Here is a 46569-nt window from a genome sequence, read left to right on the forward strand (position 1 = left end):
AGGAACGAACCCAGCAAACCGCTTTTGCCATCGCAGATAATGCTTTGTATCACAATGCCTTTTTCTCGCAACGCCGCGACCGCCTGCATGTAAAGCGCGTTGGTTTCCCGCTCAACTGCCACGACCGTCAAGGCGTGCTTGCTACAAGCGTCGTAGAGGACCATGACGCCCCATTTTCGGCCGAAATAAGTGGTGTCCATGATGAGGTTCACGGGTGCCTGTGGCAGCGCGCATTCGGCCTGTGTAGCGGCTTTGGCGAGGTGACGGCGGATGGTTTTGAGGCTGCATCCGTGCTGCGCGGCAAGCTGTGCGGCGCTTTGCTTGCCTTCGCTGTAGCACTGCCAAAGGGTGTTGGGATTAAGGCGTTGGCCCCCTATGAAATGGCGCTTACAGGAGCCGCAACGGTATTGCTGTTTTCCGTTGTCACGATGCCCGTTTTTCTTGACCTGTTTGGCGCCGCAGAAAAAGCATTTTTTGTGTTCAAAGGTTTTGACCCCGCGTAAAGCCTTACAGCGTAAGGGCTACAACGATTTTTAGCATGAAATTTGTCCATTACGCCGATTTTTTTTGTTTGCATCATGTCGCCGGGAAGGGCGGAATCCGTGCCTGCGGAAATCCGGAAACCACATTAACAAACGGGAAACACCGTTTGCTGTGAAGAACATTACTATAATCTGCACAAATTCACAGCAACGGGAGCGCCTTATGCATCTCTTTTCCCTGCGCGGCCAAACCGCCCTGATTACCGGCGCCGCCAAAGGCATCGGCAAAGGCATTGCCGCCGTCCTGCAACAGGCGGGGGCGACCATCACCATTGCCGACATCGATCGCGAACACGGCACCGCTACCGCTGCCGAACTGGGTGCCCATTACCAATACGTCGATGTCCGTGCACAGGCGAGCTGCCATGCCGCCGTGCAAGCCGTGGCAGAAAAGTTCGGCCAACTCGACATCCTCTGCTCGAATACCGGCATCTTTCCGCAGAAAACCCTGGCAGAGATGACGGAAGCGGACTGGGACGAAACCCACGGCATCAACCTCAAAGGCACTTTCTTCATGGTGCAGGCGGCGCTGGCGGTGATGCAGCCGCGCGGTTACGGGCGCATCGTCATCACCTCGTCCATCACCGGCCCGGTGACCGGCTTTCCCGGCTGGAGTCATTACGGTGCCAGCAAGGCGGGACAACTCGGCTTCATGCGCAGCGTCGCCCTTGAATACGCCCGCTTCGGCATCACCATCAACGCCGTCATGCCCGGCAACATCCTGAGCGAGGGTCTGCTCGCCCAGGGCGATACCTACCTCAACCAGATGCGCGCCGCCATCCCGACCCACACCCTCGGCACCCCGCAGGACATCGGCTACGCCGCCTGCTTCCTTGCCAGCCGTGAAGCGGCTTATATCACCGGGCAAACCCTCATCATCGACGGCGGGCAAATCCTGCCGGAATCGGCAGAAGCCCTGCTTTGATTGCCCCGCCGCGCGCCAGCCGCCATTTGCAACTGCGAAAATCGGCGGTTGGTGCGGCGTGTTGATAACAAAAGCAAAAAAGAACCTGCCGCAGGGCGGGCAGGTCGCCTGCCGCAACGCTGAGTGTCAACAGACCCTGATCAGCTATACGCCCCATACAACGCTATTGCCCACAAGATGGCGACGAAGGTCAGGCAGGTGTATTGCGCCGCCGAGCCTGCGTCTTTGGCACGTTTGGCAAGCGGGTGGATGGCGGTCGAGGTATGGTCAACCGCTGCTTCCAGCGCAGTGTTGAGTAGTTCGGTGACAAGCGATGCGCCCGAGGCGAAGACGAGCAGCATTTTCTGCGTCAGCGGGAAGGGCAGGAAAATCAGCAGGATAAGCAGTACCGTATGCAGCATCAGCAGTTCGCGGAAGCCCGCTTCTTCGATGGCGGCCTTTATGCCGTCCAGCGAGTAGCGCAGGGCATTAAAAAGGCGACCAATGCCACTTTTCGTGCCTTTGAAGGCGGCGGCGGGGTTCTCTGACGTGAGGGGGGGAGATTTTTTTTCGTCCTGCATGGCAATATCTCGACAAATAAAAACCCGCCATAGGAGCGGGTTTTGGGGAAGCGGTAGCAATCAGGTGGCAACAGCCTTGATGCGGGCGCTCAGACGGCTTTTCAGGCGGGCCGCTTTATTTTTGTGGATGAGGCCCTTACGTGCAGCGCGGTCCAGCGCGGAAGAAGTTTCGATGAAAACGGCCTGCATGGCGCTCTTGTCGCCACCTTCGATGGTGCGCAGCAGTTTTTTCACGGCAGTACGCATGGCGGAACGCTGGCTGGCGTTACGGGCGCGGGCTTTTTCGGACTGGCGGACGCGTTTTTTTGCTTGTGCTGTATTAGCCAAGATATTTCTCCTAAATAATCAATGAAAAAGGGGTAAAAGAGGGCGCGGATATTGCCCTTTTTCTTTAATTTTGTCAATGACTTTTCCCCTGCGACAGGGCCTTCCGGGCCTGTGGTTGTAATCCCCCTGCCGTGCTTCCATAATGCTGCCCTTTCCTGTTTTCGAGGTACTTTCCATGTCGTCGCAAGATGCTTTTCTCGCCGCGCAAAAGGTTATTCCGGGCGGGGTCAATTCGCCCGTCCGCGCTTTCCGCAGTGTCGGCGGTACGCCACGCTTTATCGCCAGAGCCGAAGGGCCTTATATTTTTGATGTGGACGACAAACGCTATATTGACTATGTCGGCTCGTATGGTCCGGCTATTGTCGGCCATGCCCACCCGGCCATTGTCCGTGCGGTACAGGAAGCGGCGACACGCGGTTTCGGCTTCGGCGCGCCGACGGAAGCAGAAACGGCGCTTGCCGAAGCCATCGTTGCCCGTGTGCCGGCGGTGGAGATGGTGCGCCTGTGCAATTCCGGCACGGAAGCGACGATGAGCGCCATTCGCCTTGCGCGCGGCTACACTGGCCGCAGTGATTTTTTGAAATTCGCCGGTTGCTATCACGGTCACAGCGACGGCCTGCTCGTCGCCGCCGGTTCCGGTGCACTCACCCTCGGCGTGCCGGATTCGCCCGGTGTCCCCGCCGCCTACGCACAACACACCCTGACTGCGCCGTATAACGACATCCCCGCGCTGGAACAGGCATTTGCCGACTACGGCGACCGCCTCGCCGCCGTCATCGTCGAACCCGTCGCCGGCAATATGAGCTGCGTCCCGCCCGACCCTGCCTTTTTGCATACCCTACGCCGCCTGTGCAGCGCGCACGGCGTCGTGCTGATTTTTGACGAAGTGATGACCGGTTTCCGCGTCGCCCGCAGCGGCGCACAAGAGTATTACGGCATTGAGGCCGACCTCGTCACCCTCGGCAAAATTATCGGTGGCGGGATGCCGGTGGGTGCCTTCGGCGGGCGACGCGCCATCATGGAACAGCTTGCCCCGCTTGGCGGCGTTTATCAGGCCGGAACGCTGTCCGGCAACCCTGTATCCGTCGCCGCCGGTATCGTCAGCCTCAGCCTCACTGACGACCCTGCGTTTTACCAACGCCTCAGCGAACACACCACAGCGCTGGCCGACGGCCTGCTTGACCGCGCCCGTGCGCACGGCATCCCGCTCGTCGTTAATCACCTTTGCGGCATGCTCGGCCTCTTTTTCAGCAGCGAAGAACGCATTGACAACCTCGAAGCCGTCAAACGCAGCGACACCGCCCGCTTCGCCCGCTTCTTCCACCACATGCTCGATGCCGGTGTGAACCTCGCGCCGTCTGCCTTCGAAGCCATCTTCACCGGCAGCCAGCACAATGCCGCCGTGATTGACGCGACCCTCACCGCCGCAGACCAAGCCTTTGCCAAACTCACCAAGGGGGAGTGAACATGGACATCGGCAACATCCGAAAAGACTTCGCCGACCACCCGCCGCTCGAACGCGCTGACCTGCATGACGACCCCATCCGGCAATTCGAGCGCTGGTTCAGCGAAGCCCTTGCCAGCGGCATCGCCGAAGCCAACGGCTTCGTCCTCAGCACCGTATCCGCCGACGGCCAGCCCTCGCAGCGCGCCGTCCTGCTCAAATACTTCGACGCCGACGGCTTCGTCTTCTACACCAACTACGACAGCCGCAAAGCGCAGGAAATCGCCGCCAACCCGCGCGTTTCCATGCATTTCCCCTGGTTCGCCCTGCAACGCCAAGTAAAAATTGAAGGTAGCGTCGAAAAAGTCTCACGCGAACAAACCCTCAAATACTTCCTCTCGCGCCCCAAAGGCAGCCAGCTTGGTGCCTGGACCTCGCCACAAAGCCAGGTCATCAGCTCGCGCCAACTGCTCATGCAACAATGGGAGCGCATGAAAGCCAAATTCGCCCACGGCGACATCCCGCTGCCCGACTTCTGGGGCGGCTACCGCATCCGCCCGCATGCCATCGAATACTGGCAGGGCCAACCCAACCGCCTGCACGACCGCTTCCGCTACACCCGCACCGAAAACGGCTGGGACATTGCCCGCCTCGCCCCCTGAGTCCGCGCCCATGAACATCGACAAAACCGACCTGCAACAACTCATCTACCAATACAGCATCGAAATCGTCCCCAAAACCCTGCGCCAAATCGGCGACATCCGTCCCTGGCTCGCTCCCGGCACCGAAGTGTACGTCCCCAACCTGCGCGGGCACAAAATCAGCGACAGCCTTGACGCCTGCGCCCAACTGCAAAGCCAGCACATGCAGGCCGTGCCGCACCTCGCCCTGCGCAACATCGCAAGCGAAGACGAACTGCGCCACACCCTCGACCGCATCACCGCCCTCGGCATCCGCCGCATCCTCGTCCTCGCCGGCGGTGCCAAAGAGCCGCTCGGCCCCTACGGCAGCGTCAAAGACCTGATGAAAACCGGCATCCTGCAAACCTACCCCTTCGAGCACATCGGTTTTGCCGGCCACCCCGAAGGCTCACCCGACATCCCCAAAGCTGAACAGGAAGCCGCCGAAGCCCAAAAACAGGGCTACGCGCTCACCTACCCGCACGACTACTACCTCACCACCCAATTCTGCTTCCAGATCGCGCCCATCACCGCCTGGCTTGACCACCTGCGCGCGCGCGACATTACCCTGCCCGTACACATCGGCATCCCCGGCGTCGCCGGCACCACATCGCTCATCCGCCACGCCCAGGCCTGCGGCATCGGCCAATCCATCAGCTTCCTGTGGAAAAACGGGCGCAACATCCGCCGCCTCATGGGCATCAGCACTCCGGACAAACTCCTCACCGACCTCGCCGCCTACCGCAAAACCCACCCCGACAACGCCATCCGCAAACTGCACTTCTACCCGCTCGGCGGCTTCGAGACCACCGTCAACTGGCTGCGCGCCATAGAAGCGGGCAACATCACCCTGACGGACGACGGCTTTACCGCCCAAACCTGACGCGTCGGGCGGGGCAATTACGCACATCCCGCCTCACCGGCACCCCAACCCACACCGGAGTCCCGCATGAGCAAAACCCCCGCCATCGCCGCCCAAATCGCCGACATCCGCGCCAGACTTGCCCGCCCCTGCACCGCCTTCACCACCGGCGGCTTCCGCCCGACCCACAGCGACCGCGGAGGCTGGCTTGGTCGCGTGTACATCTGCCGCCCCGACGAAACCGACCAACCGCAAGACGCCAACGGCAAGCCGCTCTACCCGCTGGCACAAATCCACCTGCCCGGCCTGCCCTGCATCCCCGCACAACTGCGCCACCTCACCTGGCTCACCCTCTTCATCGGCGACGACATCCCGCCGCTGGAAGAATACCCGCATCCCGAATGGCTCGCCGCCCCCGCCTCACTGCGCGGTGACACCATGTGGCGCACCGACCCCGGGCGCAACGGCAACGGCTGGCTCATCCGCGAATACACCGCTGCCGACCCCCTCATCCATCACCCCTACCCCGAACAAAACTGGCCCAAACCCTTCCCGCTCAAAGCCGAATACCACGCCATCAATATGCCGCTCTGGGACGGCGGCGGCATCCCGCCCGACATCGAAAACCAAATCTGCGCCCTCAGTCCCGAATACCCCAACCCCGCCGACGAAAATACCCTTGACTACTTCAAAGACATCCGCCATGACGACGAGCACGCCTACACCCACAAACTCGGCGGCTACCCCTCCTTCGCCCAAAGCGGCATCGGTCTCGCATTCCAGCCCGGCTACGAATACGTCCTGCAAATAAGCAGCGACGAAAAAGCGGGCTTCAACGTCATCGACAGCGGCAGCCTCATGTTCGCCCGCAACGCAGCAAGCGGCGACTGGCTGCTCTACTACGACTTCTACTGAACCGCCGCCCCATCAACCCACCCACACCGAAACGCCCATGAACACCCGGGAACAACAAGAACGCGCCGTCTTCACCGCCCTCTACCGCGACGAAGCCCGGGAAATCGCCATTCTCAGCAGCGAAGGCTGCGAAGGGGCGGGCAGGGCGGGCAAAGCGCTCATCTGGTCTGCCAACTGCGACATCCTCGCCTACAAAGACGGCGGCCAACTGCACCACGAAGAAGGCAGCGTTTCCTGGCCGGCAAACGATGCCGAACTCAACAGCGACGACCGCCCCCGCTTCCGCGACCTCACCCTCTACCGCCTGCGCGTCTGCCCGCACAAAACCGCGCCGCACGACTTCCTGCTGCTGGACATCCTCGCCGCAGACGTGGCCGACAGCGACCTCGAAACCATCCGCGCCGCTTACCGGCAACCCGTCATTTGGCAAGAAGCGCCCTTTGCCTCCTTCACGCTGGACAAAAATTTCCATACCTACAACGGCGAAGGCGACTGGCCGGGGCAGACCATCCGCTTCGCACTCGATGGCGACGACGAACAGGCACGCCCCACCGCCGCCGCCATTGCCACCCTGCGCCGCCTCACCGCCGCGCCGCAAGCATGGCATGACCGCCTCACTGCCCACGCCGCGCACGCCCTCCTCGATACCGCGCGCGCATGGCAGGCAGACGCGGAAAACGGCGACCCCGGCCTCAGCGAAGCCGCCTTTACCCGCCGCATCCGCCTGGAAGAAATCACCATCGGCGAAGACGGCAGCTTCACCGCCTGGTTCAACGACGACAGCATCTTCTGGGGGCACGTCATCACGGTCAGCATCGGCGCCGACGGCGCATACGAAGACGCCGACATCGCCGGATAACGCCAAGCGACACAACCACGGGAAGAACCCTTCCCCGTGGGTCTCTATACATCTCGATAGTCCGCGAAGAGGACAAAACCGTCGCCGCCTGCACTATCCCAGCGGCACGGGCGTGGCGCGCGGCCCGGTGAAAAGCGCGCCGGTGGCTGTAAATATAGTCGTTTCAAATGGATACGGTGTTGGCGAGAAGTGCCAACCCACTCAGATGATTTTCCGGGATGGGTTATAGTCAATAGCCAAGAAGCCGTAACAAGGCGCGCCGCCGCAGGCGGTACAAATGAGTACGGCAAGTATGAAACAGGTGGGCTTGAAGCCCGCCCGTTCTGTTGGCAAAAAGCCCGGCAGCGGTTTATCCGCGTTGCCACGACCAGATGATGAGCGCGACGCCGTTGGTCAGCAGTTCGATGGCGAGGAAGATGCCGAGGGTGAAGCCGGCGGTGGCCGGGAAGCCGCTGATGATGCACAGCGCCAGCAGCAGCGAGATGGTGCCGGAGACGGCCATCACCCAGCGCGGGTTGCCGGCGAGGTAGCGGAAGGCAAGGGTCAGGCGGAAAAGCCCGGCGAGCAGGAGGAGAAGGGCGCAGAGGACGGTCAGGGCGATCATGCCTTGCAGCGGGCGGGCGATGAGGTAGATGCCGAGCAGCAGGTAGGTGATGCCGATGAGGCAGGTCACGCGGCGCAGTTGGCCGGGGGGTTCGTGCCGGGCGGCGTAGAGGATGGTCAGCGCGGCGAGCAGGAAGCACCAGCCGGTGAGTTGTTCGATGGCGAGCGTCGCCGCGAAGGGGTTGAACCAGGCGAGCAGGCCGCCGATGAGCGAGAGGATGCCCGCGAGGAGCAGTTCGTGTTTTTTCATGGGTTTTTCCTGTGGAATGGCAAAAGAAAGGGGGAGGGGCGGGCTGCCGCCCGCTGTATTTCATGAATAGACAGGCTGCCACATCGCGTCCTGCACCGCCTGCACCCAGTTGTCCGCCTGTTTGCTGGCGACGCCGTCTTTTTCCGCCTGTTTGGCGACGGCGACCGCGACGGTGGCGGAGGAGGCGCGCAGGTTGTCCACCGGCGGCAGGAGCGACGCGCCCACGTCCTGCGGGTTGACCTGCGAGGCGACGGCTTCGGCGGCAGCGAGCAGCATGCCGTCGGTCACGCGGCTTGCGCCGGAGACGATGACGCCGAGGCCGAGGCCGGGGTAAAGCATGGCGTTGTTGGCCTGGCCGATGACGTAGTTCACGCCTTTGTACGGCACGGGCGGTACGGGGATGCCGACGGCGATCAGCGCCTTGCCGTCCGACCATTGCACGGCGTCGGCGGGCATCACTTCGATGCGTTCGGTCGGGTTGGAGAGCGGCAGCAGGATGGGGCGCGCGACGCCCGCGCACAGCGCTTTGATGACGGCCTCGGTAAAGGCACCGTGGTCGGTGGAGGTGCCGATCAGGATGGTCGGCTTCACCTGCTTGATGACTTCGAGCAGGCCGATGTTGCCGTCCGTTTTCGCCCAGGCGGCGACTTCGGCGGCGGGGCGGGCGTATTCTTGCTGGTAGTCGGGCAGGTCGGCCATGTCGTCGGTCACGAGACCGTGGCGGTCAATCAGCCACACCCGTTTTTTTGCCTCTGCGCGCGAGAGGCCGTCGCGCTGCATCGCCGCGCTGATTTGATCCGCCATGCCGGTGCCCGCCGTGCCCGCGCCGTACACCACCAGCCGCTGTTCGGCAAACGTCTGTTTGGTCACTTTCAGGCCGGAGAAGACGGCGGCCATCACAATCGCGCCCGTGCCCTGCATATCGTCGTTGAAGATGCGGTATTGGTCGCGGTTCTGCACCAGGATGCGGCGGGCGTTGGATGGGCCGAAGTCTTCAAAATGCAGCAGCGCGTTGGGGAACATTTCGGCGGCAGTTTTCAGATATTCGGCAATCAGCGCGTCGTAGCGTGCGCCGCGCACGCGGGCGTGACGGTTGCCGAGATAGGCGGGGTCGTTGAGCAGCGCCTCGTTGTCAGTGCCGACGTCAAGGTTGACGGCGATGGTGCGCGCGGGGTGGATGCCCGCCGCAGCGGTGTACACCGCCAGCTTGCCGACGGAAATATCCGTGCCGTTCACGCCCCAGTCGCCGATGCCGAGGATTTCCTCCGCGTCCGACACCACCAGCAAATCCACGTCGTCCGCACCGAGGCCCAGCGTTGCGAACGCCGCGCGGATGTTCTCCGGATGGTTCACATCGAGATAGACGGCGCGCGAGCGGCGGTAATCGCGGCTCCATTGTTTAATCGCCTCGCCGACGGTCGGGTCATAAACAATCGGCAGCATTTCGGCGAGATGGTCGGTGAGCAGCTTGTAGTAGAGCACCTCGTTGCGGTTGTGCAACTGGTCGAGAAAGATGTATTTCTCCATGTCCTTCGCAAAGGATGCAAACTGGCGATAGGCGCGCGCCGCCTGCTGGTCGAGCGTTTCCACGGCGACGGGCAGGCGGCCGGTAAGGCCGTATTTCGCGCGTTCTTCCGGCGTGAATGCCGTGCCTTTGTTGGTCAGCGGGTTTTGCAGGATGGCGGGGGTGTTGCTCATAGTGGTCTCCTATGATGGTTGGGAAAGGGGTTCAAAGGGGCAGCCATGCCAGCAGCCAGTCCACCAGCGGCACCACCACCATAAACAGCAGCGTGCTGGTGGTGACGACGTTGGTGGCGAAACGCACGTCGCCCCCGGCTTCGTTGGCGAGAATCGGCAAGACAGCCAATGCGGATACGGACGACTGCACAATCAAAGTTTTGGCTTCCGCCGCAGGCAGCGGCAGCCAATGCCTGCCGCAATAAATCAGGGCGAGCATCAACAGCGGCGCGAAAACAAATTTGCCCAGCAGCGCGGCGCTGGTATCGCGATCGAAGCGGATGCTGGCGAGTCCTGCATCGCTCAGGGTGATGCCGATATAGAGAAGCGAGAGCGGTGTGACCGTTGCGCCGAGATAGCCGAGGGTGGCGTGCATGAAAGACGGCACCGGTATATCGGCCAGCAGGAATACCATCGCCAGCAGAAAGCCCAGGAGCGGCGCGGGTAGCAGTTTCTTCCACTCAAATTTTTTCTGCGGCGCGGGTTCTTGTCCCGGCAGCGGGTCGTTTGCAATCAGGAAGACGCCGAACGCCCAAGTGGATACCGTATTCAGGACGTAATAAACCAAGAAATAGGGCATGGCTGCGTCGCCGAACAGCGCCACATTGAGCGGCAGGCCGATGAAAATCGTGTTGGCATTGACGATGGTGTTGATAAAGACGCCACGCCGCCCGGCACGCACCCGCAACGCCTTCACCATCAGCCAGGCCGCCGGATAGCCGAGCAGCAGCGATGCCGCGCCGTAAACCAGGCCGTCCGACAACGCGGCAAGCTGGTCGCGGTGAAGATACGTCAGCACCGAGACGAAAATCGAGGCCGGCAGGGCGATGTGCATAATCAGCCGCGAGATGTTGGCGGCGAAGTCGTCGGCAAACCAGCCGCGTCGGCGCAGCACAAAGCCCAGCGCAATCAGCAATACGATGGACAGGACGCTTTCCACGGCGGTAAGGAAAATCATGGGCGGCTCCTTGGTCGTAACCGGCGGAAATAAAAAGAAAACCACGCGTGACGTGGTGACATGGCGACAGGTGCCGCCGCATTGTACACCGAAAGCACAAACTGAAAAGATGACCAACCACACCAAAAAGTCCTTAACCGTTCCGTCAGAAAGGTTGAGCATTCAACCCGCAAAGACCAGAAAAGGACAGAAAAATGAACCTGAACCACGAAGAAATCAACCGCCGCATCGGCCGCGCCATCGCCAAATACCGCCAGGAAAGCGGTCTCACCCAGGAACAGGTGGCGGAACTGCTGCACATCGGCAACGAGGCCGTCTCGCGCATGGAGCGCGGCCTGATCATGCCCAACGTCATGCGCCTGCTCGAACTGGCGGAAATCTTCCACTGCACTGCCGCCGACCTGCTCGCCGAAGGTAGCCCGCGCCTCTTCGACAAGACGCACCACATCCACAGCAGCATCGCCAACCTCGCTGAAGACGACCGCCAACTGATGCTGCACGTCCTTGAACTCTTCGCCCGGCGGTTGCGCCGTACGCCGGGCCGGGCAAACTGATGCCGCAAGACGCGGGCCTGCCAGCGCATCGGCCACGCCTTTGCCGCCTGCGGTTATCCACAAAAGCTGTGCATAACTCCGGCAGACGGAGGCTTACCCCGTGTTCACAAAAGAGAAATTTTCCCTGCTTTCTTTTTGCGCAGGGCGTGCGGTGTCAGGCAACAAACAATAATCCCTCGTATTTACATGACATAGGGGGGTGGGTATAGTGCAAGCCCTTTTTACTCACCGGAGCATCCCGACCATGGAATTTCTCAAAGCACACGTCGATTACATCATCCTCGGCACCCTCGGCCTGATGAGCCTCATCATGCTGTGGAAAGTCGTCGAGCGCTACATCTTCTTCGCCCGCCTCGATGTGCGCCGCTACCCCAACATCCACGAACTCGACATCGCCCTCGAACGCAACCTCACCCCCATCTATACCATCGGCTCGAACGCGCCCTACGTCGGCCTGCTCGGCACCGTGACCGGCATCCTCATCACCTTCTACGACATGGGGCAGCACGGCGGCAACATCGACGCCGCGCAAATCATGATCGGCCTCGCCATGGCGCTGAAAGCGACCGCCTTCGGCATCCTCGTCGCCATCCCGTCCATCATGTTTTACAACCTGCTCTCGCGCAAAGTCGAAGTGCGCCGTGCCAAATGGCAGTCCTACCAGGCGGGATACAACAATGAAAAAATTTGACCAGATCAACGTCATCCCGTTCATCGACATCATGCTGGTGCTGCTCACCATCGTGCTGATGACGGCGAGCTTCATCGCCCAGGGCAAAATCGAGGTCAACCTGCCGACCTCGAAAGAGCCGACCAAACTCGAAGCCGAAGACACCCTGAAACTCATCACCATCGACAAGGACGGCATCTATTACCTCAAAGACGGCGGGCAGAGCGAGCAGAAAATCGGCACGGAAGCGCTGAAAACCACCGTGGACGGCTGGCAGGAGAACCAGCGCGTGACCCTGAAAATCGACGCCGACACACCCTTCCAGCACTTCATCACCGTGCAGGACATGCTCAAAGGCAAAAAATTCCGCGTCGCCGTCCTCTCCATCCCGGCCGGGGAACACTGACATGGCCGGATACAGCCGCGCCGCCAGCATCACCGGCTTCGTTGTCTCGCTTGCCGTGCATGCGGGCATTGTCGCCGGCGGTGTCTGGATCTACCGGCAAGACCCGCCGCCTGCCGTCATCACCCCGGAAATCCTCAACTGGGAATGGGCCGAATACGCCCCCGAACCCGAACCGGCCGCGCCGCCGCCACCTCCCCCACCGCCGCCGCCCCCCGAACCCGAACCGGAAATCCTGCCCGAACCCGAGCCCGAGCCGGTTGTCGAAGAAACACCCGCGCCGGTCGAAATCGAAAAAAAACCGCCACCGAAAAAAGAACCGCCCAAAGAAAAGCCCAAACCGAAAAAAGAAAAACCGAAAGAAAAGCCCAAGCCCAAAGAAAAACCGAAGCCGAAACCGGAGCCGGAGCCGCGCGAACCCGCCTCCGAAGTGCGCGAACGCCCCGTCTTCACCCCGCCGCCGGCGCGGGTCAGCATCGCCCCGCCCGTGCCGTCATCCACTTACGGACAGGGACAAACGCCGAACGCCCGCCCGGATGCCGGTGCCGGACGCGGCGGCTCGCCGGACGGCAGGGTCGGCGGCAAACCCGGCGGTGAAATCACCACGAAAAACTACAACCAGGGCCTGCAACAGCGCATCGCCGGTGCCGTCGCCAAACGCAAGGGCCGCATCCGCGAACGCGGCACCGCTGTGGTCGCCTTCGACATCCAGGCGAGCGGCGCGTTCAGCAACATCCGCATTGAGCAGAGTTCGGGCGTGCGGCAAATCGACGACCTCATCCTCGATGCCGTGCGCAGCGTCGGCCGCTACGCCGCCCCGCCCGAAGGCAGGACGGTGAGCAAACGCATCCCGCTCAATGTCAAATAACCCGACACCGCGCTCCGGCGCGGTTTTTTGCCGCCTCCGACCACGCCCGTCATCATGAAAACCCTCGCCCGCTTCCTCCGCCTCATCGCCCCCTACTGGTTCACCCGCCGCAGCCTGCCCGCCTGGGGGCTGCTTGCCGCCGACACCGCCTGCACCCTCCTCCTCATCCTCATCGGCGTGTGGATCGTCCGCTGGGACAAGCGCTTCTACGACGCCCTCGCCGATTTCAACGGCGCCATCCTGCCCGCGCTTGCCGCCGAATACCTCGGCTACCTCGCCCTCCTCGTCACCTTCATCGTCAGCGGCGAATGGCTGCGCAAAGTGCTGCGCATCCGCTGGCGCGAACAGATGAGCCGCGACTTCCAGCACGCCTGGCTGGCAGAACACAGACACTACCGCCTGCAACAAGGCGCAGAACCGGACAACCCCGACCAGCGCATCGCCGAAGACATCGCCCTGCTCGCTGAACAGACCCTCGACCTCCTGCGCAGTTTCATCCAGAAAAGCGTGACCCTCGTCACCTACCTCGGCATCCTCTGGGGGCTTTCCGGCGTGCAGACCTTCACCATCGCCGGTTACAGCTTCACCATCCACGGCTACCTCGTCTGGGTCGCGCTCGCCTACTCGCTCATCACCACCCTCATCGGCCACCTCATCGGCCACAAACTGCAAGCGCTCAACGTCGAGCGCCAGCACCGCGAAGCCGACTACCGCGCCACCCTGCTGCGCGTGCGCGACCACAGCGAACAAATCGCCCTCTATCGCGGCGAAGCGGCGGAAGAAGCCCGCCTGCAACAGCGCTTCGAGCACATCAAGACCAACTGGCGCGCCCTCATCAACCGCGAACTCATGTTCAGCACCTTCACCGCCAGCTACATCCGCATCAGCATCTTCATCCCCATCTTCGCCACCCTGCCGATGTATCTCGCCAAAACCCTCACCTTCGGTGACATCATGCAGACCCGCGCCTCCTTCGCCCGCGTGCAGGACGGCTTCGGCTGGTTCCTCGACAGCTACAAACAGCTCATCGTCTGGGCGGCAGTCATCGAGCGCCTCGCCCGCTTTCAGGACGCGCTGGAACAACTGCCCGCCGCCAAACATCCCGCCACCGACAGCGGCGACGACAGCATCACCACGGAAAACCTCTGCATCGACAGCGCCGACGGCCGCCCGCTGCTCGGCAACCTCAACCTACACGCCACCGCCCCCGAACGTCTGCTGCTCGACGGCGCCAGCGGCATCGGAAAAACCACCCTGCTGCGTACCCTGGCGGGCATCTGGCCACACTACCGGGGGCATTACCGCCTGCCCGCGCGCGGCATCCTCACCCTGCCGCAGCGCCCCTACCTGCCACAGGACACCCTGCGCGCCATCCTCTGCTACCCCGCACGCGACAGCATCGCGGACGAACGCCTCACCGCCGCGCTGCAACAAGTCGGCCTCGACCGCCTCGCCGCCCGCCTTGATGACGAAGCAGAATGGCAGCGCATCCTCTCCGGCGGCGAACAGCAGCGCATCAGCCTCGCCCGCGCCCTCATCACCCGCCCGCACATCCTCCTCCTGGATGAGGCGACGAACCAGCTCGACGATGCCGTCGCCCGCACCCTCATGCAGACCCTGCACGAAACACTGCCGCACACCCTGTGCCTTGCCATCAGTCACCAGCCGCCGATCAAGACCCTCTTCCCCCGCTGTATCGATCTGAACCGCCACGTCGTGGCAGGCTAACCCTCAGGCAGACAGGTATAGGTGCCTCCCTGCGAGATGGGCGAATGCCTTTGCAAACGGGGGAAGGTTTTTACGTATAGTCGTTTCAACTAGAACTGATACGGTGTTAGCTCGCCTCGCCGTACTATCTGTACGGTCTTCGGCTCGCCGCCTTGTCTCAGTCCTATTTGAAACGACTATAACCAGCTTCATTCGGGGAACTTCATTTTTTGGTGGTGTTCTAAAAAGTATGCTGACACTGGTGTCGGTAAGCAGAAACTAAAAAGGCAACGGGCAGATGCGTTATGTTGTGTCTGTGAAAATACAATTAACACTCTGTTGCCCCCGTTGCCATGGGCAGAGTATAAAGAAAAATGGCACCAAGCGCTACGGCAAACAAAATTACCTCTGCAAAGATTGCTGTCGTCAATTTATTGGCGACCATAATTTGACCTATATTGGATATCGTTCAAACATTATTAAAATTATCCTCAAAATGCCGGTTCGTAATTGTGGCATTCGTGATATTTCCGCAATAACAGGATGCAGCAGGTACAAGGTGCAGAAGGTGCTAAAAACGTCACAACATCATGTCCTTCCTAAGAAAAATCATTATGATACTTTAGAGATTGACGAGATCTGGACTTTCGTCGGCAGCAAAAAGAACAAGGTATGGCTTATTTATGCTTATGACCGTGGTAGCGGCGAGATAGTGGCTTATGCCCGGGGGAAACGGGATATTACCACAGTAAGGGAATTGGAAGCACGTTTAAACGATCTAAGGATTACTTATGGGAATATCGCAATGGATAAGTGGCAGAGTTTTGTTGAAGTATTCGGCAGTGAAAAATCGAATATTGGCAAGAAATATACGGTGGGAATTGAAGGCAATCATTGCCGTCTGAGACAACCGGATCAAGCGGATTGTGAGGAAAACCTGTTTTTTTTCAAAGAAATTGCTCTACCACTTCAAGGTCTTTAATCTAGCTTTTCACTACATCAACTATGGCATTGTCCAGCCCGGCATACTTTTCAGGTCACCACCCAAAAATCTGTGCCGCAATCCGGCTTGCGCCTTTGCATATCGCCGGTATCTCTTCCGCCAGCGGACGTACAGCACCGCAGTCGCCGGGGCAGCGTCTTGTGTGCCGTTCGTCGCCATGACAATCTCCGCTTTCTCTGGGAGCTGCCGCCAGTATGGTGAAAAAGGCAAACCACACAGCGTGGCGGCACAAAAAAAGACGCTGCGGCGGGCAGCGTCTTTCATTATGCGTATGCATGGCAGGCGGTACCTATTGCGGCGCTTTCCGCTGCCGTTCGGCCACGGCATCCGCCAGCAGTGCCAGCATCTTCTCCGTGTCGTCCCAGCCGATGCAGGGATCGGTGATGCTCTGCCCGTACACAAGCGGTTTGCCCGCTTCGAGTTTCTGCGCGCCTTCGACCAGATTGCTCTCCGCCATCAGGCCGATGATGTGGCGGTTGCCGGCGGCAATCTGCGCCGCGACGCTGGCCGCAACCGTCATCTGCCGCAGGTGCTGCTTGTTGCTGTTGGCGTGGCTGCAATCCACCATCACGTTCTGCGGCACATGCGCGGCGGCGAGGGTGGCAACGGCAGCCTTGACGTGTGCGGCGTCGTAATTCGGGCCCTTGTTGCCGCCGCGCAGGATGAGGTGGCAATCCTTATTGCCGTGGGTGGTAACGATGGCGGCGTGTCCGCTTTTCGTGGCGCCGAGGAAACTGTGCGCACAGCGCGCCGAGACGATGGCATCTACCGCAATTTGCACGTCGCCGTTAGTGCCGTTCTTGAAGCCGATAGGGCAGGAAAGACCTGAGGCCAGCTGGCGGTGTATCTGGCTCTCTGTGGTGCGGGCACCGATAGCCCCCCAGCTGACCAGATCAGCGATGTACTGCGGGATGATGACATCAAGATACTCGACAGCGGCGGGAATGCCCGCTTCGGCCAGGTCCAGCAGCAGCTTGCGCCCGATGGCAAGCCCTTCGTTGATGGCAAAGGAGCCGTCAAGATAAGGATCATTGAGCAGCCCCTTCCAGCCCATGGTAGTGCGCGGTTTCTCGAAATAAACACGCATCACGATGAGCAGTTGTTCGCGGTAACGCTCACTCAACGGGCGCAGGCGGGCGGCATATTCATGTGCGGCATCCACATCATGAATCGAGCAGGGGCCGATAACCACCAGCAGGCGGTCGTCCGTGCCGTCAAGGATGCCGTGGATGACCTCTCGGGCGGCGTCAACCGTTGCGGCCGCGCTTTCGGTCAGCGGATGGCGTTCCAGCAGCGCGAAGGGGGGAATCAGTTCTTCAATGGCGGCAATGCGCAAATCATCTAAAGGTTGCATGGTGCATTCCATAAAAAATCGGGTTCGGCAAGATAACGTAAAAAAGCGGGCAACGGTAGGGGCGGCGACGCATTTCCAGTACAATCCGCCGTCCCTACCAACCGCGCCACCACCCATGTCCGACCTGCTCGCCGCCTATCAGTCCCGCCTCGAAACCGCCCTCGCCGCCCGCCTGCCGCCCGCCGGTGAACGCCTTGCCGATGCGATGCGTTATGCCGCCCTTGGCGGCGGCAAACGGTTGCGTGCCGCGCTGGTGTATGCGGCGGCAGAGGATTTCGCCGTGTCGCCGGATGCGGCGGATGCTGCCGCCTGCGCCCTGGAAGCACTGCACGCCTACTCGCTCATCCACGACGACCTGCCGGCAATGGATGACGATGACCTGCGCCGTGGCCGCCCCAGCACGCACAAAGCCTTTGACGAAGCCACCGCCATCCTCGCCGGCGACGCGCTCAATACCCTTGCCTTCGCGCTGCTCGCAGCAAGCCCGCTGCCGCCTGCCGCCCAGGTCGCACAAATCCGTGTTCTGGCGGACGCCGCCGGTTGGCGCGGCATGGTCGGCGGGCAAATGCGCGACATCGCCGCCACCGGCAAGCGGCTGACCCCGGAGGAACTGCAAGCGGTACATCACGGTAAAACCGGTGCCCTGATCCGCGCCGCGCTGCACTGCGGCGCCATTCCCGCCGCCTGCTACGACAAACACCGCCCGACTCTCGACACCCTCGGTACCGCCCTCGGCATTGCCTACCAGATTGCCGATGACATTCTGGATGTGACTGCCGATAGTGCCACGCTCGGCAAAACGGCAGGCAAGGACGCCACCCGGGGCAAAAACACCTATCCCGCGCTGTTGGGGCTCGATGCCGCCCGGGCCGCACTTGCCGCACACAGCGTCGATGCATGGCGTGCCGCCCGGGAACTGCCCGGCGGCGCGCCTCATTTGTGCCAACTGCTGGTCATCATCAACGGGCGGGAATACTGATGCCAATCCCGGCCTGTGCCGAGCACTTCGTTTTCGGGATGGGCATTACAGGATGTGCCCCGCCGCGACCAGGGTCGCGCGCAGCATGGCGCTGACGGTGTCCTGGCTGTATGCGATGCCGGTGTGCAGTGCGTCGTCAATCATGAGCTGCACGTAGGCGACCGCCTGGGCGTCGGTGGTTTTGCTCATCGCGTGTTCGGCGTAGTTGGCAACGCTGATGCGCTTGCCGCTGTGTTGTTGCAGGGCGTCGATGAAGGCGCCCATCGCCCCGCCGCCGTGGCCTTTGAGGATGATGCTGCTGCCGTCGGTGCGGGTGAGGTTCGCTTCGAGGTGGTGGTCCTGCCGTTCGAGGCGGCGGATGGCGTAGTCGTCCAGATGCAGCGGGCTGTCGTGCAGGTAGCTGTCTTCAAAGAGGGTGATGATGTCCCGGCTGCTCAGTTCTTTTTGGGTGCGTTCGCTTTCTTTCTGGACGTGCTGGGCGAAGTCGATTTGCAGCCAGCGCGGCACATTCAGGCCGTAGTCGCGCGCGAGGATGTAGGCGACGCCGCCTTTGCCCGACTGGCTGTTGATGCGCACCACATCCTGATAGCTGCGGCCGATGTCGAGCGGGTCAATGGGCAGATAGGCGATGTCCCAGATGCCGTCTTCCTGCGGTTTTTCCAGCGATTTTTTGATGGCGTCCTGATGCGAGCCGGAGAAGGCGGTGAAGACGAGTTCGCCGATGTAAGGGTGGCGCGGATGCACGGGCAGATTGTTGCATTCGCTGACGATGCGCACGATGTCGTTCATGCGGCTGAAATCGAGTTCGGGGTCAACGCCCTGCGAGTAGAGATTCATCGCCATGACCATGATGTCCATATTGCCGGTGCGTTCGCCGTTGCCGAGCAGGGTGCCTTCGACGCGATCCGCCCCCGCCATGACGGCGAGTTCGCCTGCGGCGACGGCGCAGCCCCGGTCATTGTGGGTGTGCACGCTGAGGGTGATGTGCTCGCGGCAGCCGAGGTGGCGGCAGAAATATTCAATCTGGTCGGCGTAGCGGTTCGGGGTGCAGGCTTCGACGGTATTCGGCAGGTTGAGGATGACTTTGCGCCCCGCCCACGGTTGCCACACCCGGCAGACGGCTTCGCAAACGGCAACGGCGAAGTCGGTTTCAGTCTGCGAGAAGCTTTCCGGCGAGTATTCGAAGATCCACTCGCTGTCCGGGTAACGCGCGGCGCGTTCTTGCAGCAGGGTCGCGCCCGCGACGGCGATAGCGGTGATGTCTTCTTTGCTTTTTTCATAGACTTTTTCCCGCTGTACGCGCGAGGTGGGGTTGTACAGGTGGACGATGGCGCGCTTGACGCCGCGCAGGGATTCGAAGGTGCGGTCGATGAGGTGTTCACGCGCCTGTACCAGCACCTGGATGGTCACGTCGTCGGGGATGTGGCCGCCTTCGATGAGCAGGCGGGTGAAGTCGTATTCGATTTGCGAGGCGGAGGGAAAGCCGATTTCGATTTCCTTGAAACCGCAGTCCACCAGAAGCTGAAAAAAGCGCAGTTTTTGTTCGATGGTCATCGGGTCGATCAGCGCCTGGTTGCCGTCGCGCAAATCAACGCTGACCCAGGTCGGGGCTTTGGTGATGGTTTTGTCCGGCCAGGTGCGGTCGGGCAGATGCGGGGCGAAGGCGAAAGGGCGGTATTTTTGATGATTGAAGCGGCTCATGGTGATGTCCTTTGTGATACAGGCGGCGCATTATAGTAGCTGTTAGCGGTGTTTTTTCACTTTTTATCGCGCGTTTTGTCGGTATAATGAGCTTTTTTCACCACTATCAGGATTTTTATGAGCGAAAATCACTTTATGCTGGATGAGATTGACCGCAAGATCCTGCGCATCCTGTCGGTCAACGGCCGCATCAATAATCTGGCACTGGCCGAGGCGGTCAATTTGTCGCCGACGCCGTGTGCGCGGCGGGTGCGCCGCCTGGAAGAAGCGGGCATTATCGAAGGCTACCGCGCGGTGCTCAACCGCAACGCCCTTGGTTTCGGCCTGAGCGTGTTCATCGCCGTCACGCTGGACAGCCATACGCCGGAACGCTTTGCCGCCTTTGAGGAGCAGGTCAAGTCCTTTCCCGAAGTGGTGCGGATGAGCATTGTCACCGGCCGTGCCGAGGATTATCTGTTGCAGGTGCTGGTCAGCGGCATGGAATCGTTTGAATCCTTCCTGCTGGGCAAATTGAGCCGCATTCCGGGCGTGATGAATGTGCATTCGAGTTTTGAAATGAGGAATGTGATTGACCGGCAGGCCCCCGCCTGATTGCCGGAAAACCGCATGGTTATCGGCCCGGCGCTGGTTTCATTGTGCCTGCGCGCGTATGATTCGTGCGTAACCGCTTCATCAACAGGATCTTTTATGACGAGAAACCGCAAAATCGCCAATCTGGTGAAAGAAACCGCCGGATTTTCCTATGAATTCATCCGGCACCCGAAAGGGGTGGGCAGCATCATTCCGTCTTCCCGTGCCCTCGCCCGCGCCATGCGCCGCACCGCGCAGGATTACGGGCATCCGGAAAGCATCGTGATCGAAGCGGGGGCGGGGACGGGGGCGATTACCCGCGAACTGGTCGCCCATTTCCCCCGCGAACGCCTGATTATCAATGAGCTCAACCCGCGCCTCGCCCGCCGCCTGCGTGACCGCTTCAAGGGCAGCACCATCCGCCGTGGTGGCGTTGAACAACTGGACATATGGACGCATCCGCAACCGAAAACCATCGTCTCTTCCCTGCCGTTCCGCTCGCTGCCGCCGGACATCGCGCACGGCATCGAAGCAATATTTTTCGCCGCCCTGCGCGAGGATCCCGCCAACGTGCTGGTGCAGTTCACCTACGGCCAGCGCTCGCCGCTGCACCTGCCGGAAGCAGCCGACATTTGCGCCGAAAAGGTCAACTACGCCTGGCTGAATTTCCCGCCCGCCCACGTTTGGGTGTACCGCCGCAAAGCGCAGGCGTCCTAGCGGCTTCCGTTCCCATCACCAAGCCCACCTCCCGCATGAATAAAAACCAGAAGAACGCCATCGTCCGCCAAATTGAGCAATATTGCATCAGAAACGGCGCCCGCCTCACCCCCATCCGCAAACAGGTGCTCGAACTCGTCCTTGACTACCCGAACGTGGTCAAGGCTTACGAAATCCTCGCCGACCTGCAAAAAAGCAAACGCAGCGCCGCGCCGCCGACCGTCTATCGCGCCCTCGATTTCTTCGTGCATATCGGCGTGCTGCACCGCGCCGAATCGCTGAACGGCTACGTCATTTGCAGCCACTTTGGCGAAGAACACACCAGCGTCATCCTGAACTGCACCGTCTGCGGCACCACCGAAGAACTCACCGCGCAAGAACCGGTGGACATCCTGCTCGCCTTCTGCCGCGAACGCGGCTTTACCGTGCAGGATGGCCCGCTGGTGCTGTCCGGCGAATGCGCGCGCTGTCACACCAAGCACACGGCGGCAAAAAGCGCCTAACCCATCCCGCAGGAGACCCCATGCAACCTGTCAGCGTCATTCTTGCCCATCCCTATGACCACAGCCTGAACGCCGCCATCGCGGCGACCGTCATCGCGACACTGCAACAGAACGGCTACAGCGTCCATTTTCACGATCTTTACCGGGAAGGCTTCAACCCGCTCATCAGCGGGCAGGAGCTGGTTGCGGACGACAGCAGCGACCCGCTCCTGCGGCAACACCAGGAAGAAATTGCCCGCGCGCACGGCATCATCATTGTCCACCCGAACTGGTGGGGGCAGCCGCCCGCCATCCTCAAAGGCTGGGTGGACCGCGTTCTGCGGGAACACGTCGCCTACACCTTCCCCGTCGGCGACAACGGCGGCGGCCTGCCCATCGGCCTGTTGCCGGCCAAAGCGGCGCTGGTTTTCAACACCTCAAACACCCCTGAGCAGCGCGAACACGAGGTCTTCGGCGACCCGCTGGAACGTATCTGGAAAGACTGCATCTTCGCCTTCTGCGGCGTTCACACCTTCGACCGCCTCATGTTCCGGGTCGTCGCCGACAGCGACCGGCAAACGCGGGAAGACTGGCTGCAACAGGCAGCAGACATGGTTGGCCAATACTTTCCCGCTCGCAGTTGACAGGCGGATGCGGCAGGCGCGGATAAGCACTGATGCCGTTCGTCCTACTTTTTTCCGAGTCTGATAAAAAGAAAGCCCCGTTACACGGGGCTTTCTTATTGCTGTCGTTAATGACAACGGATAGCGGGAAACATTCTTCAGCGATGGATTTCCAGACCGTTGCTGCCTTCCCGGATTTGTGCGGTGCTGAGGCCGAAAGACGTCAATACGTCATTGGCCTCTTTCGTCAAATCATTTAACGCCTGCTGATTGCCGGCATTGGCGGCTTCCATATACATGGCCATTTGCAGGCTGCCAATCCAGTAATACGTATCCGCTATCCGCTGTTTGTCGGCATCGGAGAGATGTTGCAGATAGCTGTCTTTATCCATCGCGGCCTGTATCTGTTCGACCATCGGGTGCGCTTTCACGGCGGCCAAATCCAGATTCCTGGCAATGCCGTAATTGATGGCCGTTACATACGCCATGGCAGTCGCAACGCTATTTGCATCATAACCATCTGACAACAGCGCATTTTTTACCCGCGAGATAAGGTAGCTGTTTTGCAACTGGGTGAGCTGCTGTTCGCTGTCTTCGCTGTATTTGCCGATGCTCTGCAAATGCTGGCGCAAGGCGTCAATCATTTTGGCGTCGATTTCTTCGGTGATGCTGTTGTCATTCCTGTATTTGGCGACTCCTTTTTGGGCAGCGGCAGGGGCTGCGGCCTTGCCGCCACCGGAATTGCCGTACCAGTTTTCATGATTGCGCTGGTTTTGGCGAAGCGTGGTATCGAAAGCGGCTTCGGCAAAATAGGTATCGAACCAGCCGTCATACAAGGCATTTGCCTGGGGAGCGGTCAGCATGAATCCGGCAGTGAGCAGCGGGGCGAATAAAGTGCGTTTCATCAACAAATCCTCAATAAATGGGTCAATTAATAACGCCTCGTATTCTAAATGGATAAATCAAGACGTGAAAGGCGGGCGCGGATTATGTTTCCGTAAACTCTCCGCGCATGGAAGCGGTGCGTCCCAATCCCTTATAATGCGGCGCTTTTTACAATACAGGCAGATCGCACTATGGAACTCAACCTCACCTACGAACGCATCAAAGACCTGCAAGCGCGCGAGGCGGCGCTCAGGGGGTATCTTTGACTACGCCGTAAAAGCCGAACGTCTCGAAGAAGTCGAACGCGAACTCGAACGCCCCGGCATTTGGGACAACCCCGAAGAAGCCACCAAACTCGGCCAGGAACGCGCCGCCCTCGTCAACGTCGTGCAAGGGCTGGATGCCATCAAACGGGGGCTGCAAGACGCCTTCGACCTCATCGAACTCGCCGAAGCCGAAGACGACGAAGCCACCGTCAACGCCGCCATCGCCGACATCGACAGCCACGAAAAACACATCGAAGACCTCGAATTCCGCCGCATGTTCGCGGGCGAACTCGATGCCAACAACGCCTTCCTCGACATTCAGGCGGGTTCCGGCGGCACCGAAGCGCAAGACTGGGCCTCCATGCTGCTGCGCATGTACCTGCGCTGGGGCGAGGCGCGCGGCTACAAAACCGAGCTCATCGAAGAATCCCCCGGCGATGTTGCCGGCATCAAATCCGCCACCATCCAGTTCAGCGGCGAATACGCCTACGGCTGGCTGCGCACCGAAATCGGCGTGCACCGCCTCGTGCGCAAATCGCCCTTTGATTCCGGCAACCGCCGCCACACCTCCTTTGCCGCCGTCTTCGTCTCGCCGGAAATCGACGACAACATTGAAGTGGACATCAACCCCGCCGACCTGCGTACCGACGTGTACCGCGCCTCCGGCGCGGGCGGCCAGCACGTCAACCGCACCGAATCCGCTGTGCGCATCACCCACATCCCCAGCGGCATCGTCGTGCAGTCGCAACAAGACCGCAGCCAGCACGTCAACCGCGACATCTGCATGAAGCAACTGCGCGCCAAACTCTACGACCTCGAACTGCAAAAACGCCGCGCCAGCGCGCAAGCCATCGAAGACAACAAATCCGACATCGGCTGGGGCAACCAGATCCGTTCCTACGTTCTCGATCAGTCGCGCATCAAGGACCTGCGCACCGGATATGAAACCAGCAACACCCAGGCCGTCCTCGACGGCGCCCTCGACCCATTCCTGCAAGCCAGCCTGAAACAGGGAGTAGAAGCATGACCACCCCGAACACCGCCCCCGCCGACGAAAACAAACTCATCGCCGAACGCCGGCAAAAACTCGCCGCCATCCGCGCGCGCGGCGTCGCCTTCCCCAACGACGCCCGCCCGACCCACAACGCCGCCGCCCTGCACGCCGCCTACGACAGCGTCGAAGACGCCGACACCCTGCGTAACGCGGGCGACATCACCGTCGCCGGCCGCATGATGCGCAAACGCGTCATGGGCAAAGCCAGCTTCTGCGAAATCCAGGACGGCAGCGGTGCGCGCATCCAGCTCTACCTCAGCCGCGACGACCTGCCCGAAGGCCGCTACGCCGACTTCAAAACCTGGGACGTGGGCGATACCCTCGCCGCCGACGGCCACCTCTTCCGCACCCAGACCGGCGAACTCAGCCTCCACCTGCGCGACATCCGCCTCTTGACCAAATCCCTGCGCCCGCTGCCGGAAAAATACCACGGCCTCACCGACCAGGAGACCCGCTACCGCCAGCGCTACGTTGACCTCATCATGAATGAAGACAGCCGCGCCATCTTCCTCACCCGCAACAAAATCGTGCGCTACATCCGCCGCTTCTTTGAAGAACACGCCTTCCTCGAAGTCGAAACCCCGATGATGCACCCCATCCCCGGCGGTGCCACCGCCCGCCCCTTCATCACGCACCACAACGCGCTCGACATGCCGCTCTACCTGCGCATTGCCCCCGAACTCTACCTCAAACGCCTCGTCGTCGGCGGCTTCGAGCGCGTCTTTGAAATCAACCGCAGCTTCCGCAACGAAGGCCTCTCCACACGGCACAACCCCGAATTCACCATGCTCGAATTCTACTGGGCCTACGCCGACTACCGTGACCTGATGAACCTCACCGAAACCCTCTTCCGGGGCATCAAGCGCGACGTGCTGGATAACCGGAACATCACCGCCGGCGGCGAAACCATCGATCTTGACCAGCCCTACGAACGCCTGACCATGCTGGATGCCATCCGCCGCCACGCCCCGGCATACAGCGAAAAACTGCACGACGCCGCTGCCCTTGCGGCCATTCTGCGTGACGAATACAAACAAAAAGTGGACGACAACACCCCGCTCGGCCACCTGCACACCCTGCTCTTCGAAGAAACCGCCGAGACCAGGCTCATCCAGCCGACCTTCATCACCGCCTATCCGGCGGTTGATTCCCCGCTGTCGCGCCGCAACGACGACAACCCCGACATTTGCGACCGCTTCGAGCTCTACATCGGCGGGCGCGAAATCGCCAATGGCTTTTCCGAGCTCAACGATGCCGAAGACCAGGCCGAACGTTTCCGCGCCCAGGCAGCGGCCAAAGACGCGGGCGACGACGAAGCCATGCACTACGACGCCGACTACATCCGCGCCCTCGAATACGGCATGCCGCCGACCGCCGGCGAAGGCATCGGCATTGACCGTCTCGTCATGCTGCTCACCGGCGCGCCCTCCATCCGTGATGTCATCCTCTTCCCGCATATGCGCCCGGAATAATCCTGCCGATGCGCGTCATAATAAAAAACCGCCCGAAAGGGCGGTTTTTTATGCGGCAAGGCCAGCATTTGCCGACTGATGGCAATTCCCGCACGGTTTGCAAAAAGCAGGAAGAATCACCCATTATCATTCTGCCATTCATCCCAAAAGTCCGTATCCATTTTCTTGATACTGAATATCTGCTCAGTTTGCATTCCCAGGTTGTAATCATAGATGTATTCCGCGAGTTTCATGCCATCAATCAGGACAATGCGGAGGTTGTGCAGTCCTTGTACATAATCTATGGCGCTTTTACTGTAACTCGCGGTCGTCATAAATACGCCTTTATCCGCGCGGACGCCGGATAGCGCACCAACAAAAGTCTGGATTTCGGGGCGGCCGATAGTAGTATCCCGTTTGTAGCGTTTGGCCTGGATGTAGATGCGCCCCAGTCCCAGCACGTCTTCTTTTATTTCGCCGTCAATGCCGCCGTCCCTGCTTTGCTGCGTGACACGGGCGGCTTCTTCTATTTCGCCACCGTATCCCATATTTTGCAGAAGCTGTATGACCAGCTTCTCAAAGGCAGTCGGGGTTTTGCTGAGGATGGTATCAAGAATGTCGTCGTAGATTTCCTGGCGAATGGATTTATAGGCGGCATCGAGTAATTCCTGTGGTGTTTGTTCTTCTATTTCTCTGGCTGCCTCTTGCTTTGCGTTTTTTTGCTGTTGCCTGTTTTTATCTTTGTTTTTGGCATAGGTACGCAATGCTGCCGCTGTTTTATGAATGTGTTTTTTCCCTTCTTCGCCAAGCAGATAATGCCCTCTGGATGCTTTATCCAATAAGCCGGTGCGGTAAAGCAGGCTGACTGCCCAGGAGATACGGTCACGGAATATGGGTCTTGGGTGTCCTGATTGGTATGGTTGCGCTATTTCTGCCTCTCCGAGATGAAATGCTTTGGCCAGGGGCCCGATAAGATCTGTTATTCGCCATGCGGGTTTGTCGGCTGCCCACTGGATGATGGGGTGCAGCAGCTCGTCATATTTGGGAATGGTCATTCCTGTCTCCAACGTTTGAAAAAGCGGGCTTGCGCCCGCTTTTTTATTCTGCGTTTTCGTCCGTATTTGTGCCTGCACCCTCGCCGCTGTCGTCTTCGCCTTCGGCGACGATTTTGGCGACGGCGATGAGTTTTTCGCTGCCGCTGGTGCGGATGAGGCGCACGCCCTGGGTGTTGCGGCCGCTGGTGCTGATTTCGGCGACGCGGGTGCGAACCAGGGTGCCGTTGTCGGTGACGAGCATGATGTGTTCGTCTTCTTGCACTTGCAGGGCGCTGACGGCGCGGCCGTTGCGTTCGCTGCACGCGATGGAGATGACGCCTTTGGTGCCGCGTCCTTTTTGCGGGTAGTCGGCAATCGGGGTGCGTTTGCCGTAGCCGTTTTCGGTGACGGTGAGGATGTCGCCGCTGTCGGCAACGACGCAGAGGGCGATGACGCGCTGGCCGTCGTCAATGTTCATGCCGCGCACGCCGGTCGCGTCGCGCCCCATGCTGCGCACGCTTGCTTCGGGGAAGCGCACGGCTTTGCCGGCGTCGGAGAAGAGCATGATGTCGCGGCCGCCGTCGGTGAGGGCGACGTCCACGAGTTCGTCGTCTGCGCGCAGGTTGATGGCGATGATACCGATACTGCGCGGTCGTGAGTAGTCGGACAGCGGGGTTTTTTTGACGGTGCCACTTTGGGTGGCGAAGATAAGGTAGCGGTCTTCGGGGTACTCGCGGGTGGTGAGCACGGCGTTCAGGCGCTCGCCCGGCTCGAAGGGCAGAAGGTTGACGATGGGTTTGCCTTTGGCGTTGCGCCCCGCTTGCGGCAATTCATACACTTTCAGCCAGTACACTTTGCCCCGGTTGGTGAAGCAGAGCATGGTGTCGTGGGTGTTGGCGATGATGAGTTGCTCGACGAAGTCTTCGTCCTTGACGGCGGTCGCCGACTTGCCTTTGCCGCCGCGTTTTTGCGCTTCGTAGTCCGAAAGCGGCTGCGCCTTGATGTAGCCTTCGTGCGAGAGGGTGATGACGCGGTCTTCTTCGGCGATGAGGTCTTCGAGCGAGAGGTTGAGGTGGGTGTCGAGGATTTGGGTGCGGCGCACATCGTTGTACTGGTTCTTGATGTCGCGCAGTTCTTCTTTGATGACTTCCAGCAGGCGTTCGGGGATTTGCAGGATGTCGAGCAGGGCTTCGATTTCGTGGATGATTTGCTGGTATTCGTCGAGGATTTTTTCTTGTTCGAGGCCGGTCAGGCGGTGCAGACGCAGGTCGAGGATGGCTTGCGCCTGTTCGGGCGAGAGGCGGTAGGCACCATCATGCAGGCCGTATTGTTTGGCAAGCCCTTCGGGGCGCGAGTTTTCGGCGCCGGCGCGGGCGAGCATATCGACGACTTGTCCCGCCGCCCAGCTTTTTGCAAGCAGGGCGTCTTTGGCCTCTGCGGGGCCGCTGGATTGTTTGATGAGTTCGATGACTTCGTCGATGTTGGCAAGCGCGATGGAGAGGCCTTCGAGGATGTGGGCGCGCTCGCGGGCTTTGCGCAGCTCGAAGATGGTGCGGCGGGTGACGACTTCGCGGCGGTGCGCGAGAAAGACGTTCAGCGCTTCTTTGAGCGGGAGCAGGCGCGGCTGGCCGCCGACCAGCGCCATCATGTTGATGCCGAAGACGACTTGCAGCTGGGTGAGCTGGAAGAGGTTGTTGAGGATGACTTCGGCGACTTCGCCCCGGCGCAGTTCGATCACCATGCGGATGCCGTCTTTGTCCGATTCGTCGCGCAGGGCGCTGATGCCGTCGATTTTCTTTTCTTTGACGAGGTCAGCGATTTTACCGAGCAGGTTGGCTTTGTTGACCTGGTAGGGCAGTTCGTCCACGACGATGGTCTGTTTGCCGCTGTGGTCGTCGGTTTCGATGTGGGTTTTGGCGCGGATGTAGATGCGGCCGCGCCCGGTTTCGTAGGCCTCGCGGATGCCGCGTGCGCCGTTGATGAGCGCGCCGGTGGGGAAGTCGGGGCCGGGGATGTAGCGCATCAGCGCGGCGGTGTCGGCGGCGGGGTGGTCGAGTAGGTAGAGGCAGGCGTCAAGGGTTTCGCCGAGGTGGTGCGGCGGGACGTTGGTCGCCATGCCGACGGCGATACCGGAGCTGCCGTTGACCAGCAGATGCGGCAGGCGGGCGGGGAGGACGACGGGTTCTTGCTGGCTGCCGTCGTAGTTCGGCGCAAAATCGACGGTTTCTTTTTCGATGTCGGTGAGCAGGCTGTGCGCGATTTTCGCCATGCGCGCTTCGGTGTAGCGGTAAGCGGCGGGCGGGTCGCCGTCCATCGAGCCGAAGTTGCCCTGACCGTCCACCAGCGGGTAGCGCAGCGAGAAGGGTTGCGCCATGCGCACCAGGGTGTCGTAAATGGCACTGTCGCCGTGCGGGTGGTATTTCCCCATCACGTCACCAACGATAGTCGCGGATTTGACGTATTTTTTGTTCCAGGCGTTGCCCTGTTTGTGCATGGAAAAGAGGACGCGGCGGTGCACCGGTTTCAGGCCGTCGCGCGCATCCGGCAGGGCGCGCCCGACGATGACGCTCATCGCGTAGTCCAGATAGGAGCTGCGCATTTCATCCACCAGATTGACCGGCAACACTTCTTTGGCAAATTCGCTCATGTATTTCTCTACCTTGTAGCGTAAAAACGCCCGCAGGGCGGGGCAAACGGCGCATATTTTAACATGAATGCGGATACGCCCCGTTTCGTGTCATTTCTACAACAAAACGCCGCCTGCGGTGTTGCTTTTACCGCATTTGCCTTTGCATTTTTGCAACAAAACCCGTATCATGGCGCGCGGATGGGTACCTCTTGCCTGTTCGTGGGCAGGGGTGCCGTCAATCTTGGACGGGCAGCCGTCCACCAAGTTCTTAACATTAACTTGCAAGTTTTGTTATGGGAGAAGTATATGAAACTTAAAAAACTGATTGCAGTTGCCGTACTTGCTGCCGGTGCAGCACCGGCATTTGCAGATCTGCCTGCAAACGAAGACCTGACTTCCGCCGGTGGGGATCTGGTCAAAAACCGTTGGGGCGAATGCGTTACCGTCAATGCCAACAAGGGCCTGACCGGTTGCGGCGTTCAACCGCCTGCGCCGGTGGAACCGCCTGTAATGGTCAAGCAAACCGAAACCATCACCCTGGCCGCCGACACCTACTTCGATTTCGACAAATACAACCTCAAACCCGCCGGTAAAGAAGCCCTGCAACAACTCGCAGGCGACCTGAACCAGCGTGGTGCGAACATCCAGAAAATTACCGTTGTCGGTAACACCGACTCCAAAGGCTCCGACGCGTACAACCAGAAACTGTCCGAACGTCGTGCCAACACCGTTGCCAACTACCTCGTGGAAAACGGCGTACCGCAGTCTTTGATCGAATCCTACGGTAACGGTGAACGCAACCCGGTTGCCACCAACAAAACCGCCGAAGGCCGTGCACAAAACCGTCGTGTAGATGTCACGGTTGACGGCCTCGTTGAGCGTGAAGTCGCTCAACCTGCTGCCCAATAAGCACAACCCCATCGCCGCCTAATCCACCCCCGCCAGACGGGGGTTTTTCATACATAAAAGAAGCTGCATGAAACCCCTCATCATCCTCAAACTCGGCGCGCCCAAGCCCGACATCATCGCCCGCCTCGGCCAGTACAGCGACTGGATCGCGCGCACCATCGCGCCGATGCAACACCCCGTGCGCGTGCTCGACATCATCGGCGGCGAGGCGCTGCCCGCCGTTAGCGATACAGCGGGCGTCATCCTCAGCGGTTCGGCGCACATGGTGCCGGAACGCCAGCCGTGGAGCGAAGCCACCCGCCGCTGGCTGCAACACGCCGTGCCCGCCGGGCTGCCCGTGTTTGCCATCTGCTACGGCCACCAACTGCTGGCGGACGCCTGCGGTGGCGAAGTCGGCGACAACCCGCGCGGGCTCGAAATCGGCAGCGCGACCATCACCCGCCTGCCCGCCTGCGACGACGATCCCATCTTCGCCGCCCTGCCCGCACACTTCACCGCCAACGTTACCCATTTCCAGTCCGTGCTGCGCCTGCCTGAAACGGCAACCCGCCTCGCCGCCAACGAACACGACCCGCATCAGGCCTACCGCATCGGCGCCCACGCCTGGGGCGTGCAATTCCATCCCGAATTCGATGCCGCCGCCATCCGCGCCCATATCGACGGCAGGCGCGATGTCATCAGCGCAGCGGGCCGCGACCCGGACGCCATCAGCGCCGCCGTTTGCGCCGAACATCCCGACGCCGCCGCCCTGCTGCTGCGTTTTGCCCGCTACGCCGCTGCCCGCAGCGGCATCATCTGAGCGGCACACCACCTCCCGTTTTTCTTGACCCACAAGGAGTCCATCATGTCTGTCCGTCCCCTCTTCCTCGCCGCCGCGTTGCTCGCTGCCGACATGGCGCTCGCCGCCGACACCGCCGTACCGGCAGTCTCCGCCACCGCCGCGACTGCCGCCGCCCTGCAAAAGGCCGATACCGCCCGCCGCAATGCCGATTACAAGGAAGCCTACGCGCTCTATAAAACCCTCGCCGAGCAGGGCAATGCCCGTGCCGAAGCCAAGATTGGCACGATGTATGCCCTTGGTGAACTGGGTAAACGCGATATGGCCGAGGCGATTGCGCATTACAACAAAGCGGCGGAAGCCGGTGATGGTTATGCACAATTTCGGTTAGGTCGCGCCTTTCTTCATGGTGTAGGGGTAAAAAAAGATACTGCTGAAGCGGAAAAATGGTTTGTGCAGGCGGAAAAAAGCCTGCGTCAAGCGGCGCTACACCAGGATGCCGAAGCGCAATATCTCTTGGGCGTTACATATCGCGATGGATTAGGGATAGAAAAAAATCGCAAAGAAGGTGGTAAATGGCTGAAAAAAGCCGCAGAAAAAGGCCATCCGTTTGCACAATACGAATTTGGTAATTTCCTGTATGAGGAAAAGAAAGATATGGCAGGACAACTGGCATGGTGGGAGAAAGCTGCTGTCCAAGAGGACACGAGGGCTCAATTTGACTTGGCAAACGCTTACGCAGGAGGTTTTTACGGTGTTAGTAAAGATCGGGAAAAAGCGGGTGAGTGGTATCGCCACGCCTTGTCCATGTTGGAAAAAGCAGCACAGCAAGGTGCTGTTAATGCACAAACCGATCTTGGTGAAAGATACCTAAGAGGCAGGGATGTTACTGCTAATCCGGAAAAAGCGCGGGAATGGTTAGAAAAGTCTGCCGCACAAGGTCATCTCGCCGCACAAATCCTCCTCGGCTTTGCTTATCTAAGAGGCGAGGGGCTTCCCGCTGACCCGGAAAAGGCGAGGTATTGGTTAGACAAAGCCGCTGCACAAGGCGACGAAACGGCGCAGATGCTGTTAAAAGACCTCCCTACTCAATAAGGAACGCCCCATGCTCCTCCTCACCGCCCAGGACCTCTCGCTCGCCTTTGGCTGGCGGCCCTTGCTCGACCACGTCAACTTCTCGCTGGAAAGCGGCGAGCGCGTTGCCCTGCTGGGTCGTAACGGCGAGGGCAAATCCACCCTGCTCAATGTATTGCGCGGGGCGCAGATGCCGGATGACGGCAGCCTGCGCATCAGCGAAGGCGTGCGCATCGCCTATCTGCCGCAAGACCCGCCCGCAGCGGACGCGCGCACGGTGCGCGAAGTCGTGCGCGACGGGCTGGCTGAAACTGCCGCGCTGGTCGAGCGTTATCAAACCCTGCTTGCCGCCCATGACGAGCATGATGCCGATGAACTCGCCCGTCTCGAAGCGGCGGTGGCGGCGGCAGACGGCTGGCAGCTGGATAACCGTATCGACGGCATCCTGCAACGCTTCGATCTCAACGGCGCGACGCAGATGGCGGATTTGTCCGGCGGCTGGCGGCGGCGCGTCTGGCTGGCGCGGGTGCTGGTTGCCCGTCCCGACATGCTGCTGCTTGACGAACCGACCAACCACCTCGATATGGGCGCCATCATCTGGCTGGAAAACCTGCTCAATAATTTTGCCGGCGCCGTCGTTTTCGTCACCCACGACCGCGCCTTCCTCGAAAAAGTCGCGAACCGCATTTGGGAACTGGATCGCGGCCGCCTGCTCGACGTGAAAAGCGACTACCGCCGCTTCCTGCGCACCCGCGAGGAAGCGCAACACGCCGAAGCCGAAGCGCAGGCGCGTTTTGACAAGAAACTTGCCGAAGAAGAAATCTGGATACGCCAGGGCATCAAGGCGCGGCGCACCCGCAACGAAGGCCGCGTGCGCGCGCTAAAAGCGATGCGCACCGAACGCGCCGCGCGCATCGAGCGGCAGGGCAAGGCAAACCTGCAACTGGACGCGGGCGAGCGCAGCGGGCGGCAGGTGATCGTCGCCGAAAACCTCAGCTTCGCCCACGCAGGCGGCGCGCCGCTGGTGCAGGATTTCAGCGACATCATCGAGCGCGGCGAGAAAATCGGCTTGGTCGGCGCGAACGGCGCGGGCAAAACCACCCTGCTGCGCCTGCTCCTTGGCGAATTGCCGCCGACGGCAGGCCGTCTCAAACACGGCACAAAACTGGAAGTCGCCTACTTCGACCAGTTGCGCGCCCAGCTTGATCCCGAAGAAACCCTGCGCGACAGCGTCGGCGCGGGGCGGGACTACATCGAAACGAACGGCCAGCGCAAGCACATCGCCGCCTACCTGCAAGATTTTCTCTTTCCGCCCGAACGCTGGCGCACCCCGGTCGGCGCGCTCTCCGGCGGCGAACGGGCCCGTCTTCTGCTGGCGCGCCTTTTCGCGCAGCCGGCAAACGTCCTCGTGCTGGACGAACCGACCAACGACCTTGACATCGAAACTCTGGAACTGCTGGAAGAAGTGCTGGCGGACTACCCTGGCACGGTGCTGCTGGTCAGCCACGACCGCGCCTTCCTTGATGCCGTCGTCACCCGCCTGTGGGTGTTCAACCGTCACAAAGGCAAAATCGAGCAAATCGTCGGCGGCTTCAGCGACTGGCTGCAACAGGGCGGCGACATCGCCCAACTGGAAGAAGCCGCTGCGCCTGCCGTCAAAACAGCGGAAAAACCCGCCGCCGCCCCGCCTGCCGACAAACGCAGCGGCAAACTCTCCTACAAATACCGGCGCGAACTCGAAGCCCTGCCCGCGCAGATTGAAGCGGCGGAAGCGGAAATCGCCCGCCTCACCGCCGCCGTGCAGGAAGCGGGCTTCTATCAGCAGCCGCAGGACGCGCAACAGGCGGGCTTCGCCGCGCTGGCAGCGGCGCAGCAGCAGCTCGATGCCCTGATGGAACGCTGGATGCAGCTTGAAGACGGCGAGGCGTGAACGCGGCCGCCCGCCCGAACACATCCTCAAAAACAAGGCGGATTTGCTAAAATCCGCGCCGTTTTTCACATACCTAACGGGACATAACACATGCACTTCAAAACCCACCTTGCCGCTGCCATTGCCGCTGCCCTTGCCATCACCGCCCACGCCGCACCGCGCTGGGATGACAAAGCCCTCGCAACCGCCCGTACCAAAGCCGAAGCTGATATTGACCAGTATCTGCAAAAAGGCAGCGGTCCTGTCGCCAAACTCGCCAATGATGACATCCGCGCCTGGCTGGCCAGTGCCAAATACAGCAAAGTGAAAAAAGGCGCGTCCGACAGCAAAACCTACGCCCGCCTGCAAAACCCCGCCGAACTGCTGACCAAACTCATCGACCGCAGCGCATATGGCGACAACACCCAGGAAACCGCTTACCGCGCGCTGCTTGCCGCCTCGCCGGATGTGCGCCGTTCGCAGACCGCCTACCTTGATGACACCCTCGCCCTCTATGAAGCCATCATGCAGGACGACAGCGACAGCGTCCCGTTTGCCATTGCCGCCCTCGACAAACTGCGCGACCAGTACAGCGACGAACAGCGCAAACAATACAACTACCTGCGCGAGCGCTACGCCTTCAACCTGAGCAACATCGACAGCGACAAAAACCAGGACAAACCGCGTATCTGCCTTGAATTCACTAACCCCGTCCTCGCCGAACCGCTGCAAAACTGGAAACAGTACATTAGCGTTACCCCCGCGCCCGAAGGCGAAGGCCGCTACGCCGGCGATAAACTTTGCTACACCGGCCAGTGGCAGACCGAATACACCTTCAAAATCGATCCCAAACTCGCCGCCCAAAACCACATGGAACTCGGCATGGCGGTTGAACGCACTATCGACACCGGTGACCGCGCGCCGCTGGTGCGCTTCGCTACCCGTGGCAAAACCCTCGAACTCACCCCGGACGCTGCGCTGACCATCGAAACCGCGAATACCGGCGGCAAAATCAACGTCGAACTGTGGCAAATTCCCGGTAACAACCTTGCCGGCGACGCGCACAACGCCATTGATAACCCAGACAGCTTCGAAGAATACGACCTCAACGACAACGCCAGCCTCATCTGGAAAGGCAGCTTTGAACCGGAAAAAAGCGAGCGCAACGCCATCACGCAAAGCCGCCTCGCTTTCAAAGACATGGCGGGGGACGATGCCCGTGCAGGCGTGTACGTCCTCAGCGTGCGCGACGAAGACAGCTACCAGAGCGCCCTGCTCGGCTTCACCGTCACCGACCAGGGGCTGACTGCCTACCAGACCCGCGACGGCATCCTCGCCGAACTGCGCGACCTGAAAACCAGCGCCCCCGTCGCCCATCAGAAAGTCACCCTCTACGCGCAAAACAACCGCATCCTCGGCGAAGCCGAAACCGACGGCCAGGGCATCGCCCGCTTCACCCGCGCGCAAACCAGCGGCAAAGACGCGGATGCCCCTAGCCACATCATCAGCCAGAAAGAGCACCACCTCGCTTACCTGCGTGTTGCCGGGCAGGGCATTGACCTCTCGGACAAAGGCGCAAACGGCGACAAACAAGCCAACCCGACCCTCGACCACTGGACCTGGCACGATCGCGGCGCCTACCGCCCGAAAGACACCATCAACGCCCTGTGGCTCCTCAAAACCCCGGACGGCAAAGCCTTCAGCGATACCCCACTGTGGCTGGACATCTACCGTCCGGACGGCACCCTGGTGCACAGCCAGCTGCTGGAAGCTGACGCCAGCGGCGCCTACCGCTACAGCGCCGAAATCCCCGCCACCGCGCGCCTGGGTAACTGGAACATCCGCATCAGCCTCGGCAAAGGCGGCACCACCGTTGTGGACGAAACCTACCTCGTGGATAGCATCGTCCCGCAACAAATCGAAAACAAACTCGCCGTCAAAGCCGAAGAAAACAAAGCCGAACTCGATTACAGCGCCGACTGGCTCTACGGGGCGCCTGCCGCCAACCTCCTGACCGACGGCCAGTGGCGTATTACCGACGACGACTTCGCGCAAACCCACAACGAATGGACGGGCTGGCAGATTGGCCGCCACGACGAAGCCGAACTCAGTGGCAATAAGCAGAAAATCGAAAACGGCGACACCGACAAAGACGGCAAACGCCGTATCACCATCGGGGCACTGGATCGCCCCGCCGGTACCCGCCCGCAAGCCCTCTACGCCGAAGTCCGCCTCACCGCGCCGGATGGCAGCACCATCAGCGCCAACCAAACCGCGCCGCTGCCGCGCACCGCTCCCTACATCGCCCTCAAAGCGGGCGAAAACGGCGCACAAATCGCCGCCATCGACGACAAAGGCGCCCAACAAGCCGATACCCTCGAATGGACGCTCTACCGCGTCGAACGCAACTGGTACTGGTACAACAGCGAAGGCGAGTGGAAGTACGAAAACAACGACAGCCGCGAACCGCTGAAAAAAGGCAGCATCAACACCGACGGCAAAACCCCGGCCAACCTTGACCTGCCCTTTGACGGCGACGGCATCTACGTCCTCGAAGTGCGCGGTAAAACTCCGGCCAGCGCTGCCAGCCTCGAAATCGCACGCGGCTGGTACGGCGACCCCAACCAGAACAGCCCGGCGACCATCACGCTTGCCACCAACCAGCCGACCTACAAAAAAGGCGACACCCTCACCGTCAACGTACAAGCCCCGTTTGACGGCAAAGCCACCGTCAAAGTCGCCAGCCGTGACAGCATCGCCGAAAACCACGAACTCGAACTCAAAAACGGCAAAGGCCAAATCCAGATCCCGTGGCAAGACAACTGGGAACAAGGCGTCTGGCTGCTGGCGAACGCCTGGAACGACAACGCCCGCGACCACAACCGCCGCGCCGTCGGCCTCTACTGGGTCGGTGCCGACCTGGCTGACCGTCGTCTCGTGCCGCAACTCAAACTGCCGGAAAACCCGCTGCCAGAACAACCCTACACCGTCGGCGTCTACGTCCCCGAAGCGGGCGACAACACTTGGGTCAACCTCGCCATCATTGACGACGGCCTCTACCAAATCGCCGCGCCGAGCTTCACCGACCCGCTCGAAGCCTTCTTCGGCAAAAAACAACCCACCCTCGCCCTCTACGACACCTTCGGCAGCATCATCCGTCAGACCGACGCCCGCCTTGCCGCCCTGCGTAGCGGTGCTGACGGTGCTGCCGCCAGTGAACTCGCGGCTCTTGCCGACCTGCCTGATCTCGATATCGACCTCATCAGCGCGTGGAGCGGGCCGCTCAAAGTCGATGCCGACGGCAACGTGAACTACACCATGCCTGTGCCGCACTACAACGGCCGCCTGCGCGTCATGGCCGCCGCCTACAACGCAGACAAAACCGGCACCGCCGAAGAAACCGCCATCATCAAAGCGCCGGTCGTCGCCGAACTGCACACCCCGCGCTTCCTGAGCGCGGACGACAGCGGCACCTTCACCCTGCGCCTGCACAACACCACCGACAAAGCGCAGAACCTCAAAATCAACCTGACTGCCGACAACCTCGAACTCGCGGGCGAAGCCATTCCGGAAACCACCCTCGAGCCCGACCAGACCGTCACCCTCAGCTATCCCTACCGCGTTACCGCGAGCGGCGATGCCCACATCAAGGCAGAAATCAGCGGTGACAACACCCAGAGCCTCGAACGGCGCATCCCCATCCGTGCAGCTGCCCTGCCGCAAGTGCGCACCCAGTACCAACGCCTGGATGGTGGCGCTACCCTCGAATACAGCGACCTGCGTGACGCCCGCCTCAGTCTGAACAACGGCATCCCCTACAACCCGACGCCGTACCAACAACAACTTGCCGACTACCCGCTGGGTTGCAGCGAACAAACCACCGGCAAACTGTGGGGACTCATCGGCGCCGAAAAAGCCGACCGTGACGCCATCCATGCCGCTGAAAACCGCCTGGCCAACCTTGCACACTGGGACGGCAGCTACAGCCTGTGGGGCTACGGCAAAGAAAACCGCTGGCTCACCGCCTACATCGGCGAAGCCCTCATCCAGCTGCAAAAACGCCAGGAACTGCTGAACCCCTCACAACTCACCCGCCTGCTCGGACAATTGCGCAGCGGCAATGACGGCAGCTACCGCCCTGAAACCGCGCATGAAGACAGCTACGCCTACTACACCCTGGCATACGCCGAAGAGCCCATACGCGGCAACCTCCTGCGTTACCACCGTGAAGCTGGCGACAAACTCAGCCTCAGCGACAGCCTCGACATCGCAACCGCCCTTGCCCTGCTCGGCGAATACCAAACCGCGAGCGAACGTCTGGCCGGCAGCAGCATGGACGATGATGCGGCGACCTATGTCTACGGCAGCGCGACCAGCCTCGCTGCGCACAACCTCGTCCGCCTGAAACAACTCGAAGTCCTGTGGCAAAACATCAGCAACGACCCGCAGCAAACCCAAAAAACCATCAGCCGCCTGCGCGACATCGAGCGCGACAAACTCGCTACCGCGCTCGCGCATGACCGCTACCACAGCACCCAGGAACTCGCCTGGCTGGTGCGCCTTGCCGCTCTCGCGCCCAAACTTGCCGCTGACACCCCGATCGAAATCAACGGCAAAAAAGCGACCCTCGCCGACCTCGAAAAAGGCGAATACAACGGCGCGGTGCGCATCACCAACCCGGGTAAAGACGCCCTATGGCTGGATGCACAAGACCTGCACACCCCGCCTGCGGACAAAGCGGACAACAACGGCTGGGAAATCACCCTGCGCTATGAAGATGCAAACGGCACCGTGCTGGATCCGGCCAAACTGCCGAACAACACCGACATCAGCATCACCGCGACCTTCACCCCGAAACTCGCGGATAACAGCGGCAGCCAGAGCGACCTCATCTACACCTACCCCGTTCCGGCAGGCATCAAACTGAGCGCCCTGCGCGATAACCCGAACGACGCCGGTGGGGATGACGAAGACGACAGCGTCATGCGCTACCAGTACCGGGAAAACCGCGACGACCGCCACATCGCCGCCTTCACCGCCTACGGCAAACCGCAACCGTTCAGCTACACCATCTACGGCAGAACGACCGGCGCCGGCACCTGGCACGCCCCCGGCGCGTCCCTGGAAAATATGTACCGCCCGGAAGAACACGCGCGCCAGGCGGCACAAACCATCAACATCCAGTAACACGCCGCTTGATGGTCTGATGACCGACAAAAAACCGCCCTCCGGGGCGGTTTTTTTGCGCGCACAACTGGCCCAGGTCAAAGCCGCGCCGCCCGCCGCTTGCTACAATCGCGCGCATGCCATTCCCACCGACCACCCGCCATGAGCCAATACTTTGACGCCGCGCTGATCCAGAAATACAGCCAGAGCGGCCCGCGCTACACCTCCTACCCGACCGCCGTCGAATTTCACGACCGCTTTACCGCCGCCGATTACACCCGTCATCTTGATGCCAGCAACGCGAGCAAACGCGACCTCTCGCTCTACGTCCACATCCCCTTCTGCGAACACGTCTGCTACTACTGTGGCTGCAACAAAATCATCACCCACAACCACGGCCAGTCCGACGATTACCTCGATTACCTCGAACGCGACATCGCCCGTCAGGCGGCGCATATCGACAGCAAGCGCCGCGTCGTCCAGCTGCACCTTGGCGGCGGCACGCCCACCTTCCTCGACCACACGCAGATGCAGCGCCTGCTCGCCATGCTGCACCGCCATTTCCCGCATTTCGCTGCGGACAACGAAGGCGAATTCAGCATCGAAATCGACCCGCGCACCGTCACCCCGGCCGACCTCGGTTTCCTGCGCGGACTGGGCTTCAACCGCGTCAGCTTCGGTGTGCAGGACTTCGACCCGCGTGTGCAGAAAGCGGTGAACCGCATCCAGTCCTTCGAACACGTCCGCGATACCATCGTCGCGGCGCGCGAAGCGGGATACCACAGCATCAGCGCCGACCTCATCTACGGCCTGCCGCTGCAAACCGTGGCGAGCTTCCGCCGCACCCTGGAACAAATCGGCGAACTGGCGCCCGACCGCCTCGCCGTTTTCAATTACGCGCACATGCCGCACATCTTCGGCGCGCAGAAACAAATCAACGCCGCCGACCTGCCCGACGCCGCCGGCAAACTGCAACTGTTGCAAACCACCATCGAAACCCTCACCACGGACGGCTACGAATTTATCGGCCTCGACCACTTCGCCCGCCCGGACGACAGCCTCGTCCGCCACCAGCGCGAAGGCACGCTCTACCGCAACTTCCAGGGCTACTCGACCTTCTCCGCCTGCGACCTGCTCGGCTTCGGCATCAGCGCCATCAGCATGCTCGGCGGCTGTTACAGCCAGCACGAAAAAGCGCGCAGCCGCTACTACAAAGCGCTGGACGGCGGCGGCATCCCCGTGCTGCGCGGCATCGAACTGACGGCGGACGACCACATCCGCCAGCACGTCATCACCGACATCATGTGCAACCTGCGCCTCGACCTCGACGCTGTCAGCGCGCGCCGGCAGATTGACGCCCCCGCCTACTTCGCCCGCGAATGGCAGGCGCTGCAACCGCTCGCCGCCGACGGCCTCGTGCAACTGGACGGCCACCGCCTCACCGTCCTGCCGCTGGGCCGCCTGCTCATCCGCAACATCGCGATGGTCTTCGACGCTTATCTCAACAAGGCGGAAAACGCCAAACGCTTCTCCAAAGTCATCTGAGCGGCACGCCCCACCGCCTGCCCGACAAAAGCCTTTTTATTTCTTGGGATTGCTCTTCGGACACGACCAAAAGCCCCTCCTCCATCGGGGGAGAGGGTTAGAAAGCCGCGTAGCGATATAGTCGTTTCAAATAGGACCGAGACAAGGCGGCGAGCCGAAGACAGTACAGATAGTACGGCGCGGGTTTCCCATAAAAATCGCGCAGCGATTTTTATGGGTGCCCGGTCAGGCTCGCCAACACCGTATCAGTTCTAATTGAAACGACTATAAAACCCTGCAATCACGCCGCCTGGCTGCCTTCCTCCATCCTTCGGACACCTCCCCCGCACGCGGGGAGGTGTCTTTATTTTTGCCGTGCACGAAGGGGGTTGGCATTCCCGCGCACAGCCCTCCCCCGAACAGACATTAACTTGCTAGAATGACTGACCCTTAATCCGTACCCAATCAAGAGGAACCCATGGCACGCGTTACCGTAGAAGACTGCCTCAAAGATGAAAACAACCGCTTCCGCCTCGTCCTCGCCGCCTCCCGGCGGGCGCGGCAAATCGCCAACGGCCACCAGGCGCTCGTTCCGCCCGAACACGACAAAGTTACCGTCGTCGCCCTGCGCGAAATCCAGGAAGGAAAAACCACCATTGACGGCCTGCTGCGCAGCACCAAGCCCATCACCCCCGCCCCGGCACCCGTCGCCCCGACACCGACCATCATCGTGGACGATGAAGACGATGACGACGGCGTGATAAAACCCGCACGCGGCGAATAATCATGAACGCGCCGCTTGCCCTCGAATATCAGCCTTTCGGCGTTTTCACCGGCGCCGCCACCCTGCAAGCGGCTTACGACGACCTCGCCGTCGAGCTGAAAAAATACCTCGACCCCGGAGACATCGACAAAGTCCTGCGCTGCGCCATCTATGGCGCGGCCGCCCACGAAGGCCAGCGCCGCCAGTCCGGCGAACCCTACTTCGTTCATCCCATTGCCGTCTGCCGCATCCTCGCCAAACAGCGCTTCGACCTGCCCGTGCTGCAAGCAGGGCTCTTGCACGATGTCCTTGAAGACACCATCCTCGACAAAAAGGACATGGCGACCGAATTCGGCGAAGAAGTGACCCGCCTCGTCGATGGCGTCAGCAAACTCGACCGCCTGAAAAAAACCGCGCCGCAGGCCGCCGTCGCCGAAAGCTTCCGCAAAATGTTCCTGGCGACCGCCGACGATCCGCGTGTCCTCATCATCAAGCTTGCCGACCGCCTGCACAATATGCAAACCCTCGGTGCCCTGCGCCGGGAAAAACAGCAGCGCATCGCCCACGAAACGCTGGATGTCTATGCCGCCATCGCCGGCCGCCTCGGCCTCTTCTACTTCCGCATCCAGCTCGAAGACCTCGCCTTTTCCTACCTGCATCCGTGGCGCTACGCCGTGCTGCGCCAGCGCTACGCCGCAGACAACACCCACGAACAAACCCTGAGCGCTGTGCGGGGCGACCTGCAAGCCCGCCTGCACACCCTCGGCATCAAAGCCTCCATCAACCCCCGCCAGCGCCACCTCTGGGGCGTGTACCAGCGCATGAAGCGCAAAGAAAGCTTCAAGGAAGCCATCCGCACCGTGCCCATCCGCATCATCACCGACAGCGAAGACAACTGCTACCGCATCCTCGGCGCACTGCACGGCCTCTACCGCCCCGTGCACGGCAAATTTGAAGACTACATCGCCGCGCCGAAAAGCAACGGCTACCGCTCCCTGCACAGCAGCGCCGTCATGGGCGACGGCACCGTACTCAACGTGCAAATCCGCACCCGCGACATGCACACCCTCGCCGAAGCGGGCATCATCTCCGTCTGGCACCAGTACGCCAAACAGCGCGCCGTGAAAATCGAGGCGCGCAGCATCGAAGCCGAAAAAAACATGCGCGAATGGCTGTCGCGCCTGAAAGAAGTGCAGAACATCACCGACGACCCGCTGCAATTCTACGACGCCGTCAAAAAAGAACTCGTCACCGGGGAAATGCAAATCTACACCCCGAAAGGCGACATCATCGTCCTGCCGCACGGGGCGACGCCGGTTGACCTCGCCTACACCATCCACACCGAAATCGGCAACCACATCGTCGGTGCCAAAGTCAACGGCCAGCCCTATCCTATCTACAAACCGCTGAAAATGGCGCAGACCGTGGAAATCCTCACCGCCCCGGACGCGCACCCGCACAACAGCTGGCTGCAATTCACTATCCCCGGCGGCAAAGCGCACATCGGCATCAACCGCTACCTGAACCGCCTCGCGCGGCAAAACGCCGCCACCGCGCCCGGCAAAAACGCACAACCCGCCGCCGGCGAACAAAAAATCCTCGTCCGCAGCGCCTTTGAAAGCGGCATCACCCTCGCGCCCTGCTGCCACCCGCTGCCGCTCGAACCCATCACCGGCCACAATGTCGCCGGCAGCGGCATCCTTATCCACAGCCGCGACTGTCCGCTGCTCGAAAACGCCGCGCACACCATCGCCGCCGCCTGGGCGGACGAACGCAAGGGCCTCTTCCCCAGCGAACTCAACATCATCGCCTACGCCCACCCGCGCCTCCTTGCCCGCGTCAGCGGCATCATCGCCGACAGCGAAGCCAACATCACCGATTTCCAAATGAACCACGCCGCAGGCGACGAACAGCGGCGCAACCTCACCGTCTGGATCGAAGTCCGCGACCTCGAACACCTGACGCAGCTCATCCACCGCCTGCGCCAGCTCGAAGAAACCATCCGCATCCGCCGCATCACCCACAAGGAACCCACACCATGACAAAACAAATCATCCACACCGACAAAGCCCCGGCCGCCATCGGCCCCTATTCGCAAGCCGTGCGCACCGGCAACCTCGTCTATCTCGCCGGGCAAATCCCGATCAATCCGGCGACGATGGAACTCGAACACGCCTTCACCGACCAGGTACACCGCGTCTTCAGCAACCTGCAAGCCGTGTGCGAAGCGGCGGGCGGCGGCCTCGGCGACATCATCAAGCTGAACATCTACCTGCTCGACATGGAGCACTTCGCCGAAGTCAACAAAATCATGAAAACCTACTTCCACGAACCCTACCCGGCACGCATCGCCCTCGCCGTGCACGCCCTGCCCTGGGACGCGCAAATCGAACTCGAAGCCGTGATGGCACTTTGAGGCGAAGCGCAAAAAAACCGGCGGGCTGATGAACCCGCCGGTTTTTTTATGGGCAAGCGGTGGCTGCGGGTCAGCCCGGCGAGAACGCCGGATGCTGCAACAATTCCGCCTTCTTCTGCGCGTAACCCTGCGGGTCAATGGCACGGGTGGCTTCCTCAATCAGGCGGACACGAAAGCCCGCCGCCAGCGCGTCAAGAATGCTGTAATAAACGCAATAATCGGCGGCGAGCCCGGCGATGTCGATGTCCGACACGCCGCAGGCGTGCAGGTAGGCGGCAAGGCAGGTGTCATGGCGGTGGCCGTTGTCAAAAAACGCGCTGTAACTGTCGATGTACCTGTCCATCCCCTTGCGGAAAACGGCGGCGATGCGGCGGGTATCGAGCGCCGGATGCAGGGCGGCACCGGTACTGCCGGCGATGCAGTGATCCGGCCAGAGCGTTTGCGACAGGCCGTGCAGGTCAATCGTGGCAAAAGGTGCCTGCCCCGGATGGGCGCTGGCAAAACTCTCATGCCCTGCGGGGTGCCAGTCCTGCGTGGCGATAACGAGCGGATAATCGCCCATGCGGGCATTGACGGGGGCGATGACGGCATCGCCGTCGGCGACCGGCAGGGCACCGCCGGGCATAAAGTCGTTCTGAATATCGATGAGCAAAAAAGCACGCATGAAAAACTCCGGTTGAGACAGGCCGCCGGCACGACACGCCGGAAGCGGCGGCAAAACAACACCCGTTGCACCGGGCGGGAAAGCAGCATTTCCCCGGCGACGAACGCTGCCGGACAGCCAACGGGTCGCCTGCATCTTATACCAATCCCGGAAAGCAGGCCGGGAAGCGGCACCAACGCACGTTATAGTCGTTGCAAACGGGAAACCCGCGCCGAACCAGGCACTGTCTCCGGCTCGCCGCCTCGCCTCTTTCCTGTTTGCAACGACTATATCGGAATGTTGACACGCGACATTGCCGCGTTTTTTCGGCAGACCGGGGCGGTGCCAACGGCGTAAGCTATACCGCAAACCCGCAACGGAGACCGCCCCATGACCACCTACCACGAAGCCCGCCTGCAACTGCTGCTGGATTACTGGCGCCGCCACCGCCGCCTGCCGCCGGGAAACCTGCCCACCGGCCCCCACGACCGCCTGAGCGACGTTCCCGGCGTGCGCGTCGGCCACAGTACCCTCGCCGATGGCGACTGCCAGAGCGGTGTGACCGCCATCATCCCCGCAGGCGGCAACCTGTTCACCGATCCGCTGCCCTGCGGTGTTGCCGTGCTGAACGGCTTTGGCAAAAGCACCGGCCTCATCCAGATAGCCGAACTCGGCACCCTCGAAACCCCGCTGCTGCTCACCAACACCCTCAGCGTCGGCACCTGCTACACCGCCCTGGTGCAACACGCCGTTGCGGAAAACCCCGACATCGGCCGTGAAAGCGCGACCGTGAACCCTGTCGTTCTCGAATGCAACGACGGCTACCTCAACGACATCCAGCGCCTTGCCGTCAGCGAAGCGATGGCGGCGGCGGCACTCACCGCCGCGCAGCCCGATTTTGCGCGCGGTGCCGTCGGCGCGGGGCGCGGCATGAGCTGCTTCGGCCTCAAAGGCGGCATCGGCACCGCCTCGCGCCGCGTCGGGGCGCACACCCTCGGCCTGCTGGTGCTGGCCAACTTCGGCCGCCTGCCCGATATCCGCCTGGACGGCATTCCCTGCGGCGACGCATTGCAACAGGCGCTGGACGCGGCACCCGCGCCCGCCGAGCGCGGCTCCATCATCACCATCATGGCAACCGATGCACCGCTGGACGCCCGCCAGTTGACCCGCCTCGCCAAACGTGCCGGTGCGGGGCTGGGACGGCTGGGCAGCCACTGGGGCCACGGCTCGGGCGACATCAACCTCGCATTCAGCACCGACCGCAGCGGGGCGCGCCTTCACCCCGAAAGCGCCCTGGACGACTACTTCCGCGCCGCTGCCGACGGCACCGAGTACGCCGTGCGCGATGCCCTGCTCAGCGCGGCCACCGTCAGCGGCTTTTGCGGACACCGCCGCGTCGCCCTGCCGGAATTGCTCGACCGGCTCGCGTCGGTATAGACACGCAGCCACGGTCGTAACGGGCGGGGAAAACGGTGGCCTGGCTATGCGCACAATCATCCGTCAGTTTCACATGACAAAAACCTGCATATTTACCCGCCTGACGCGGTCGTTGCCATCAACCGCCCCGTTTGGGGACAACAGAGCCTCTCCGTCGTGGACGCCGTCGGCGCGTGAAAAAACACATGACCGGCACCGGGGACACATCTAACATAAAAAAACAGGCCGCCCTATTCCCTGGCAGCCTGCGGACACTCCAATCAACTGAAAATCAAGGTAAAACTATGGCAACCGAACCGAACCGAACCGAACCGAACCGAACCGAACCGAACCGAACC

General features: G+C 61.2%; 41 protein-coding genes and 1 pseudogene. 31 read left to right on the forward strand and 11 right to left on the reverse strand.

What is annotated here, in order from left to right; translation table 11 throughout:
• A partial coding sequence (locus Q0562_RS06820; RefSeq protein ID WP_298642892.1) for a hypothetical protein occupies positions 1–503 on the forward strand: 503 nt, incomplete at its 5' end.
• Between the two features lie 202 nt (positions 504–705).
• On the forward strand, positions 706–1467 hold the full coding sequence (fabG, locus tag Q0562_RS06825; protein WP_298642894.1) for a 3-oxoacyl-ACP reductase FabG: 762 nt from the start codon (positions 706–708) through the stop codon (positions 1465–1467).
• A gap of 140 nt (positions 1468–1607) precedes the next feature.
• Here the strand turns inward: fabG and Q0562_RS06830 are convergent, their stop codons facing one another.
• Both Q0562_RS06830 and rpsT read right to left on the reverse strand, forming a co-directional pair.
• Positions 1608–2027 (reverse strand): diacylglycerol kinase, encoded by a 420-nt coding sequence (locus Q0562_RS06830; protein ID WP_298642897.1) that lies wholly within the window; start codon positions 2025–2027, stop codon positions 1608–1610.
• 60 nt (positions 2028–2087) lie between these two features.
• Entirely contained in the window at positions 2088–2354 is a 267-nt protein-coding gene (gene rpsT, locus Q0562_RS06835; protein WP_298642899.1) for a 30S ribosomal protein S20, read from the reverse strand.
• A 175-nt stretch (positions 2355–2529) separates the two neighbouring features.
• On the opposite strand from rpsT, the gene hemL reads away from it, so the two are divergent.
• The 5 genes from hemL (at position 2530) to Q0562_RS06860 (ending at position 7114) form a co-directional block, all read left to right on the forward strand.
• A complete protein-coding gene (gene hemL, locus Q0562_RS06840; RefSeq protein ID WP_298642992.1) occupies positions 2530–3819 on the forward strand; it encodes a glutamate-1-semialdehyde 2,1-aminomutase in 1290 nt (429 codons plus the stop codon).
• Positions 3820–3821: 2 nt separating this feature from the next.
• Positions 3822–4460 (forward strand): pyridoxamine 5'-phosphate oxidase, encoded by a 639-nt coding sequence (gene pdxH / locus Q0562_RS06845; RefSeq protein WP_298642901.1) that lies wholly within the window; start codon positions 3822–3824, stop codon positions 4458–4460.
• Between the two features lie 10 nt (positions 4461–4470).
• On the forward strand, positions 4471–5361 hold the full coding sequence (locus Q0562_RS06850) for a methylenetetrahydrofolate reductase (protein WP_298642903.1): 891 nt from the start codon (positions 4471–4473) through the stop codon (positions 5359–5361).
• A 66-nt stretch (positions 5362–5427) separates the two neighbouring features.
• Entirely contained in the window at positions 5428–6255 is an 828-nt protein-coding gene (locus Q0562_RS06855) for a DUF1963 domain-containing protein (RefSeq protein ID WP_298642906.1), read from the forward strand.
• Between the two features lie 37 nt (positions 6256–6292).
• On the forward strand, positions 6293–7114 hold the full coding sequence (locus Q0562_RS06860; protein ID WP_298642909.1) for a DUF2262 domain-containing protein: 822 nt from the start codon (positions 6293–6295) through the stop codon (positions 7112–7114).
• 349 nt (positions 7115–7463) lie between these two features.
• Here Q0562_RS06860 and Q0562_RS06865 read toward each other — a convergent pair whose 3' ends face one another.
• From Q0562_RS06865 to Q0562_RS06875, 3 genes are read right to left on the reverse strand one after another with little or no spacing between them, the layout of a single operon-like run.
• On the reverse strand, positions 7464–7967 hold the full coding sequence (locus Q0562_RS06865; protein ID WP_298642911.1) for a DUF308 domain-containing protein: 504 nt from the start codon (positions 7965–7967) through the stop codon (positions 7464–7466).
• 60 nt (positions 7968–8027) lie between these two features.
• On the reverse strand, positions 8028–9665 hold the full coding sequence (locus Q0562_RS06870; RefSeq protein WP_298642914.1) for an NAD-dependent malic enzyme: 1638 nt from the start codon (positions 9663–9665) through the stop codon (positions 8028–8030).
• A 31-nt stretch (positions 9666–9696) separates the two neighbouring features.
• Positions 9697–10662 (reverse strand): AEC family transporter, encoded by a 966-nt coding sequence (locus Q0562_RS06875; protein WP_298642916.1) that lies wholly within the window; start codon positions 10660–10662, stop codon positions 9697–9699.
• A gap of 194 nt (positions 10663–10856) precedes the next feature.
• Here Q0562_RS06875 and Q0562_RS06880 point away from each other — a divergent pair, with 194 nt between their 5' ends.
• The 6 genes and pseudogenes from Q0562_RS06880 to Q0562_RS06905 form a co-directional block, all read left to right on the forward strand.
• Complete coding sequence (locus tag Q0562_RS06880; RefSeq protein WP_298642919.1) at positions 10857–11216, forward strand: helix-turn-helix transcriptional regulator; 360 nt, start codon at positions 10857–10859, stop codon at positions 11214–11216.
• 244 nt (positions 11217–11460) lie between these two features.
• Positions 11461–11907 carry a TonB-system energizer ExbB gene (gene exbB / locus Q0562_RS06885; RefSeq protein WP_298642921.1) on the forward strand — a complete coding sequence of 149 codons (447 nt, stop codon included), beginning with the start codon at positions 11461–11463 and terminating at the stop codon, positions 11905–11907.
• Positions 11894–12292, forward strand: a complete 399-nt coding sequence (locus Q0562_RS06890; RefSeq protein ID WP_298642924.1) for a biopolymer transporter ExbD — start codon at positions 11894–11896, stop codon at positions 12290–12292. The genes exbB and Q0562_RS06890 overlap by 14 nt, the downstream gene beginning before the upstream one ends.
• A gap of 1 nt (position 12293) precedes the next feature.
• Positions 12294–13157: an energy transducer TonB gene (locus tag Q0562_RS06895; RefSeq protein ID WP_298642926.1), complete on the forward strand. Its 864-nt coding sequence runs from the start codon at positions 12294–12296 to the stop codon at positions 13155–13157.
• 54 nt (positions 13158–13211) lie between these two features.
• Positions 13212–14885: an ABC transporter ATP-binding protein/permease gene (locus Q0562_RS06900; protein ID WP_298642928.1), complete on the forward strand. Its 1674-nt coding sequence runs from the start codon at positions 13212–13214 to the stop codon at positions 14883–14885.
• Positions 14886–15180: 295 nt separating this feature from the next.
• Positions 15181–15880: pseudogene (locus Q0562_RS06905) on the forward strand (IS1 family transposase); the annotation flags it as partial.
• Between the two features lie 276 nt (positions 15881–16156).
• On the opposite strand, the gene Q0562_RS06910 reads toward Q0562_RS06905, so the two are convergent.
• Positions 16157–17221 carry a 3-deoxy-7-phosphoheptulonate synthase gene (locus Q0562_RS06910; RefSeq protein ID WP_298642931.1) on the reverse strand — a complete coding sequence of 355 codons (1065 nt, stop codon included), beginning with the start codon at positions 17219–17221 and terminating at the stop codon, positions 16157–16159.
• Between the two features lie 115 nt (positions 17222–17336).
• Between Q0562_RS06910 and Q0562_RS06915 the strand changes: the two genes are divergently transcribed.
• Positions 17337–18200: a polyprenyl synthetase family protein gene (locus Q0562_RS06915; RefSeq protein ID WP_298642932.1), complete on the forward strand. Its 864-nt coding sequence runs from the start codon at positions 17337–17339 to the stop codon at positions 18198–18200.
• A 45-nt stretch (positions 18201–18245) separates the two neighbouring features.
• On the opposite strand, the gene leuA is transcribed toward Q0562_RS06915, so the two are convergent.
• Entirely contained in the window at positions 18246–19901 is a 1656-nt protein-coding gene (leuA, locus tag Q0562_RS06920; protein ID WP_298642935.1) for a 2-isopropylmalate synthase, read from the reverse strand.
• Between the two features lie 117 nt (positions 19902–20018).
• On the opposite strand from leuA, the gene Q0562_RS06925 reads away from it, so the two are divergent.
• The 4 genes from Q0562_RS06925 (at position 20019) to Q0562_RS06940 (ending at position 22314) form a co-directional block, all read left to right on the forward strand.
• Positions 20019–20492, forward strand: coding sequence for an Lrp/AsnC family transcriptional regulator (locus tag Q0562_RS06925; RefSeq protein ID WP_366144724.1), 474 nt, complete (start codon positions 20019–20021; stop codon positions 20490–20492).
• Positions 20493–20588: 96 nt separating this feature from the next.
• Complete coding sequence (locus Q0562_RS06930) at positions 20589–21188, forward strand: phospholipid methyltransferase (RefSeq protein ID WP_298642940.1); 600 nt, start codon at positions 20589–20591, stop codon at positions 21186–21188.
• Between the two features lie 35 nt (positions 21189–21223).
• On the forward strand, positions 21224–21691 hold the full coding sequence (locus Q0562_RS06935) for a transcriptional repressor (RefSeq protein WP_298642942.1): 468 nt from the start codon (positions 21224–21226) through the stop codon (positions 21689–21691).
• Between the two features lie 20 nt (positions 21692–21711).
• A complete protein-coding gene (locus Q0562_RS06940; protein WP_298642945.1) occupies positions 21712–22314 on the forward strand; it encodes an NAD(P)H-dependent oxidoreductase in 603 nt (200 codons plus the stop codon).
• Positions 22315–22451: 137 nt separating this feature from the next.
• Here Q0562_RS06940 and Q0562_RS06945 read toward each other — a convergent pair whose 3' ends face one another.
• Entirely contained in the window at positions 22452–23198 is a 747-nt protein-coding gene (locus Q0562_RS06945) for a DUF6683 family protein (RefSeq protein ID WP_298642947.1), read from the reverse strand.
• A gap of 171 nt (positions 23199–23369) precedes the next feature.
• On the opposite strand from Q0562_RS06945, the gene prfB reads away from it, so the two are divergent.
• Positions 23370–24471 (forward strand): peptide chain release factor 2 gene (gene prfB, locus Q0562_RS06950; RefSeq protein ID WP_298642950.1). Its coding sequence is split into 2 segments (ribosomal slippage): positions 23370–23441 and positions 23443–24471, totalling 1101 coding nucleotides; the frame shifts between segments, so codons are not numbered across the junction.
• The gene (gene lysS / locus Q0562_RS06955; RefSeq protein ID WP_298642952.1) at positions 24468–25970 is read left to right on the forward strand and encodes a lysine--tRNA ligase; all 1503 of its coding nucleotides are present in this window, start codon (positions 24468–24470) and stop codon (positions 25968–25970) included. The genes prfB and lysS overlap by 4 nt, the downstream gene beginning before the upstream one ends.
• A gap of 116 nt (positions 25971–26086) precedes the next feature.
• On the opposite strand, the gene Q0562_RS06960 is transcribed toward lysS, so the two are convergent.
• On the reverse strand, positions 26087–27004 hold the full coding sequence (locus tag Q0562_RS06960) for a restriction endonuclease (RefSeq protein WP_298642955.1): 918 nt from the start codon (positions 27002–27004) through the stop codon (positions 26087–26089).
• A 43-nt stretch (positions 27005–27047) separates the two neighbouring features.
• On the reverse strand, positions 27048–29630 hold the full coding sequence (gene gyrA, locus Q0562_RS06965; RefSeq protein ID WP_298642957.1) for a DNA gyrase subunit A: 2583 nt from the start codon (positions 29628–29630) through the stop codon (positions 27048–27050).
• Positions 29631–29918: 288 nt separating this feature from the next.
• On the opposite strand from gyrA, the gene Q0562_RS06970 reads away from it, so the two are divergent.
• From Q0562_RS06970 to Q0562_RS07015, 10 genes are all read left to right on the forward strand, one after another.
• Complete coding sequence (locus Q0562_RS06970; RefSeq protein ID WP_298642960.1) at positions 29919–30521, forward strand: OmpA family protein; 603 nt, start codon at positions 29919–29921, stop codon at positions 30519–30521.
• A gap of 67 nt (positions 30522–30588) precedes the next feature.
• The gene (locus Q0562_RS06975) at positions 30589–31320 is read left to right on the forward strand and encodes a glutamine amidotransferase (RefSeq protein WP_298642963.1); all 732 of its coding nucleotides are present in this window, start codon (positions 30589–30591) and stop codon (positions 31318–31320) included.
• A gap of 45 nt (positions 31321–31365) precedes the next feature.
• Positions 31366–32394, forward strand: a complete 1029-nt coding sequence (locus Q0562_RS06980; RefSeq protein WP_298642966.1) for a tetratricopeptide repeat protein — start codon at positions 31366–31368, stop codon at positions 32392–32394.
• Between the two features lie 10 nt (positions 32395–32404).
• A complete protein-coding gene (locus Q0562_RS06985; protein ID WP_298642969.1) occupies positions 32405–34303 on the forward strand; it encodes an ATP-binding cassette domain-containing protein in 1899 nt (632 codons plus the stop codon).
• A 90-nt stretch (positions 34304–34393) separates the two neighbouring features.
• Positions 34394–39469: an MG2 domain-containing protein gene (locus Q0562_RS06990; protein WP_298642972.1), complete on the forward strand. Its 5076-nt coding sequence runs from the start codon at positions 34394–34396 to the stop codon at positions 39467–39469.
• Positions 39470–39488: 19 nt separating this feature from the next.
• Positions 39489–39614 (forward strand): hypothetical protein, encoded by a 126-nt coding sequence (locus Q0562_RS06995; protein ID WP_298642974.1) that lies wholly within the window; start codon positions 39489–39491, stop codon positions 39612–39614.
• A complete protein-coding gene (hemN, locus tag Q0562_RS07000) occupies positions 39611–40993 on the forward strand; it encodes an oxygen-independent coproporphyrinogen III oxidase (protein WP_298642976.1) in 1383 nt (460 codons plus the stop codon). The genes Q0562_RS06995 and hemN overlap by 4 nt, the downstream gene beginning before the upstream one ends.
• 457 nt (positions 40994–41450) lie before the next feature.
• On the forward strand, positions 41451–41756 hold the full coding sequence (rpoZ, locus tag Q0562_RS07005) for a DNA-directed RNA polymerase subunit omega (RefSeq protein ID WP_298642978.1): 306 nt from the start codon (positions 41451–41453) through the stop codon (positions 41754–41756).
• 2 nt (positions 41757–41758) lie between these two features.
• A complete protein-coding gene (locus tag Q0562_RS07010; RefSeq protein ID WP_298642981.1) occupies positions 41759–43777 on the forward strand; it encodes a RelA/SpoT family protein in 2019 nt (672 codons plus the stop codon).
• Positions 43774–44151 (forward strand): RidA family protein, encoded by a 378-nt coding sequence (locus Q0562_RS07015; protein WP_298642984.1) that lies wholly within the window; start codon positions 43774–43776, stop codon positions 44149–44151. The genes Q0562_RS07010 and Q0562_RS07015 overlap by 4 nt, the downstream gene beginning before the upstream one ends.
• 70 nt (positions 44152–44221) lie before the next feature.
• Here Q0562_RS07015 and pncA read toward each other — a convergent pair whose 3' ends face one another.
• Entirely contained in the window at positions 44222–44815 is a 594-nt protein-coding gene (gene pncA / locus Q0562_RS07020; RefSeq protein ID WP_298642986.1) for a bifunctional nicotinamidase/pyrazinamidase, read from the reverse strand.
• A gap of 369 nt (positions 44816–45184) precedes the next feature.
• Between pncA and Q0562_RS07025 the strand changes: the two genes are divergently transcribed.
• Positions 45185–46231 (forward strand): P1 family peptidase, encoded by a 1047-nt coding sequence (locus Q0562_RS07025; protein ID WP_298642989.1) that lies wholly within the window; start codon positions 45185–45187, stop codon positions 46229–46231.
• The last annotated feature ends 338 nt before the right edge of the window (positions 46232–46569 follow it).

The sequence above is a fragment of the uncultured Cardiobacterium sp. genome (genome assembly GCF_938028825.1).
Taxonomy (GTDB): domain Bacteria; phylum Pseudomonadota; class Gammaproteobacteria; order Cardiobacteriales; family Cardiobacteriaceae; genus Cardiobacterium.

What these genes read in the sequence shown, in the direction of transcription:
- fabG (WP_298642894.1), top strand. Translation starts at nt 706, where the DNA reads ATGCATCTCTTTTCCCTGCGCGGCCAAACCGCCCTGATTACCGGCGCC.
- Q0562_RS06830 (WP_298642897.1), bottom strand. Translation starts at nt 2,027, where the DNA reads ATGCAGGACGAAAAAAAATCTCCCCCCCTCACGTCAGAGAACCCCGCC.
- hemL (WP_298642992.1), top strand. Translation starts at nt 2,530, where the DNA reads ATGTCGTCGCAAGATGCTTTTCTCGCCGCGCAAAAGGTTATTCCGGGC.
- pdxH (WP_298642901.1), top strand. Translation starts at nt 3,822, where the DNA reads ATGGACATCGGCAACATCCGAAAAGACTTCGCCGACCACCCGCCGCTC.
- Q0562_RS06850 (WP_298642903.1), top strand. Translation starts at nt 4,471, where the DNA reads ATGAACATCGACAAAACCGACCTGCAACAACTCATCTACCAATACAGC.
- Q0562_RS06855 (WP_298642906.1), top strand. Translation starts at nt 5,428, where the DNA reads ATGAGCAAAACCCCCGCCATCGCCGCCCAAATCGCCGACATCCGCGCC.
- Q0562_RS06860 (WP_298642909.1), top strand. Translation starts at nt 6,293, where the DNA reads ATGAACACCCGGGAACAACAAGAACGCGCCGTCTTCACCGCCCTCTAC.
- Q0562_RS06865 (WP_298642911.1), bottom strand. Translation starts at nt 7,967, where the DNA reads ATGAAAAAACACGAACTGCTCCTCGCGGGCATCCTCTCGCTCATCGGC.
- Q0562_RS06870 (WP_298642914.1), bottom strand. Translation starts at nt 9,665, where the DNA reads ATGAGCAACACCCCCGCCATCCTGCAAAACCCGCTGACCAACAAAGGC.
- Q0562_RS06875 (WP_298642916.1), bottom strand. Translation starts at nt 10,662, where the DNA reads ATGATTTTCCTTACCGCCGTGGAAAGCGTCCTGTCCATCGTATTGCTG.
- Q0562_RS06880 (WP_298642919.1), top strand. Translation starts at nt 10,857, where the DNA reads ATGAACCTGAACCACGAAGAAATCAACCGCCGCATCGGCCGCGCCATC.
- exbB (WP_298642921.1), top strand. Translation starts at nt 11,461, where the DNA reads ATGGAATTTCTCAAAGCACACGTCGATTACATCATCCTCGGCACCCTC.
- Q0562_RS06890 (WP_298642924.1), top strand. Translation starts at nt 11,894, where the DNA reads ATGAAAAAATTTGACCAGATCAACGTCATCCCGTTCATCGACATCATG.
- Q0562_RS06895 (WP_298642926.1), top strand. Translation starts at nt 12,294, where the DNA reads ATGGCCGGATACAGCCGCGCCGCCAGCATCACCGGCTTCGTTGTCTCG.
- Q0562_RS06900 (WP_298642928.1), top strand. Translation starts at nt 13,212, where the DNA reads ATGAAAACCCTCGCCCGCTTCCTCCGCCTCATCGCCCCCTACTGGTTC.
- Q0562_RS06910 (WP_298642931.1), bottom strand. Translation starts at nt 17,221, where the DNA reads ATGCAACCTTTAGATGATTTGCGCATTGCCGCCATTGAAGAACTGATT.
- Q0562_RS06915 (WP_298642932.1), top strand. Translation starts at nt 17,337, where the DNA reads ATGTCCGACCTGCTCGCCGCCTATCAGTCCCGCCTCGAAACCGCCCTC.
- leuA (WP_298642935.1), bottom strand. Translation starts at nt 19,901, where the DNA reads ATGAGCCGCTTCAATCATCAAAAATACCGCCCTTTCGCCTTCGCCCCG.
- Q0562_RS06925 (WP_366144724.1), top strand. Translation starts at nt 20,019, where the DNA reads ATGAGCGAAAATCACTTTATGCTGGATGAGATTGACCGCAAGATCCTG.
- Q0562_RS06930 (WP_298642940.1), top strand. Translation starts at nt 20,589, where the DNA reads ATGACGAGAAACCGCAAAATCGCCAATCTGGTGAAAGAAACCGCCGGA.
- Q0562_RS06935 (WP_298642942.1), top strand. Translation starts at nt 21,224, where the DNA reads ATGAATAAAAACCAGAAGAACGCCATCGTCCGCCAAATTGAGCAATAT.
- Q0562_RS06940 (WP_298642945.1), top strand. Translation starts at nt 21,712, where the DNA reads ATGCAACCTGTCAGCGTCATTCTTGCCCATCCCTATGACCACAGCCTG.
- Q0562_RS06945 (WP_298642947.1), bottom strand. Translation starts at nt 23,198, where the DNA reads ATGAAACGCACTTTATTCGCCCCGCTGCTCACTGCCGGATTCATGCTG.
- lysS (WP_298642952.1), top strand. Translation starts at nt 24,468, where the DNA reads ATGACCACCCCGAACACCGCCCCCGCCGACGAAAACAAACTCATCGCC.
- Q0562_RS06960 (WP_298642955.1), bottom strand. Translation starts at nt 27,004, where the DNA reads ATGACCATTCCCAAATATGACGAGCTGCTGCACCCCATCATCCAGTGG.
- gyrA (WP_298642957.1), bottom strand. Translation starts at nt 29,630, where the DNA reads ATGAGCGAATTTGCCAAAGAAGTGTTGCCGGTCAATCTGGTGGATGAA.
- Q0562_RS06970 (WP_298642960.1), top strand. Translation starts at nt 29,919, where the DNA reads ATGAAACTTAAAAAACTGATTGCAGTTGCCGTACTTGCTGCCGGTGCA.
- Q0562_RS06975 (WP_298642963.1), top strand. Translation starts at nt 30,589, where the DNA reads ATGAAACCCCTCATCATCCTCAAACTCGGCGCGCCCAAGCCCGACATC.
- Q0562_RS06980 (WP_298642966.1), top strand. Translation starts at nt 31,366, where the DNA reads ATGTCTGTCCGTCCCCTCTTCCTCGCCGCCGCGTTGCTCGCTGCCGAC.
- Q0562_RS06985 (WP_298642969.1), top strand. Translation starts at nt 32,405, where the DNA reads ATGCTCCTCCTCACCGCCCAGGACCTCTCGCTCGCCTTTGGCTGGCGG.
- Q0562_RS06990 (WP_298642972.1), top strand. Translation starts at nt 34,394, where the DNA reads ATGCACTTCAAAACCCACCTTGCCGCTGCCATTGCCGCTGCCCTTGCC.
- Q0562_RS06995 (WP_298642974.1), top strand. Translation starts at nt 39,489, where the DNA reads ATGACCGACAAAAAACCGCCCTCCGGGGCGGTTTTTTTGCGCGCACAA.
- hemN (WP_298642976.1), top strand. Translation starts at nt 39,611, where the DNA reads ATGAGCCAATACTTTGACGCCGCGCTGATCCAGAAATACAGCCAGAGC.
- rpoZ (WP_298642978.1), top strand. Translation starts at nt 41,451, where the DNA reads ATGGCACGCGTTACCGTAGAAGACTGCCTCAAAGATGAAAACAACCGC.
- Q0562_RS07010 (WP_298642981.1), top strand. Translation starts at nt 41,759, where the DNA reads ATGAACGCGCCGCTTGCCCTCGAATATCAGCCTTTCGGCGTTTTCACC.
- Q0562_RS07015 (WP_298642984.1), top strand. Translation starts at nt 43,774, where the DNA reads ATGACAAAACAAATCATCCACACCGACAAAGCCCCGGCCGCCATCGGC.
- pncA (WP_298642986.1), bottom strand. Translation starts at nt 44,815, where the DNA reads ATGCGTGCTTTTTTGCTCATCGATATTCAGAACGACTTTATGCCCGGC.
- Q0562_RS07025 (WP_298642989.1), top strand. Translation starts at nt 45,185, where the DNA reads ATGACCACCTACCACGAAGCCCGCCTGCAACTGCTGCTGGATTACTGG.